The sequence below is a fragment of the Maribacter taeanensis genome, from assembly GCF_047345145.1.
Lineage (GTDB): Bacteria > Bacteroidota > Bacteroidia > Flavobacteriales > Flavobacteriaceae > Maribacter_C.
On sequence record NZ_JBLFER010000001.1, the window covers coordinates 1,143,477 to 1,201,147 of the forward strand.

The 57,671-nt window shown below is 35.1% G+C and carries 42 protein-coding genes and 1 pseudogene (2 of these 43 cut by a window edge); 28 read left to right on the forward strand and 15 right to left on the reverse strand.

What is annotated here, in order from left to right:
- Window positions 1-1,048, reverse strand: the 5' portion of a protein-coding gene (locus ACKWCD_RS05065; RefSeq protein ID WP_413983010.1) for an aminotransferase class I/II-fold pyridoxal phosphate-dependent enzyme. 44 nt of this gene lie to the left of the window's left edge; 1,048 of the gene's 1,092 nt are visible here — the first part of the coding sequence; its start codon is at window positions 1,046-1,048; its stop codon lies off the left edge, out of view.
- A gap of 377 nt (window positions 1,049-1,425) precedes the next feature.
- On the opposite strand from ACKWCD_RS05065, the gene ACKWCD_RS05070 reads away from it, so the two are divergent.
- The 14 genes from ACKWCD_RS05070 (at window position 1,426) to ACKWCD_RS05135 (ending at window position 22,281) form a co-directional block, all read left to right on the forward strand.
- Window positions 1,426-2,820, forward strand: a complete 1,395-nt coding sequence (locus tag ACKWCD_RS05070) for a nucleotide sugar dehydrogenase (protein WP_413982844.1) — start codon at window positions 1,426-1,428, stop codon at window positions 2,818-2,820.
- A complete protein-coding gene (locus ACKWCD_RS05075; RefSeq protein ID WP_413982845.1) occupies window positions 2,817-3,848 on the forward strand; it encodes an NAD-dependent epimerase in 1,032 nt (343 codons plus the stop codon). Before ACKWCD_RS05070 ends, ACKWCD_RS05075 begins: the two co-directional genes overlap by 4 nt.
- 226 nt (window positions 3,849-4,074) lie before the next feature.
- Window positions 4,075-5,076, forward strand: a complete 1,002-nt coding sequence (locus tag ACKWCD_RS05080; protein WP_413982846.1) for an SDR family oxidoreductase — start codon at window positions 4,075-4,077, stop codon at window positions 5,074-5,076.
- Between the two features lie 68 nt (window positions 5,077-5,144).
- A complete protein-coding gene (locus tag ACKWCD_RS05085; protein WP_413982847.1) occupies window positions 5,145-6,425 on the forward strand; it encodes a nucleotide sugar dehydrogenase in 1,281 nt (426 codons plus the stop codon).
- 300 nt (window positions 6,426-6,725) lie between these two features.
- A complete protein-coding gene (gene gmd, locus ACKWCD_RS05090; protein WP_413982848.1) occupies window positions 6,726-7,841 on the forward strand; it encodes a GDP-mannose 4,6-dehydratase in 1,116 nt (371 codons plus the stop codon).
- A gap of 6 nt (window positions 7,842-7,847) precedes the next feature.
- Window positions 7,848-8,951 carry a GDP-L-fucose synthase family protein gene (locus tag ACKWCD_RS05095; RefSeq protein ID WP_413982849.1) on the forward strand — a complete coding sequence of 368 codons (1,104 nt, stop codon included), beginning with the start codon at window positions 7,848-7,850 and terminating at the stop codon, window positions 8,949-8,951.
- A gap of 663 nt (window positions 8,952-9,614) precedes the next feature.
- Complete coding sequence (locus ACKWCD_RS05100; RefSeq protein ID WP_413982850.1) at window positions 9,615-11,771, forward strand: CBM96 family carbohydrate-binding protein; 2,157 nt, start codon at window positions 9,615-9,617, stop codon at window positions 11,769-11,771.
- Between the two features lie 447 nt (window positions 11,772-12,218).
- Window positions 12,219-15,527, forward strand: coding sequence for a PKD domain-containing protein (locus tag ACKWCD_RS05105; protein WP_413982851.1), 3,309 nt, complete (start codon window positions 12,219-12,221; stop codon window positions 15,525-15,527).
- 283 nt (window positions 15,528-15,810) lie between these two features.
- The gene (locus ACKWCD_RS05110; protein WP_413982852.1) at window positions 15,811-16,524 is read left to right on the forward strand and encodes a CatB-related O-acetyltransferase; all 714 of its coding nucleotides are present in this window, start codon (window positions 15,811-15,813) and stop codon (window positions 16,522-16,524) included.
- Between the two features lies 1 nt (window position 16,525).
- Window positions 16,526-17,695 (forward strand): glycosyltransferase, encoded by a 1,170-nt coding sequence (locus tag ACKWCD_RS05115; RefSeq protein WP_413982853.1) that lies wholly within the window; start codon window positions 16,526-16,528, stop codon window positions 17,693-17,695.
- 464 nt (window positions 17,696-18,159) lie between these two features.
- Window positions 18,160-18,915: an O-antigen ligase family protein gene (locus tag ACKWCD_RS05120; RefSeq protein ID WP_413982854.1), complete on the forward strand. Its 756-nt coding sequence runs from the start codon at window positions 18,160-18,162 to the stop codon at window positions 18,913-18,915.
- Window positions 18,899-20,092: a glycosyltransferase gene (locus tag ACKWCD_RS05125; RefSeq protein ID WP_413982855.1), complete on the forward strand. Its 1,194-nt coding sequence runs from the start codon at window positions 18,899-18,901 to the stop codon at window positions 20,090-20,092. Before ACKWCD_RS05120 ends, ACKWCD_RS05125 begins: the two co-directional genes overlap by 17 nt.
- A 70-nt stretch (window positions 20,093-20,162) precedes the next feature.
- Complete coding sequence (locus tag ACKWCD_RS05130) at window positions 20,163-21,305, forward strand: glycosyltransferase family 4 protein (protein ID WP_413982856.1); 1,143 nt, start codon at window positions 20,163-20,165, stop codon at window positions 21,303-21,305.
- 160 nt (window positions 21,306-21,465) lie between these two features.
- Window positions 21,466-22,281, forward strand: a complete 816-nt coding sequence (locus ACKWCD_RS05135; RefSeq protein ID WP_413982857.1) for a class I SAM-dependent methyltransferase — start codon at window positions 21,466-21,468, stop codon at window positions 22,279-22,281.
- A 103-nt stretch (window positions 22,282-22,384) separates the two neighbouring features.
- Here the strand turns inward: ACKWCD_RS05135 and ACKWCD_RS05140 are convergent, their stop codons facing one another.
- Window positions 22,385-23,662 carry a flippase gene (locus ACKWCD_RS05140; protein WP_413982858.1) on the reverse strand — a complete coding sequence of 426 codons (1,278 nt, stop codon included), beginning with the start codon at window positions 23,660-23,662 and terminating at the stop codon, window positions 22,385-22,387.
- Window positions 23,663-24,222: 560 nt separating this feature from the next.
- On the opposite strand from ACKWCD_RS05140, the gene ACKWCD_RS05145 reads away from it, so the two are divergent.
- The 10 genes from ACKWCD_RS05145 (at window position 24,223) to ACKWCD_RS05190 (ending at window position 34,931) form a co-directional block, all read left to right on the forward strand.
- Window positions 24,223-25,227: a polysaccharide biosynthesis protein gene (locus ACKWCD_RS05145; protein WP_413982859.1), complete on the forward strand. Its 1,005-nt coding sequence runs from the start codon at window positions 24,223-24,225 to the stop codon at window positions 25,225-25,227.
- Window positions 25,228-25,305: 78 nt separating this feature from the next.
- Window positions 25,306-25,656, forward strand: coding sequence for a sugar epimerase (locus ACKWCD_RS05150; RefSeq protein ID WP_413982860.1), 351 nt, complete (start codon window positions 25,306-25,308; stop codon window positions 25,654-25,656).
- An 83-nt stretch (window positions 25,657-25,739) separates the two neighbouring features.
- Window positions 25,740-26,873, forward strand: coding sequence for a polysaccharide biosynthesis C-terminal domain-containing protein (locus tag ACKWCD_RS05155; protein ID WP_413982861.1), 1,134 nt, complete (start codon window positions 25,740-25,742; stop codon window positions 26,871-26,873).
- A 30-nt stretch (window positions 26,874-26,903) separates the two neighbouring features.
- On the forward strand, window positions 26,904-28,040 hold the full coding sequence (wecB, locus tag ACKWCD_RS05160; protein ID WP_413982862.1) for a non-hydrolyzing UDP-N-acetylglucosamine 2-epimerase: 1,137 nt from the start codon (window positions 26,904-26,906) through the stop codon (window positions 28,038-28,040).
- 4 nt (window positions 28,041-28,044) lie between these two features.
- The gene (locus tag ACKWCD_RS05165; RefSeq protein WP_413982863.1) at window positions 28,045-29,238 is read left to right on the forward strand and encodes a glycosyltransferase family 4 protein; all 1,194 of its coding nucleotides are present in this window, start codon (window positions 28,045-28,047) and stop codon (window positions 29,236-29,238) included.
- 96 nt (window positions 29,239-29,334) lie between these two features.
- A complete protein-coding gene (locus ACKWCD_RS05170) occupies window positions 29,335-29,937 on the forward strand; it encodes a sugar transferase (RefSeq protein WP_413982864.1) in 603 nt (200 codons plus the stop codon).
- 5 nt (window positions 29,938-29,942) lie between these two features.
- Window positions 29,943-30,962 (forward strand): glycosyltransferase, encoded by a 1,020-nt coding sequence (locus ACKWCD_RS05175; RefSeq protein ID WP_413982865.1) that lies wholly within the window; start codon window positions 29,943-29,945, stop codon window positions 30,960-30,962.
- On the forward strand, window positions 30,959-31,927 hold the full coding sequence (locus tag ACKWCD_RS05180) for an ATP-grasp domain-containing protein (protein ID WP_413982866.1): 969 nt from the start codon (window positions 30,959-30,961) through the stop codon (window positions 31,925-31,927). The genes ACKWCD_RS05175 and ACKWCD_RS05180 overlap by 4 nt, the downstream gene beginning before the upstream one ends.
- The gene (locus tag ACKWCD_RS05185) at window positions 31,911-32,567 is read left to right on the forward strand and encodes an HAD family hydrolase (protein ID WP_413982867.1); all 657 of its coding nucleotides are present in this window, start codon (window positions 31,911-31,913) and stop codon (window positions 32,565-32,567) included. The genes ACKWCD_RS05180 and ACKWCD_RS05185 overlap by 17 nt, the downstream gene beginning before the upstream one ends.
- A 312-nt stretch (window positions 32,568-32,879) precedes the next feature.
- Window positions 32,880-34,931 carry an HAD hydrolase-like protein gene (locus ACKWCD_RS05190; RefSeq protein WP_413982868.1) on the forward strand — a complete coding sequence of 684 codons (2,052 nt, stop codon included), beginning with the start codon at window positions 32,880-32,882 and terminating at the stop codon, window positions 34,929-34,931.
- Window positions 34,932-34,943: 12 nt separating this feature from the next.
- Here ACKWCD_RS05190 and ACKWCD_RS05195 read toward each other — a convergent pair whose 3' ends face one another.
- From ACKWCD_RS05195 to ACKWCD_RS05230, 8 genes and pseudogenes are all read right to left on the reverse strand, one after another.
- Complete coding sequence (locus ACKWCD_RS05195) at window positions 34,944-35,411, reverse strand: hypothetical protein (RefSeq protein WP_413982869.1); 468 nt, start codon at window positions 35,409-35,411, stop codon at window positions 34,944-34,946.
- Complete coding sequence (gene bshA, locus ACKWCD_RS05200; RefSeq protein WP_413982870.1) at window positions 35,408-36,556, reverse strand: N-acetyl-alpha-D-glucosaminyl L-malate synthase BshA; 1,149 nt, start codon at window positions 36,554-36,556, stop codon at window positions 35,408-35,410. Before bshA ends, ACKWCD_RS05195 begins: the two co-directional genes overlap by 4 nt.
- Before the next feature lie 84 nt (window positions 36,557-36,640).
- Window positions 36,641-39,553 carry a glycoside hydrolase family 3 N-terminal domain-containing protein gene (locus ACKWCD_RS05205; RefSeq protein WP_413982871.1) on the reverse strand — a complete coding sequence of 971 codons (2,913 nt, stop codon included), beginning with the start codon at window positions 39,551-39,553 and terminating at the stop codon, window positions 36,641-36,643.
- Between the two features lie 132 nt (window positions 39,554-39,685).
- Entirely contained in the window at window positions 39,686-40,168 is a 483-nt protein-coding gene (locus tag ACKWCD_RS05210; protein ID WP_413982872.1) for an ABC transporter ATPase, read from the reverse strand.
- Between the two features lie 81 nt (window positions 40,169-40,249).
- Window positions 40,250-41,041, reverse strand: a complete 792-nt coding sequence (locus ACKWCD_RS05215) for a (Fe-S)-binding protein (protein ID WP_413982873.1) — start codon at window positions 41,039-41,041, stop codon at window positions 40,250-40,252.
- 15 nt (window positions 41,042-41,056) lie between these two features.
- Window positions 41,057-42,367, reverse strand: a complete 1,311-nt coding sequence (locus ACKWCD_RS05220) for a 4Fe-4S dicluster domain-containing protein (protein ID WP_413982874.1) — start codon at window positions 42,365-42,367, stop codon at window positions 41,057-41,059.
- 3 nt (window positions 42,368-42,370) lie between these two features.
- Entirely contained in the window at window positions 42,371-43,333 is a 963-nt protein-coding gene (locus tag ACKWCD_RS05225) for an MlaD family protein (protein ID WP_413982875.1), read from the reverse strand.
- A 751-nt stretch (window positions 43,334-44,084) separates the two neighbouring features.
- Window positions 44,085-44,876 (reverse strand): annotated as a pseudogene (locus ACKWCD_RS05230) (N-acetylmuramoyl-L-alanine amidase family protein); the annotation flags it as partial.
- A gap of 131 nt (window positions 44,877-45,007) precedes the next feature.
- Between ACKWCD_RS05230 and ACKWCD_RS05235 the strand changes: the two are divergent.
- Window positions 45,008-47,755, forward strand: coding sequence for a putative LPS assembly protein LptD (locus ACKWCD_RS05235; protein WP_413982876.1), 2,748 nt, complete (start codon window positions 45,008-45,010; stop codon window positions 47,753-47,755).
- Window positions 47,756-47,818: 63 nt separating this feature from the next.
- Window positions 47,819-48,199: a RidA family protein gene (locus tag ACKWCD_RS05240; protein WP_413982877.1), complete on the forward strand. Its 381-nt coding sequence runs from the start codon at window positions 47,819-47,821 to the stop codon at window positions 48,197-48,199.
- A gap of 3 nt (window positions 48,200-48,202) precedes the next feature.
- Here the strand turns inward: ACKWCD_RS05240 and ACKWCD_RS05245 are convergent, their stop codons facing one another.
- The 4 genes from ACKWCD_RS05245 to ACKWCD_RS05260 form a co-directional block, all read right to left on the reverse strand.
- Entirely contained in the window at window positions 48,203-49,054 is an 852-nt protein-coding gene (locus ACKWCD_RS05245; RefSeq protein WP_413982878.1) for an N-acetylglucosamine kinase, read from the reverse strand.
- 80 nt (window positions 49,055-49,134) lie between these two features.
- Entirely contained in the window at window positions 49,135-50,136 is a 1,002-nt protein-coding gene (gene gap, locus ACKWCD_RS05250) for a type I glyceraldehyde-3-phosphate dehydrogenase (RefSeq protein WP_413982879.1), read from the reverse strand.
- Window positions 50,137-50,161: 25 nt separating this feature from the next.
- Entirely contained in the window at window positions 50,162-51,148 is a 987-nt protein-coding gene (pfkA, locus tag ACKWCD_RS05255; protein ID WP_413982880.1) for a 6-phosphofructokinase, read from the reverse strand.
- Window positions 51,149-51,294: 146 nt separating this feature from the next.
- On the reverse strand, window positions 51,295-55,728 hold the full coding sequence (locus ACKWCD_RS05260) for a translocation/assembly module TamB domain-containing protein (protein WP_413982881.1): 4,434 nt from the start codon (window positions 55,726-55,728) through the stop codon (window positions 51,295-51,297).
- 99 nt (window positions 55,729-55,827) lie between these two features.
- Between ACKWCD_RS05260 and tsaD the strand changes: the two genes are divergently transcribed.
- Both tsaD and ACKWCD_RS05270 read left to right on the forward strand, forming a co-directional pair.
- On the forward strand, window positions 55,828-56,856 hold the full coding sequence (gene tsaD / locus ACKWCD_RS05265) for a tRNA (adenosine(37)-N6)-threonylcarbamoyltransferase complex transferase subunit TsaD (protein ID WP_413982882.1): 1,029 nt from the start codon (window positions 55,828-55,830) through the stop codon (window positions 56,854-56,856).
- Between the two features lie 43 nt (window positions 56,857-56,899).
- The gene (locus ACKWCD_RS05270; RefSeq protein ID WP_413982883.1) at window positions 56,900-57,607 is read left to right on the forward strand and encodes a 16S rRNA (uracil(1498)-N(3))-methyltransferase; all 708 of its coding nucleotides are present in this window, start codon (window positions 56,900-56,902) and stop codon (window positions 57,605-57,607) included.
- 59 nt (window positions 57,608-57,666) lie between these two features.
- Here the strand turns inward: ACKWCD_RS05270 and ACKWCD_RS05275 are convergent, their stop codons facing one another.
- On the reverse strand, window positions 57,667-57,671 hold the end of the coding sequence (locus ACKWCD_RS05275; RefSeq protein WP_413982884.1) for a DUF1223 domain-containing protein. Its footprint extends 781 nt past the window's final position; only the last 5 of its 786 coding nucleotides appear in the window; its start codon lies off the right edge, out of view — the gene reads right to left on this strand; it ends in the stop codon at window positions 57,667-57,669.

The window sequence follows — 57,671 nt, forward strand, 5'->3', positions numbered from 1 at the left end:
AGTCACGCTTTTCTAGATTTGACCCACTAGGCAAACAAAGGCCTCGGTCAAATAAATCTTCAGACGTGCCATCTGAGTAATTGGGGGAAGTCTTAAAAATAGGTTGCATGTGCATCGGTTTCCATAATGGACGCGATTCAATATCATCCTCTAAAAGAGCATAACGAATTCTTTCCCTCATTTCGTATGAAGTTGTTAAAATACATGAAAGCCAACGATTTGAGAAGTATCCGTTAGGTTCAGACAAAAATTCAATTTCCTCTAGATGACCTAAGCTAGCTTTGTAAAATTCAAAATTAGATCTTCGCGCAGCCACTCTATCATCTAACACTTCTATCTGGCCTCTTCCAATTCCAGCTAGAACATTACTCATACGGTAATTATAGCCAACATGAGAATGCTGATAATGCGGAGCTTCATCTCTTGCTTGCGTCGCTAAAAAAACTGCTTTTTTCTTGTGGTCTTCATTTTTGGTAACTAAAGCACCTCCGCCAGAAGTTGTAATTATCTTATTTCCATTAAAGGATAAAATTCCTATTTCACCAAAACTTCCACATTTCAGACCATTATAAGTACTTCCTAAAGCTTCAGCACTATCCTCAATAACAGGAATACCGTATTTATCTGCCACAGCTTGTACTTCACTTACCTTGTAGGGCATTCCATAAAGATGGACTGCCACAATTGCTTTAGGTTTTTTTCCTTTCGCAATTCTATCTTTTATGGCTTTTTCTAACAATTCAGGAGAAATATTCCAAGTATCTCTTTCACTATCAACAAAGATCGGATCAGCACCCAAGTATTTTATTGGATTTGCAGAAGCAGAAAAAGTAAGGCTTTGACATAAAACTTCATCACCATGTGAAACACCGAGTATTTCTAGTGCCAAATGAATCGCAGCCGTTCCAGCGCTCAGGGCAGCCACATGCACGTCATTGTTTATGTAATTCTGAATAGCGTCTTCGAAAAGATTTACGTTTGGACCAAGAGGTGCAATCCAGTTGGTTTTAAACGCTTCATCGACATAAGTTTGTTCATTGCTTCCCATATGGGGGGAGGAAAGCCAAATCTTTGTTTGTGTCTCCACTTTAAAATTATTTAGTTAAGTTCATTCAGGAATCAAAAATAATCATAGTTTCCAATAAGATGTCCGAAATTCGTTTAAGACTTGCTATTTATCGGTTAAAAGAAAATTTGTATCAATCTTTAAAAGATAAGAATAACAGATTTTAATGAATATACGCATCAAACAGGAAATTAGGCCCTTTTATCGACAATATTTATTCTATTGTAGAGTTATTTTGTAATCTTTGCAACGCTAAAAGCAAACCCAAATTGTGAGTTAACTCAAAATCTACTTTAAGATTATTCATGAAGTAATTTTTGATTTATCTCTAACCTAGGAATAAAACAAACGATTTTTAAATGAAAATAAAAAAAATATGCTGTATTGGAGCCGGTTATGTTGGAGGCCCCACGATGTCGGTCATTGCAAGTCAATGCCCTGAAATACAAGTTACAGTAGTCGACTTAAGTAAGGAGCGAATTGACCTTTGGAATCACTCCGATCTAGATAAATTACCGGTTTATGAGCCTGGTCTAAAAGAATTGGTTGCAAAAACAAGAGGCAAGAATCTTTTCTTTTCCACTGAAATAGACACCGCAATTGACGAGGCTGAAATGATTTTTATTTCGGTAAATACCCCAACCAAGACCTATGGAAAAGGAAAAGGGCAAGCAGCTGATTTAAAAAATATAGAGCTTTGCGCAAGAAATATTGCTAAGGTGGCCAAAACAAATAAAATTGTAGTTGAAAAATCAACTTTACCAGTTCGAACGGCGCAAGCTATAAAAAGTATTCTTGACAATACTGGAAATGGTGTCGACTTTGAAATACTATCAAACCCAGAGTTTTTGGCCGAAGGAACAGCTGTCGATGATTTGCTAAATGCAGATAGAGTTCTTATTGGAGGAGCAGAAACTCCTAAGGGTCAAGCTGCTAAAGACGCACTAAGCAGCATTTACGAAAATTGGCTTCCGAAAGATAGAATTCTTCAAACGAATGTATGGTCTTCTGAGTTGTCGAAACTTGTAGCAAATGCATTTTTAGCTCAACGGGTTTCTTCAATTAACTCCATATCCGCATTATGTGAAAAGACAGATGCAAATGTCGCAGAAGTTTCTAGAGCAATTGGGTATGATAGTCGAATCGGATCAAAATTTCTAAATTCTTCGGTAGGTTTTGGAGGCTCTTGCTTTCAAAAAGACATACTCAATTTAGTATACATAGCCCAAAGTTACGGCTTACAAGAAGTTGCTGATTATTGGGAACAGGTCATTATAATGAATGACTATCAGAAAAGACGTTTCGCAGAAAATATTGTCACAACTTTGTATAATACTGTTTCAGGCAAGAAAATAGTTTTTTACGGTTGGGCTTTTAAAAAAGATACCAATGATACAAGAGAGTCTGCTGCTATCTATGTGGCGGATGCCTTGTTAGATGAAAAAGCAGAAATTGTTGTTTACGATCCTAAAGTGCCTGAGGCACAAGTTTATGCCGATCTTGATTATTTAGGAACCAGATCTCCTGAAGAAAACAGACGTTTGCTTAAGGTTGTAAATGACCCAATGGAAGCTTCAAAAAAGGCTCATGCGATAGCAATTCTTACTGAATGGGATGAATTCAAAGCATATGACTGGAAATCGATTTATGAAAATATGTTGAAACCCGCCTTTATATTTGATGGAAGACGACTTTTAGAGAAAGAAATTATGGAGGCCATTGGCTTTGATTACTATAAAATAGGTCAATCATGAAGATACTGGTAACCGGAGCAGCTGGTTTTGTTGGTTACCATGTATGTGAAATTCTGCTTCAGCATAATTTCACAGTTGTAGGTCTTGATAATATCAATGATTATTATGACGTAAATCTAAAATACGGTAGACTTGAGCAATTAGGCATCAATAAGAAAGATGCAGAAAAGTTTCACCTCGAAACTCGAGGAAATAAACACGGTTCTAAATTCTCTTTCATTAGAATGAATCTGGAAGACCGTGAGGAGTTACCAAAATTGTTTGCCTCTGCAAAATTTGATTTAGTTTGCAATTTAGCTGCCCAAGCGGGAGTTCGATACAGTCTAGAAGAACCCAATATTTATGTTGATAGTAATGTCGTGGGCTTTCTTAATATCTTGGAATGTTGTCGACATAATAGCATCAAACATTTGGTCTATGCTAGTAGCTCTAGTGTTTACGGAAACAACAAGAAAATTCCTTTTTCTGTCGAAGATAACGTTGATCACCCTATAAGCCTTTATGCAGCTACAAAAAAGAGTAATGAATTGATGGCGCATACCTATAGCCACCTCTTTAAGATTCCTACTACAGGTCTGCGGTTTTTCACAGTTTATGGTCCATGGGGTAGGCCTGATATGGCACCGTTTTTATTCACAGATGCCATTTCAAAAAACAAGGCCATTAAAGTATTTAATCACGGTAATATGGAAAGGGACTTCACGTATATTACTGACATAACTGAAGGTATTTTTAGGGTTTTGAAACAAGATTTAACCCAAAGAAAAGAATCAAACGAATTCTATAAGCTCTACAATATTGGTAATAATAGCTCTGTAAAATTATTGTACTTCATAGAACAAATTGAGTTAAACCTGAAAACTAGTGCAAAAAAGTTGATGATGGACATTCAACCGGGTGATGTTGAAAAAACATGGGCTGATATTGAATCTTTTGTCAATGATTACGAGTATAAACCCAAAACGTCTATTGAATTAGGGGTTAAAAACTACATAAATTGGTATCAAGACTTTTATAAAATTAAATAATCATCTTCTCAGCTTTCGCCTTTTGAAACCTAGGTTGTTGTAAGTCTTACATAAAAAAATAAAACAGAAGATAGATCGCTTTTCTAAAAGAGGTTTTCAAAACAATATGACTCGCATTTTTGAGTTATCCATAGAAAAGTTGAATTGTTTTAAATTCCCTTTGATTATCATAAGAAGAAAAAAGCCGTTTCAAGAGTAAAATCGAAACAAAAACTTAACTAAAACCATGTCAATAAAAAACTTACATTTAGACACTAAAAACAATATACTTGTCACAGGTGGGGCTGGTTTTATTGGGTCAAACCTTTGTAAAGCACTTCTCGAGAATGGAAATAAAGTAATAGCTTTAGATAATTTGGCTACGGGTCAAATGAAAAATATCAAGCCGATACTTGAACATGCTAATTTCAATTTTATCGAGGGTGATATTCGAGATTTGAATACTTGTCACGACGCTTGTAAAGATATTGATTATGTGTTGCATCAAGCCGCCCTAGGTTCCGTTCCAAGATCAATAAACGACCCTATCACTAGCAACGCAGTAAATGTTTCTGGATTTTTAAATATGTTAATTGCTACCAGAGATGCTGGAATAAAACGTTTTGTCTATGCCGCAAGTTCATCTACGTATGGTGATTCAAAGGCCTTACCTAAGGTTGAGGATAAAATTGGTAAACCTCTTTCTCCATATGCTATCACAAAATATGTCAACGAACTTTATGCAGATGTTTTTGGAAAAACATATGAGATGGATACAATAGGTCTTAGATATTTCAACGTATTCGGTCGGCATCAAGATCCAAATGGAGCCTATGCAGCTGTAATACCAAAATTCGTTTTGGCATTTATGAATCATGAATCTCCAATCATCAATGGCGATGGAAGTTATTCACGTGATTTTACATATATCGATAACGTAATAGAAGCGAATGTAAGAGCAATAACGGCTACTAATCCTAAAGCTGGAAATAATGTTTACAACGTTGCCTATGGAGAACGTACCACCTTAAATGAACTTGTTGTATTGGTAAAACAATATCTGAGCGAATTTGATTCAAAAATCGGCACTATTGATGTCAAATATGGTAGTGAACGTGCAGGCGATGTCCCGCACTCATTAGCGTCAATTGACAAAGCTAAGAACCTTCTTGATTACAATCCAAAATTTGATATGAAAACTGGCTTAAAAGAAGCTATAAAATGGTATTGGGAGAACTTGGAACGATAATTTTCAAGAAAGTTTTTAAGTAAATTTGCTCCAAATATTACATAAATTAAAACATATAATTTCATTAAATGAACAATTCTAAAATTGCTGTAATTGGTTTAGGCTATGTTGGTTTACCTCTTGCTCGTTTATTTGCTACTAAATATCCTGTTGTCGGATTTGATATTAACCCAGATCGTATTTCAGAATTACAAAAGGGCACAGATAGCACGATGGAAGTTAGTAGAGAGCTCCTATTAGAGGTCACAAAAAAGGAAGCTTCTTCTGAGGTGGGGTTATTTTGTACAAATAACCTAGACTCTTTGAAAGATTGCAATTACTTTATAGTTACCGTACCGACTCCTGTTGATAGTACGAATAGACCAGATCTTACTCCACTTTACAAGTCAAGTGAAACTGTAGGCAAAGTTTTAAAGAAAGGCGACATCGTAATTTACGAATCCACAGTTTATCCGGGTGTAACTGAAGAAGAATGTGTGCCAGTTTTGGAAAAAGTAAGTGGTTTAAAGTTTAATATTGATTTCTTTGTGGGATATTCTCCTGAAAGAATAAATCCAGGGGATAAAGAACATACCGTTGAAAAAATCTTGAAGGTTACTGCCGGTTCAACCCCTGAAATAGGAAAAAAAGTAGATCAGCTGTATGCCTCAGTAATAAAAGCTGGAACCCATTTAGCGCCCAGTATTAAGGTAGCAGAGGCTGCAAAAGTTATTGAAAATTCACAGCGAGATATCAATATCGCTTTTGTCAATGAACTTGCAAAAATCTTTAACCTAATGGGAGTAGATACCAATGAAGTGCTTGAAGCTGCGGGAACAAAATGGAATTTTCTTCCTTTTAAACCAGGTTTAGTTGGCGGTCATTGTATTGGAGTAGACCCGTATTACTTAGCGCAAAAAGCGCAAGAATATGGTTACCATCCTGAAATTATTCTTGCAGGTAGACGTATGAATGATGGTATGGGGAAATATGTTTCAGCAGAAGTTATCAAATTAATGGTTCAAGAGGATATTAAGGTCAAAGGAGCTGATATTCTTGTACTCGGAGTTACTTTCAAAGAGAATTGTCCTGATGTAAGAAATACTAAAGCAGTAGATGTTATAAATAACCTAAAAAGTTACGGTGCTAATGTAACTGTATTTGACCCTTGGGCAGAGCCTAGTGAAGTTATGCATGAATATCAACTAGAAACTATTAAAACTCCACCAAGTGGAACTTTTGATGCCGTTGTTCTTGCCGTTTCGCACAAAGAGTTTCTTGATATTGATATTCGAGGTATGCTAAAACCCAATGGAATTCTTTATGATGTAAAAGGAATTCTAGAATGTAAAGTGGAAGGTAGACTATAAACTCAATAGTTTTTTCATTACAAACTCTTCATACCTTTTATCTTAAGATTGCAAGGCATTCTGAGATAGGAGTGCGTCATTAATTTGTAATAATTTGGCTATTTATCAATTTATTTTACTCGTATTATGCCTTTTTAGTTCAATGCCTCCTAGAAATATCTTGGCTGTAAAATAAATATTGAGGTACAAATTGTACTTTAGTCGATATAAACGGGTTTTCTTTGCCTTTTTTGTTAATTTTTGATCATTATTGACCATCTTTGAACCGAATTAAATCAAGGTCAAACAATTCGAATTTGAATGAAAAAAATTGCATTAATTACCGGAGTTACTGGTCAAGATGGCGCTTACCTAAGTGAGTTCTTACTAAAAAAAGGATATGAAGTTCACGGTTTGAAAAGAAGATCTTCTCTTTTCAATACAGATCGCATTGATCATCTTTACCAAGACCCACATATTGAAAATCGAAATTTTATTTTGCACTATGGTGACATGACTGATAGTACAAATTTAATTCGTTTGATTAAAGAAATTCAGCCCGATGAAATTTACAATTTAGCGGCGATGAGCCACGTTCATGTATCTTTCGAAATTCCTGAATATACGGCAAACGCTGATGGAATTGGAACATTAAGAATTCTAGATGCAGTGCGCCTTTTAGGCTTAGAAAAAAAGACGCGTATTTATCAAGCCTCTACCTCAGAGCTTTATGGAAAAGTTCAAGAAGTACCGCAATCAGAAACTACTCCATTTTACCCAAGAAGCCCTTATGCAGTAGCAAAAATGTATGCTTATTGGATTACAGTTAACTATCGTGAGGCCTATAACATGTATGCCTGTAATGGAATTTTATTCAACCATGAGTCTCCAATTCGAGGTGAAACTTTTGTTACTCGAAAAATCACAAGAGCTACTGCTAGAATTGCCTTGGGCTTACAAGACAAGGTTTACCTCGGAAATCTTGACGCCCAAAGAGACTGGGGGCATGCCAAAGATTATGTCAGAATGATGTGGATGATTCTTCAAGCCGATGAGCCTGAAGACTGGGTAATTGCTACCGGAACTACTACTCCTGTTAGAGAATTTGTACGTATGAGCTTTCAAGAGGCTGGTATTGAACTAGAGTTTAAAGGAGAAGGAGTTGATGAAAAGGCATTTGTAAAGTCATGTTCAAATCCCAAATATCAAATTGAAATTGGAAAACAAGTATTAGCTGTTGACCCCAAATATTTCAGGCCGACAGAAGTAGAACTTTTAATCGGCGACCCGACTAAAGCAAAGGAAAAATTAGGTTGGAAATTAGAATACGAGCTTAAAGATCTTATCAAAGATATGGTTCAAAGTGATTTAATGTTAATGCAAAAAGATCAGTATTTAAAAGATGGCGGATATCGCATTCTAAATTATTTCGAGTAGTCGCACATGGATAAAGCATCTAAAATTTATGTAGCTGGTCACCGTGGTTTGGTTGGAAGTGCAATTTTAAAAAACCTTTCAAGCAAGGGGTATAGCAACATTGTAACCAGAACGCACTCCGAACTCGATCTTACCGATACACTGGCGGTTCGTGACTTTTTCTTTACAGAGAAACCCGAGTATGTAATTTTGGCAGCTGCGAAGGTTGGGGGTATTGTTGCAAATAATACCTATCGTGCGGATTTTATCTACGAAAATTTGATGATTCAAAATAACGTCATTCATCAATCTTATTTGAATAAAGTAAAAAAACTTCTTTTCTTAGGAAGTACCTGTATCTATCCGAAAAATTGTCCTCAGCCCATGAAAGAGGATTACCTCTTGACTGATACCCTTGAATATACTAATGAACCTTATGCTATCGCTAAGATAGCTGGCATTAAACTATGTGAAAGTTATAACCTACAATATGGCACCAATTTTATATCAATAATGCCAACCAATCTTTACGGTCCAAATGACAATTTTGATTTAGAAAAATCACATGTATTACCTGCGCTGATACGAAAAATTCATTTAGGTAAAGCCTTGGAAGACAACAATTGGGAATTAATAAAACAAGACCTCGACCATTTACCTATTGAAGGAGTTACGGGTGATTCGGAAAAAGAAACCATTCTTGAAATTTTGAATAAATACGGTATTTTCACTCATGAAAATAAAGTATCAGTAGAAATATGGGGAAGCGGTAAACCAATGCGAGAATTTTTATGGTCTCAAGATATGGCTGACGCCAGTGTATTTTTAATGGAAAATAGAGATTTTCCAGATACGTATCAAAATTCTGCTGAAATACGAAATACACATATAAATATAGGTACTGGTTCTGACATATCAATTGCAGACTTAGCTAAGTTAATTAAAGGCAAAATAAAATTTAATGGTGACTTCAAGTTCAACACCAATAAACCCGACGGCACTCTCAAAAAGTTGACCGATGTAACAAAACTTCAGAAATTGGGGTGGAAACATAAAGTCGATTTGATTAATGGTATTGAGAGACAATACCAATGGTATCTAGATACTTTTTCTAAAACTTTAGAGAACTAAAAGTCTTTTCGCATTACTTTAATCGAAGTTCGTATCACCCGAATCACCACTCTAGATCTTTCAAAATAAGACTAAATCATCTTTTTAATTCCCTAATTAAAATTTTGATGATTAAAAGTTAAGCTGTTGTTATAAAGTCTGCAATTGCATTCCTAGTGGATGAATACTTCACGCGATAAGTGTTATATGTCAATTACTTACAAAATTGCTCTTTGACGCTTTTATGATAATAATCATACGGTTCATGTCTACTAATGAACAGTTCACAACACTTTCACACTACTTTAAAGTAAGGTTTTGGGCGGAATGAATATTTTCGGGTCATTTACCTACAAAAACTGCATTTTAACGATTTTATGACGAAAATCATGCAGTTCATCTATAAAAATGCGCAGTTCACAACATTTTCGTATTCCACAAGTTGTTATAGAGAGAATTGCATCAAAATAGCCTGCATTCTGGCTCAGTTTTTTGCCAATTGTTAATGAAAAGTGCATTTCGTCGAAAAAATATGTTATTAAACGTCTAAACTATAACTATGATGCGTAAAACTACCTGAGTACTAAAATAATAATGCAATTCATCGATAGAAAAAGCCCCTTCATCGATAAACTGCAATATTTGTCCCAAATAATTAACGTCTCTTAAAAAGAATACCTACTTATGAAACTTATCCCCCAAAAAGTCATTAACATGACCCTGTCCCTTTTTGTGCTATCCATTATTTTTTCCTGTTCTAAGGACACCGACCTATTGTTAGATTCTGTTCTGAACGAACCAGAAATTTCTTTAGAGGAAAAAGACCCCTTTGTAGAAGAAGTAGAAGAAGATGAGTTGGTGGTCAGAACGTTTACCTTCTCCCCTACTAACGATGCCTATCTTCAAGATAAACAAGGACATGATCGTTCAATTATTCGCTTACAGGAAGATTACCGTACCAGCTATTTAATGTTTGACCTCAGCCCAGTCAACGGTTCTATCACAAATGCAGTTTTACAGTTTTCAATAGATAGTGACGAAGGCGATGGAGGCATAGCTATACACAAAGGTTTAACTACCGAGTGGACGGAAGAAAATCTTACCATAGATAATGCTCCTGGCCTAGATGCACATTTGGCAAGTCTAAACAAGGATTACAAAGTAGGTGCACCTGAAAAAGTTGCCCTAGATCCTAATAGTCTTACCGCGGAAGTCACAACTTTGGTGATGACACATAGCACAGGTAATGATTTGGCTTTTGCTTCAAAAGAGCATCCTGCAAATAAAGGCCCGAAGTTGATTGTTACTTACATGGCTCCTGCAGGTTCTCCGCTTATAAATCAAGAGGAGGGTGACACCCAAGAAGAAGATACCACACAAGAGGATACAACTCCTGAAGAAGATACAACACAAGAAGATACTACTCAGGAAGAAGATACCACAGAAGAGGATACAACTCCTGAAGAAGATCAGCCTAATAACAATACCGCTTCAACAGACGGTGCATATTTCGTCACGACTTCTGGAAGTTCAAGTAATAATGGTCAATCTGAATCTAGTGCATGGAGCATAGAACACGCTTTCGCGACCGCAGTTGCGGGAGACGTAGTTTATGTAAAAGCCGGTAATTATGGAAATAAACAACTCATTGCTGACAACAGCGGTTCAAGTAGTAATCCCATTAAATTTATTGGCTACACAAATTCTCCAGGAGATTTATCGAGCAATCAGGGATCAACATTTAAATACGGAGACGCGTTAGATGCAAACAAAATGCCATTATTGTCGGGTTCTACACCAAATGGAGAAGGGCAAGGTACTGCTATCAAGGTTCTTGAACCATACGTACATATAGAAAATTTTCAGATCACAAAATATAAAGATGGGCTTGTTTCAAGAAGCCATCACTCATACAATAAAAATATTATTGTAACCAAAATGGGTGATTTTAATCCGTCTCATTCATATCCTACAGCAACAAGTAATGCATTTTTAAACCATACCGGTAATGGAATAATACTTCAAGGAGACGGCTCTGAATTGCACAACAGTTTTGTTTTGAACTGTGGAATTCAAGGAATAACCTTTCAGAGTGGAAATAATATAAGGGCCTCTCATAATTCAGTTTATTCCAATAATAATGTAAACCCAACGGACTATTATTTTCTAATTGGAGCAGAAACCACCAATTCTACTTTCACAAATACAAAAATTCATAGAGTTGGTGCTTTAACTCATTTGGGCCATGGAATAGCATTCAAAGGAAATGGAACAATCTCAGGAAATACAGTTGATGGTTTTGAAATAATTAATACTTTTTTGGAGGTTCAATTCCCGAAAACCACGAACAATACTTTTAAAAATGGTACTGTATTGAAAGAACAAAATGTTAATGACGGTACAAAAGATGCTGCAGGATTGCGTTTAGCCAATGGTTCAAAAAATAATTATTATGAAAATATTGTACTTACAAATTGTTCAATTAAGTTTAGCGACTGGAATGATGGGCTTCCAGGCGATGTAAATGATTCGAGCGACAACAATGTTTTTGAAAACATTCATGTCAAAGATGCCTTCTCAGCAATTGCATTTTCTCACTTCCTAGAGACAAATCATGCTAGTAGTGCTGACAATAACACTTTTAGAAACTGTACTTTTTCAAATATTAACTTTCTTTATGAAGTTGACAGAGCGAACACAGGAACCAAGCTTATAAATTGTGCGATCGATGATGTTTCATCTTATAAAATTGAGCGCAAAGCTGGAGGAGCTTCTTATCAAGTTCAAGCAACATACCAAAGTTGCACATGGAATAATGTAGGCTTTACCCCCCCTAATTAGTAAACATTCTATCAAATTTTTAAACCCATGGATTCATACTTCATGGGTTTTTTAGTATTCAATTTGTTTGTTAGCATTGTCGCGCTAATTTTTTCATACTTCTGTATGACTAATAATTTCATTCACAGAAGAATGTGCAAATGTTCTGTCATATTCTAATAAAATCTTAATAAAAAGTGCAGTTCATCGAAAAAATCTTCTAATAATCGAGAAAGCCACCTTAAATATTTACGTTTGCATCTCGAAAATCATAATAAATGGTGCTTTTTATCGTTAGAAAGTATCATTTCATCGAAAAATTGAATTTTTAGACAATATTTAGATGAATCAAAATTGATTTTCATGAACACTCAAAGACTAAAATTGATCCAAACCTACCACGCTAAAAACGAAATAAAACTACCGCCAACTTTAGGAATGAACCGATTTTAAATTAGTCCCAAGACAATGAGATTTCACCCCACAAAAATCCCTCAGGCATTCGTATGCTTTATTTTTATTTCAATTTTACTAGCACTGAGTTGTAGTAAAGACAGTGATTTATTAATTGACTCCGTTTTAGACGATGAAGTAGTTTCTTCTATTGAAGAAATTGAAACAACTCCTAATCAGCCTGGAGATGTTACCCCTGATCAAGAAGGCACATCAGAAGAAAGCGGTCCTTCACTAGAGCTAAGAACCATTAGTTTCTCTCCTATCCATGACGCTCACGTTCAAAGTGGCCGATGGTTTAATCAAAGTATTATACGTCTAGAAGAAAACCAAAGAACTAGCTATATCATGTTCGACTTAAGTTCCATTAATGCTATAAATGGTACGGTTATTTCGGCAAAGTTGCAATTCACTATAAACAGTGATGATGGAAACGGAACAGTGAATGTGCATAAAGGAATCTCAAGTAATTGGACTGAAGATAACCTATCGAATAATACAGCTCCGGCCGCCGAATTTGAATTGGGCTCGGTAATCAAAGAATATCGTGTTGGCAATACGGAGACTATTGAACTAAAACCAGATAATATTACCCCGAATGTTTTCACTTTGATACTAAGTCATAAAGGAGGAAATGACTTGGCCTTTGCATCCAAAGAGCATATCGACAAAATTGGCCCAAAGCTAGTAGTTACTTATGAAGTCGAAGAAGGATCAGATGAAATAAGCATAACCAACGAAGAAGAAACAACAGAAGAAGAGACAACAGAAGAAACAACTGAAGAAACAACAGAAGAAGAAACAACTGAAGAGACAACTGAAGAAGAAACAACAGAAGAGACAACTGAAGAAGAAACAACAGAAGAGACAACTGAAGAAGAAACAACAGAAGAAGAGGTAGTTGAAAATCAAGAACCTATGGCTGTTGCAGACGCAACTCCGCCTAGTGGTGGCGCTCCCCATGAGGTAACTTTTACTGGAAGTAATTCAACTGATGATGTAAAAGTAAGTGGATACACTTGGAATTTTAAAGATGGTACAACAGCATCTATTGCCGATCCTGTTCATACTTTTACAACTGCTGGTACCTATGAAGTAATTTTAACAGTAGTTGACGAGGATGGGCTTTCATCTTCAGATACCGTTACAATCACTGTTACCGAAAAAGAAAATGAAGCTCCAAATGCTATTGTTTCTACTAACGTAACAAGTGGTGAAGCTCCATTGCAGGTATCCTTTTCAGGAGATAAATCGACGGATGATAATTCCATTTCTAGTTACACATGGGATTTTAAAGATGGTACTTCTGCCAATACTGCTAACGCAAATCATACTTTTACCACTCCAGGAACATACAACGTCACGCTCTTGGTTAAGGATGAAAATGGTCTCTCAAATAGTAAGACGATAACCATAACCGTTGTCGAACCAGAAAATGAAGCTCCTACTGCATTAGCAATTGCTACTCCATCATCGGGAGAAGCACCATTATTTGTCCAGTTTGTAGGTGATAGATCTACAGATGATGATAAAGTCGCAAGTTATTCTTGGGATTTGAAGGATGGTACTACATCAATTACCGCAAATCCATCGCATACCTATACAACGCCTGGAACCTATGAAGCTGAATTAACAGTAAAGGATAAAGACGGGCTGACAAATACCCAGACGGTCACCGTTGTAGTTACAGCCCCTCAAAACACCGCTCCAACAGCAGTTGTTACAGCAAATCCAACAACGGGTAATGCCCCCTTAAATGTGCAATTGATAGGTGATAATTCTACTGATGATAAAGGAGTAACAAGTTATTTTTGGGATTTTAAAGACGGTTCTACCGCCACAAATTCCAATCCTTCTCATTCTTTCAACACTCCTGGTAGTTATGTTGTTGAGTTAACAGTTAAAGATGCCGAAGGTTTAGCAAGCACATCTTCAGTAACGATAACCGTAAATTCTTCAGGAGGAGGCACAGGCACTCCTCAGGGTGGTTACTATGTAACAACAAGTGGAAATTCTTCGAATAGTGGACTTTCAGAAAGTAGCGCTTGGAGTTTAGAACATGCAGTTGATGTTGCCAAGGCGGGAGATGTAGTTTATGTCAAAGCCGGTAATTATGGAAATAGAAGATTAAAACCTGAAAATCCTGGAAGTGCTGGTAACCCAATAAAATTTATTGGCTATAGAAATACACCAGGTGACATTGTAAGTGGTTCAGAATCTACATTCAGATATGGTGATGCATTAGATGCTAGTAAAATGCCATTATTAATAGGATACGCACCTAATGGTGAAGGACAAGGTACGGCAATTAGAACATCTCAACCATATCTTCATTTCGAGAATTTTCAAATTACAAAATATGAATACGGTGTTTCTTCCTTTTCAAATAATGTGGTACTTAAAAATATTATTGCCGTTCAAATGGGAGATTTTAATCCATCTCATACTTATCCAACTAATACGAGCAATGCATTCCTAAACTATGCAGGTACTGGAATAATTTTACAAGGAAATAACTCTGAAGTCCATAATTCGTTCATACTAAACTGTGGAGCTCAGGGTATTACGATTAGCAATGGAAATGGAATGTTAGCTACAAACAATAAAGTCTACTCTAACAGTCAGGTGAACCCAATGGATTATTACTTTTTGATTGCTGAAAACACCACCAATTCAAATATTCGAAATACAACAGTTCATAGGGTTGGAGCATTAAGACATCTCGGACACGGTCTTGGAGCTAAAGGCAATGGAACCATTTCTGGTAATGTTGTCGATGGTTTCACGATAATAAATACTTTTTTAGCGGTTCAATTTCCTAAAACTTCGAACAATGTATTTAAAAATGGTACAATTAGGAAAGAAAGTAATGTTAACAACACCACTCCCGAAGCAGGAGGTATAAGGTTAGCAAACGGATCTCACCATAACAGTTTTGAGAATATTAATCTTGAAAATTGTTCTATTCTATTTCAAGATTGGAACGATGGTTTAGCTGGTGATGTTAATGATTCAAGTGATAACAATACCTTTGACAATGTTAACATCAAAAATGCGTTTTCGGCAGTAGCATTTTCATACTTTGAACAGGTTAATCAAAGTAGCAGCGCAGATAATAACATTTTCAGAAACTGTTCTTTTACTAATTTGGAGTATTTATTTGAAATCGATAGAGCCAATTCGAACACCACATTCTCTAATTGCACTATTAGTAACGTACAAAAATTTTCGAAAGAACGAATTTCTGGTGGTGCTACATATAGTATTAATGCTTCTTATTCAAACTGTAATTGGTCAAGTAATGGTTTTGCAACACCAAATTGAAGTAGTAACAACTAGATAGCTTTTTACAAACCTGTTGATTTATCAAATTAGCAAAAATACTTCTTGTCATTTTCGATAGAGTATTTCAAACTAATCTCTATCTACTAGTATCTTCATGATAGCTTAACAATAGCTCATTATAACTATCTTCGCTTAAATCTTAAATTTAGTTTTAAAACTAAATATCTACGGCTTTCTTAAAATAATTTTCTTCTATGAAATAAAATTTTGAGTAAGCAGTTCTATAAACTAGATAATGAAGATTCATAGTATTAAATAATTGATGAAGAATTTTATTCAAAGATTTATTGTTTCGGTTCCTATTTTGAAAAGAATTGCTCTATTCTTTCTAAAAACCAAATATGCGAGAAAGTATAAATTAATTTTCGGAAAAAATTCTTACATAAACGATTCTATCGAATGTGAAGGAAGAAATTTTTTCTCTTATGACAGCTCATTTGTAAGTTCGAAAATCGGCTATGCCTCCTATATAGGAGCAAACACCAAAATCTTTAAAACAGAAATTGGAAAATATTCATCTATTGGACCAAATGTAAGGTGTATTTTTGGACAGCACCCTACTTCAAAATTTGTTTCAACACATCCTTCATTTTTTTCCAGGCTGAGTCAAGTAGGCTTTACCTACACAGATGTTCAACTTTTCGATGAGCATACAGAGCCACTTGATGAAAGTGGAAAATATTCTATTCAAATTGGTAACGACGTATGGATCGGAGATGGAGCCGCAATTATGGAAGGAGTTCGCATCGGAGATGGAGCTATCATTGCTGCAAATGCGCTTGTTGTCAAAGATATACCTCCGTACACAATATTCGGTGGGGTTCCCGCTAAACTAATTCGTAAGCGGTTCTCAGATGAAGAGATAAAATTTTTATTAGACTTTGAATGGTGGAATAAAGACCAAGAATGGATAAGAAATAACGCCGCGAACTTTACAGATATAGATAAATTTCGCAAATGCTTTAAAGATCAATAGTATGACACCGACTCCTATAGTGGTGGTTGCCTTTAACAGGCCAAAATGCCTTCAGAGGATTTTAAATTCATTAGGCAATGCCAATTATCTTGGCCTAGACGTACCTTTGTTCATTAGCGTTGATTTTTCGGAAAACAACAATGAAGTATTAGCGGTGGCCAATGATTTTACTTGGAAATACGGAGAGAAAAAAGTCCTTTCGCATAAAGTAAATCTTGGGTTAAAAAAACATGTTCTAAAATGTGGCTCTTTAGCTTTGGAACATGGCAGTATAATAGTTTTAGAAGATGATCTTTTGGTTGCTCCATCTTTTTATTCTTTTGCATTGGAAGCATTAGAATTTACAGCAGACAAAAACTACGTAGGTGGAATATCCTTATACAATCATCAAACTAATGTGCAAACTCTAACAAATTTCTCACCTATCGAGGATGGCTTTGACAATTGGTATTTTCAATTTGCCTCTTCTTGGGGCCAAGCATGGAGCAAAAAGCAATGGAAGCAATTTTTAAATTGGTATGAAAGTGAACCCGATTTAAATTCTAAACCAAACATACCGGCAAAAGTACTCTCTTGGTCTGAAAAGTCTTGGCTAAAGTTCAATGTTGCATATCTAATTGAAGAAAACAAATATTTCCTATACCCAAAAGTATCTTTGACCACAAATTTCAGTGAAGTCGGAACACATAACCCAGAAGAAAGTACTGCCTTTCAGGTTCCAATGCGTTTTGGTGTACAAAACAAATTTACCTTCAGTTCTCTAGATGAATCGTTTAGTACATACGATGCATTTTATGAAAACATGAATTTATCAAAACACTTGAACATTCAACCTAAAGATTTATGCGTATGTTTATATGGGTATAAACCAACTGCAAATAAGAAAAAATTTTTAATTACCTCTAAAAAGTTAAATTTCAAAATAGTAAAGTCTTTTGGCCAAAGTTTGAAACCTATAGATGCAAATATTTTGCTTAATATTTTAGGAGATGATCTTTTTCTATACAACCTAGATAAACCTGAATCGAATAAGTTTAAAAATAATAGGGAAAGTTCTATTTTATACAATACTAAAATAATAGTCTATAAAGACTTGTATTACCTTTTCTACAAAAGTACTGGTAAGAAAATAAAAAGTCTTTTTAAAAAGTTAGCGATAAGAAAAACATGAATTCCACATTAAGATACTTTAAATCAATAGGCTTTTTATTGTGTTTATGCTTTGTGCTGTACCTATTAAATCCTTACATGCAGGGCTATATTTTTAGTTGGCTTTTGGTCGTTTTCGTTTTTTTTAAAAAGCGTTTTTTATCTCAGAATCTTGATTCTGGTTTTGTGATGATTTCTATATTCTCATTAACATATGCTCTATTTTATAGCTTTGAGCCTTATGGCGGACAACAATTTATTTACAATTACGCATTTGTTCCACCGGGGTTTTACTTATTAGGTAAATACTTTGTAAATGAGCTAAGCACTCCAAAGATTCTATTCATTTTCTTAATACTAATAGGGTTCCTTTTTTCTTTTTCCGCTATGGTTTCTGTTCTAATTGTTTTTCTGGACGGTGGTTTTTCATCATTAAATAGAAACCTACCTATGTTTTGGAGCGGAAATACAGTCTCAGCAACTAGAATGGGTGGTTTTTTTATGTTAAATATGTGCCTTCCAGGTTTACTTCTAATTAGACAACTAAAACTTAGTTTGGGGTTTAAAATTTTTGGAGGGGTGATTTTTTTCCTTTCACTCATTTGTGTTATAAGGTTAGGTAGTAGAACGCAATTATTAATAAGTGTGCTCACCATACTTGTATCAATTATATACACCTTAAGAAAGCAGTCCATAAAAAAAAATATTCCAATGCTGTTTATGATAGTTATTCTATTAGGCATTGTTGCTACTCAAGTAAGCTTTGATAGAAATGCCGACTGGATGGCGGTCTACGTAAGTCGAATGGATGACGCAAAAAATGTCGCCAGTGCTGGAGGAAGAAGTCAAAGATGGGAAAAGGCTATCGAAAATATTTTTACAAAACCAATGGGTTGGAGTAAAAATGAATTTGGTTTTGCCCATAATTTATGGTTAGATGTGGCAATGGTAGGAGGTGTTATGCCAATGATTTTCCTTTTCTTTTTTTGTGTAAAATCATTCTTTCAAGTTAAAAAAACCATCAAATTATTACCTGATCAAATTTCATTCAATGCCCTAGTGTTGACATATGCTATATCATTTTTCTTAGTGTTTTTTGTAGAACCCATCATGATAGGATATTTTAGACTCTTCTCAGTCTTTTGCATTTTTATAGGAATATTGAACGGCTATAATTCAAGGTTCTCCAATACATCTTTAATCCCAAAAGTTCAAGTTAATTCGTTTGAAGCAAAAAAATAGTACAATAGCAATTGTCGGAAGATTTAATTTTCCAACTGGAGATGCAGCTAGCACTAGAGTTATTGGTGTAGGCAAAATCCTAAAAAGCCTAGGGTATAATGTGGTGTTTATTGGTAAATGCATGCGGCCTGAAGACCCTAGTTGTTTATCTGGTAGTTTTGATGGGTTTAAATATTACAACATCCCCAACAGACAATCTCCTTTAAATAGAATGCGTCAAATTATCTTTTCTGGTGAAATGACCGTAGCCAAACTAGAGCAGGAAAATGTAAACCCAAGTATTATCATCTATTATGGCAATAGTAGCACCTACCTGAAACCTTTATTAAAGTATGCTAAAAGAAAAAAAATAAAATTGGTAACTGATATTGTTGAATGGTATGATCCAGGTCAGGTTAATGGTGGAAAATTAAGCCCTATGCTTTGGGATGTAAATCACACTATTCAAAAAGTTATTCCTAAGTGCGATGGTGTAATCGCTATAAGTTCTTTTTTTCAAAAGTATTATGATAAAAAAGGCATGACCACCATTAGAGTGCCTCAGCTTTTTGATATAGAAGATTCAAAATGGAAAACTGAAGAGGCTACATCATTTTGCGAAAATAGTTTGAACTTAGTTTATGCAGGAGTACCAGGAAAAAAAGACTCCATCGATATCATTATAAAAAGCGTCAAAAAAATTGTCGATCAGGGTCATTCCATTAAACTACACTTATTTGGACCGAGTCCAGAACAAATTGAAGATGTCTTAGAGAAAGATAAAGTTTTGGTAAAGGATCTTGAAGGAACAATTGTATTTCATGGAAGAATCAATCATCATGAAATTCCCATAAATTTAGCAAAAGCTGACTTTTCAGTATTGATACGGCCAGATATGCGATATGCCAATGCCGGCTTTCCAACGAAGTTCGTAGAAAGCTTAGCGGCCGGGGTTCCTGTAATTGCCAATTTAACAAGTGATATTGGATTGTATTTGAAAGAAGGGCATACTGGTTTCGTAGTTAAAGATAACTCTGTGGAGAATTTGGCTGAGTCTATTTTAAAAGCAATTAAAATTGCGAAAAACGAAAAACTTCAAATGAAAAAAGATTCCAAGAATGAAGCAAGAAGGTCTTTTTACTACAAAAATCACGTGGAAGGATTTGAAAACTTTCTATTAAGCCTTAATAAGAATTAGATGATCTAATTTTTATTTATTGAAAAATGTCTTGACACCTTGAATATGAACAACTAAAATCTTGTTGCTAATGCCGCCCCCCATCCAACCTTTTAGAGTATTACTAGTTTCACCATTACCGCCTCCTGTGGGTGGAATTGCCTCATGGACCGTAAATGTAACCTCATACTATGAATCTTTACAGAAAAGTAACTTGGATTTAATATTATGCGATTCATCGAGTAAAGGAAGACGAATTACATCAAGATCACACTCTATTCGCATATACCATGGAATAATCAATTCTTTAAAGACATATTGGAAGGTCAAAAAGTTTCTTCAAGAAAAACCTGATGTAGTGCATTTGGTAAGTAGTGCATCTTTTTCTTTAGTAAAAGATATTTTAATAATACGACTTGCTAGAAGAAGAGGTGTTCCCGTTATAACACATTGGAGGTTTGGAAGAATTCCCGCATTAATCAAAAAAAATAACTGGGAGTATAAACTTTTGAGTAAAGTAATAAAAAAAAGCACCTATTCAATTGTTATTGATCAGACTTCCTACAATGCTTTATTAAAGCAAGGGTTCAATAACGTTTTGAATATGCCTAATCCTATCGCTGCAGATGTAGGTAGTCAAACTAAGACTCTAGTAGATGCGTATCAAACTAGGCCCTCTGATGCTATTTTGTATGTTGGTCATGTGGTTCGAGGAAAGGGAGTCTACGAGCTCGTTCATGCATGCGTGCAAAATCACAAATTAAATCGCCTGACTCTCATAGGTCCTTATGAGGAAGAAACTAAAGCAGCTTTGATGGATATTGCCAAAAAAAGAAACGACGGTAACTGGATAGAATTTTTAGGCTCATTGGAAAAATCACAGGTTTTGGAAAAAATGAAAGCTTATTCCATACTGGCCCTTCCAAGTTATACTGAAGGCTTTCCCAATGTTGTTCTCGAGGCTATGGCAATGGGTTGCGCGGTAGTAGGAACCTATGTAGGAGCTATCCCTGAGATGCTAGACATTGAAACGAATCATCCATGTGGAGTGTGCGTTTCGCATCAAAATATAGAAGACTTAACAAATGCAATTGATCTTTTAGTAGGTAACACCAGCAAAATAGAAGTTATGGCCAAAAACGGCTTAAAAAAGGTCTTAAACTCGTATAGTATGGAACGTGTTTTTGCCGAGTATCTACAACACTGGGAAAATGCATCTGATAAAAATTTATAATAGCTCATTTTATACCATTCATAAGTCAAAACAAACCTTTTATACAATTTACTCACTTACAATGGGATAACTAAGTTTCTTTAAGTATTTTAGTTCTACCTCCAAAACTCTTTCATTAGTAATAAGATACCTACTTACAGTATTTAAAAACTAAACAACAATGGCCTTGCTAAAAAGACTCTGGAGATTTCTTCCTAAAGAATTAAGATATTTTATATTTAAAATTTATAGAAAAATCAGATCGCAGCTTCAAATACTTACCCATAAAGGTGATAAGTACCAGTGTCCTTTTTGTAATTACAATGCGAGAGATTTATTTGTAATAGGAAGAACATCAAAAGTGTTAAAAGAAAAACATGTTATAGGCGGTATGAGAGCTGCAAGCGGCTGCTATAAATGTCGTTCTTCACAAAGGGAACGTCTTATTTATACCTACCTAAAGGAAAAACTAGATATTCATAATTCAGGAAATGTAAATAATGTTCTTCATATTGCTCCTGAACCAAATTTGACAAGAAAATTACTTGATATTGAATTTGAAAATTATGTCTGTGGTGATTTATTTACTGAAGGATATAGTTATCCAAACCATGTTGAGAATATGAATGTAACTAGTATTCCTTATCCCGATGAATCGTTTGATTTAATTATGTGCAATCATGTTCTGGAGCATGTGCCTGAGGATCAAATAGCGATGAATGAACTAAGAAGAGTTTTAAATAAGGAGGGTATTGCAATACTTCAAGTACCTATCTCCAAAGTTTTAGGGGAAACTTTTGAAGATTTTTCGGTTACAAATCCTTCCGAAAGAAAACAAGTTTTTGGGCAATATGATCATGTCAGAATATATGGGCAAGACTACGTGTCTCGTTTAGAAAATTCTGGTTTCAAGGTTAAAAGAGTCAATATTTCTAGCGAGTACCCCAAGTACGGTTTGAACGTTGAGGAAGATATTTTTGTTTGTAGCCGATTATAACTATCGCATTAAAACTCTACTGCTGTGTGCAATAGAAGATGCTATGACGGAAAACTAGTCCTCATTTCTTTGGGCCTCTATTTAGTTATCTAAATTAAAGTTCTTACTTAAAAACTCTCCTTAAGACCGATGTAAAACTTAACGCTTTTATCATCATGAAAAATGAAGGTCTTGTTTTCTTGAATAATAACGGCGTAAATAAAACAGATATTGATTGTGAAATTAAAGTTGCAAATGCAGCTCCAATTACTCCAAATTTTGGAATCATAATGATATTAAGTATGATATTCGAAACCATTCCAATAAATAGGTTGAAACTACTAATACGCTGTAAGTTTTCTGTCAGTATCCATTTGCTAACAGATACTCCTAAAAACACAAAAACTCCTGCCCATATATGAATACTTAAGACATCTCCTGTTAGGTAAAATTCGCTGCCATACATAAACTCCACTACCCAATCGCTTAAGAAAGTCATGGCAATGGCTATTGAGACGGATAGCAAAACCATCAAATCATACAACTTCTGAAGCCTATCATAATACAAACTTTCACTTACTTTTTTTGCGTTTACTATTGCGGGAAAAAGAGAGCTTCCTATTATACCTGGAATGAAATACCAAGCTTGACTAAGTGTCACAGCTGCCGCATATTGCCCAACCGATTCTGAGTCCATTACTTCCTTAATCATTACTTGATCAATTCTGACGTACACTGATATAAAAATGGCGTTTAATATCAAAGGCCAACTATCACTTAAAAGAGATTTTGCCTTTGTTTTGGAAAATTTCCACTTAAACAAAGATTGTTTACTTCTGAAATAAACATAAATAGCGCCGAGTATCAAGAAAATGGTATCAAAAGCAATGGCGTAAACAAAATAAATTAGAGGTGCATCATTAAGAATCAATACTATTCTAATAATAGTAAATACTATTAAACCAATAATACTTGTAATAACAACGTGCTTCGTCTTTACAATACTTTGAAAATATGCTCCGATAATATTAAAGCTATTGACGAAAGTCAGTAAACCCATAATAACAATGATTTTATTTGTCAATTCATCATTGTCATTAAAGTAAATTGAAATAAATAAAAGAGATACTAGAATTGTAGAACCTATTGTCTGTAGAATAAAAGAGGTCCCTAATAAAACATATTTTTGTTCAGACTCCTTAACAAGTTCTCGAGCCAATAGTCTATCAAGACCCAGAGTAGAAAAAGCTGCAAATAAACCAACAAAACTTTGAGCGTAGCTCAAAATACCAAAATCTGTAGGACCAAGATATCTAGTTACCCAGGCGCCAATAGTCAAAGCTGCAACAATTCGAAGCACTTTTTCAGACATCATCCATGAAGTATTTTTAAAATACCTCATGAAGCCTTGATTATTTTTTAACTCCTTAATTTTTCTCAGCATAGATCATAATAATATTGACATAATGCCAAGATCAATTTGCAACTTCTTTTTTTAAAAATTCAAACAACAATACGTCACACAAGGTAAACTGCAAATTCATGTTTATATTTTGAATGTTCATCATCAATATTGTTTCTACTGCTTTAGTAATTCGTACAATACTAAGAAAATAAGAACTTGTCTTTCGTCAATAAAGTATAAAGTGTAGTAAAATTCATATTCAAAATAAAATAGAATTATCAAATGTCTATTGTTCCTAACCTTTAAATTAATAATTTTGGGATGGTTAAGGGTATTGCAGTTGGAACTATACCTTTAGGTAATCAAACAATAGCACTATTTTAAAGAAACAAAATTTCGAAAAACCGCTATTTCTAAGAACAAATTACTCACACGCATACAAAAATGCTGATATTATCGTTAATCTAGTGTCGCATGACGATTTTTCAATTTCATATCATGATTTTCAATAGTAATTTCAGAATTTTGCGGCCAAAATTAAGAATAAAACCCAAAAAATGTTTAAAGACAAAACACTACTTATAACTGGAGGTACAGGATCTTTCGGAAATGCAGTTTTAAATCGTTTCTTAGAAACTGATATTAAAGAGATACGCATCTTTTCTCGTGATGAAAAGAAACAAGATGATATGCGTAATACACTAAAAAATGAAAAAGTAAAATTCTACATAGGTGATGTACGGGATTACAATAGCATTTCTAGAGCCATGAGTGGTGTAGATTATGTATTTCATGCCGCAGCTTTAAAACAAGTTCCTTCTTGTGAATTTTTCCCCATTGAAGCGGCAAAAACCAATGTTTTTGGCACTCAAAATACAATTGATGCTGCTGTCTCTAATAAAGTCAAACGAATCATCTGTTTAAGTACTGATAAGGCGGCCTACCCTATTAATGCAATGGGAATCAGTAAAGCGCTTATGGAAAAAGTAGCTGTTGCAGCTTCCAGAAATATTCCAAATGATGATACTATTGTTTGTTTGACTAGATATGGAAACGTAATGGCTTCTAGAGGTTCTGTTATTCCTTTGTTTGTAAAACAAATTGAAGATAAAAACCCTTTAACAATTACAGATCCGAATATGACTCGTTTTTTAATGTCATTAGAAGACGCAGTAGATTTGGTATTGTTTGCTTTTAAACATGGTAACCAGGGTGATCTTTTCGTAAATAAGGCACCTGCAAGTACGATTGGAGATTTGGCAGATGCTGTGAAATCAATTTTCAATGCTGATAATGATATTAAAGTTATTGGTACCCGCCATGGTGAAAAACTTTACGAAACCTTGTGTACTCGTGAAGAAATGCAGAAGGCTGAAGATATGGGAGAGTTCTACAGAATTCCTGCTGATAATCGCGATTTGAACTATAGTCGATATTTTTCTGAGGGTGAAACAGATATTAGTGCAATTGAAGATTATCATTCTCACAACACCACGCAGTTGACCAACGAAGAGCTAAAGCAAACCTTACTAAATTTAGATTACATCAAAGAAAATCTTTAAATGGTTTTTCATAATCTAATCCAAGGAGCGAATTTTTCAGATCAGCGTGGGGGATTGAATTTTTTCAATAATTTCAATATGAGTGAGATCATTCGCATGTATGAAATATTGCCAAGTGACACAAAAACCATTCGAGGTTGGCAAGGCCACAAAAAAGAAAAAAAATGGTTCTATTGTAATACTGGTAGCTTCATAGTTAACTTAATGGAATTAGATGATTTTGAGGCTCCCTCTAAAAATTTAGAACCAAATCGATTTATTTTAGAAGCTAAACAACCTTCTGTTTTAGAAGTTTCAGGAGGATATGCGACTGCTTTCAAAGCACAAGAAGAAGATTCAAAACTTATTGTCTTTTCAAATTTTTCTTTGGATGCATCTAAGAATGATGATTTTAGGTTTCCGTTAGATTTTTGGAACGGAGAGTGGTAGTTGGTTTAAAACTTAAGAATAGGATTAAATAGATTTTCGCCTGCGCGGAAATGATAATAGACACTGAGATAAATTCAGCATAAATGAAAAAAGTAGGAATAACAGGGCAAGCAGGTTTCGTAGGAAACCATCTCTACACCACACTTACCCTTGATGAATCGGTTGAGCTCGTGCCTTTTGAAAGAGCTTTTTTTGATGATAAAGACAAACTAGAACACTTTGTAAAACAATGTGATACCATTGTTCACTTGGCAGCTATGAATCGCCATGAAGACATGAATGTTATTTACAATACAAACATCGGTTTAGTAGATTCATTAATAAGCGCTTGTAAACAAACCTCGACCACCCCAGATATTATTTTCTCATCCTCTTCACAAGAAGATCGTGATAACCTATATGGAAAATCAAAAAAAGAAGGAAAAGAAAAATTCGTTGCTTGGGCTGCGGAGACGGGAGGTAAATTCACATCCTTGACAATTCCCAATGTATTTGGACCTTTTGGCAAGCCTAATTATAATTCAGTTGTGGCTACTTTTTGTCACAAAGTTACCCATGGAGAAGAACCAACAATTATTCAAGATGGAGAAGTAGGTCTGATTTATATCAATGAGTTAGTTAAAATTTTCATCGACACTATTAAAGGTCAAGGCGAAGCTGAAAGTTTAGGGGCAAATAGTTTTGAAGTTCGTATTCAGCCAACTAGTAAGAACAAGGTTTCTCGCATTCTAGAATTATTAAACCGCTACAAAGCGGATTATATGGAAAATGGAATATTCCCAAGTCTGGAAGATCCATTTGAGAAAGCTTTATTCAATACTTTTAGATGTTATGTTCCTTTAGATCATTACCCCGTAAAATTCACAAAACATACCGACCCAAGAGGAAGCTTCGTTGAAATTGCGAGAACCCAAACGAGTGGGCAGTTTTCCTTTTCAACTACAGTTCCTGGAATTACAAGAGGAAATCACTTTCATACTAGAAAAGCGGAGCGATTTGCAGTTATCAGTGGTAAAGCACTGATTCAGTTGCGTAAAATAGGAACTGACGAAGTAATTGATTATTATCTTGATGGTAATGAACCAGCTTATGTAGATATGCCTATATGGTATACCCACAATATTAAAAATATTGGAGACGAGGAGTTAATTACTTTATTTTGGATTAACGAACCGTATAACCCTGAAGACGCTGATACGTACTTCGAAGATGTTTAAATAAATAATAAACCACCCAATTCATACATTTTGAAAAAATTAAAAGTACTTACCGTAGTTGGAACCCGACCTGAAATTATTCGTTTAGCATGCGTTTTAAATGCATTAGATGCTAACGATGCCATAGATCATACCTTGGTACATACTGGTCAAAACTATGACTACGAACTCAACGAGATATTCTTTGACGATTTAGGTATTCGCAAACCAGATCATTTCTTAAACGCTGCAGGCAAAAATGCTACCGAAACCGTTGGTAATATTCTTATTAAGATTGATCCCTTGTTAGAAGAAATCGAGCCAGATGCTTTTCTTGTTTTAGGAGATACCAATTCTTGTTTGTGTGCAATTCCTGCAAAGAAAAGAAAGATTCCGGTTTTTCATATGGAAGCAGGAAATCGTTGCTTTGATCAACGTGTACCAGAGGAAACCAATCGGAAAATTGTAGATCATGTTGCTGATGTCAATCTTACTTATAGTGATATCGCTCGTGAATATCTTTTACGAGAAGGCCTTCCAGCGGATAGAATTATTAAAACAGGAAGTCCGATGTTTGAGGTATTGAATCAATTTATCCCTAAAATAGAAGTTTCCAATGTTTTAGAAAAGTTAAGTCTTGAAAAAGGAAAGTACTTTGTTGTATCATCCCACAGGGAAGAAAATATTAGCAACCCGAAGAACTTTGAAGGACTTATCACTTCACTAAATCAAATTGCTGAGAAGTATGATTATCCAGTAATCGTTTCAACACATCCGCGTACACGGAACATGTTAGATTCCAAAAATCTCGAAACACATAAGAATATTCAATTTCTAAAACCACTAGGTTTTACTGATTACAATGCATTACAATATCATTCTTTTGCGGTTCTTTCGGATAGTGGAACTATTTCAGAAGAATCTTCAATATTGAATTTTAGAGCATTGAATATTAGAGAGGCTCATGAAAGACCAGAAGCAATGGAAGAAGCATCTGTGATGATGGTTGGCATGAATCCTGAACGTATTATGCAAGCCTTGGCCGCTTTAGAAGTTCAAAAAAGAAATCCGGAAAGAAATTTTAGACCCGTCGCTGACTATTCAATGCCTAATGTAAGTGAAAAAGTAGTGCGAATAATACTATCCTACGTTGATTATATAAATCGAGTGGTTTGGTCGAAATACTAACCTTATGAAAGTAATCTTCTTGGCGCTTGCTTTCCCAAAAATGGATAGGAACAAGTACCTCTACTCGCAACTGGTTTCACAATTTCATGATAATGGCCATGACATTACAGTGGTGGCTCCTGCATATGACGAAACCCTTACAGGACTTCAAATTGAAGAAGGCGTAAAAGTTATTCGAGTAAAAACTCTTCCTCTTTTTGGAGTGGGTTTGATTAAAAAGGGTATTGCAAATATTTTGCTACCCTACCAGTACAAGAATGCGTTAAAAAAACATGATGTTGGTCTTGATTTTGATTTAATCATGACCCCTACTCCACCTATTAGTTTATACGGAGTTGCGGCATGGCTAAAAAATAAATCCAAAGGAAAGCTCTATCTAATTCTACGTGATATTTTTCCTCAAAACGCAGTTGATTTAGGAATGCTTAAAAAAAGTGGTCCAATTCACTTTTACTTTAGAAGAAAAGAAAAAAAGCTTTATAATACATCTGATCAAATCGGTTGTATGTCTGAAGGCAATATCGACTTTGTAAAGAAACACAACCCAGAATTAGATGCATCAAAACTGCATATGTTACCAAACTGGGGTGACATTGTTCCACCAGCTGAAACATCTAAGATAGATGAGCTTCGAAAAAAAGAAGGTTTTGAAAATAAATTCATTGTCATTTTTGGTGGAAATATAGGTCTTCCTCAAAAAATGGAAAATATTGTAAATCTTGCATTAGCCTGCAAGGCCCAAAAAGACATTCTCTTTTTGATAATGGGAAAAGGCAACGAAAGTGAAAACTTGCAAAATCTGATTACTGAGAAAAAACCAGAGAACCTTCAACTTCGAGATGGTCTACCACAAAAGGAATATATGCTTTGGGTACAAATGGCTGATGTGGGTTTGATCTCTTTAAGTGAAAAATTTACCATTCCAAATATACCCTCAAAAGCTTTATCCTACTATAATACGAAAACCCCAATTCTAGCTTCTATAGATAGAAATACTGATTTTGGTAAAATATTAGACGAGCTAAACGTTGGTGTATGGGCAGAAGCTGGTAATACAGCTGCGCTTAAAGAAAAACTAATGTTACTGTATAAAAATGATCAATTGCGAAGGGAAATGGGGCAAAATGGTTTTAATTATATGAAGGAGCACCTATCGGCAAATATTGCATTTAACACGATAATTGAGAAAACGAGCTAATAATAGATCATGAGTTAATTATTTAATACAATAAATAATGCCATTTATCTATTTGATATTTTTAAATAATTATTAATAAGTATTTTACAATATAAGATGTACAAATTGTTTATCAAGCGGGCTTTTGACTTTCTGTTTGCATTTTGTTTGTTAATGATGCTTAGCCCAATTTTTATTGTTGTATTTCTACTACTGAGTTTTGCAAATAATGGTAAAGCATTTTTCGTGCAAAAAAGACCAGGAAAAAACGAAAAGATTTTCGAAATCATTAAGTTCAAATCAATGAATGATAAGAAAGATGAGAATGGAGAATTACTATCCGATGAAGACAGAATTACTCCAGTTGGTCAGTTTGTAAGAAAGACATCTTTAGATGAGATACCGCAGCTTTTGAATGTTCTTAAAGGTGATATGAGCCTAATTGGTCCTAGACCGTTATTAGTCAGTTACCTCCCACTATACAATGAAGAACAAGGCCGACGACATGAGATCAAACCTGGCATCACGGGTTGGGCTCAAGTAAATGGCAGAAATGCCATTTCATGGGACAAAAAATTTGAATATGATGTCTGGTACGTTGACAACTGTTCATTTCTTTTAGATGTAAAGATTTTTTGGATGACCTTTTTAAAGGTCGTTAAACGAGATGATATTTCGTCAAGCACTAACGCTACAATGGAAACCTTTACCGGTAATTAAATAGTATGCAGTTAAGTATAATCATTCCGTGTTATAATATGGAGCGCTATCTACCAGAGTGTATTGATAGCCTGCTGGATCAAAATTTAAACCCAGCCGAATATGAAATGATAGTGGTCAATGATGAATCAAAAGATTCGACCTTAATCGTTGCTAACAATTATGCAGCGAAGCACGATAACATAATTGTTATTGACAAAAAAAATGCGGGGGTTGGAGCAGCAAGAAATACAGGGTATGATGCAGCTAAGGGGAAATATATTTATTTTCTAGATCCGGATGACTATCTAGCTAAAAATACGGTTACCACGCTTCTAGGTTTAATGGAAAGTAATGATCTAGATATTTTAACCTTTCACAGCATGCCCGTGGTCAAAAGGCATGTGCCGCATTCACTGAACATAGAACATGGCGTAAAGAAACTAGATGTACAAGACGGTATATCTTACATCGCTAATATCAAACATCATAACGAAATTTGGTGGTATTTTATAAAGCGAAGTTTTATGGTATCGACAGGCATTCGTTTCATTGAAGGAAGATGGATGGAGGATGCTATTTTGACCTCAGAACTCTTTCTTAAAGCAAAACGAATGGCCCATGCGGATGTTGATGTACATCGATATCGAATTCTACCCACATCTGCAATGCGTAACAAAAGTCCGGAGCACTATAACAAGGTGATCTATGATAACGCCAATGCAGCTCATGTATATGGCAAACTCATAGAATCGGTACCTAAAGAACACGAAAAAGCAGAACCCTGTATAGAGCGGTTAAAAACACGTCAGCAGTCTTTCGTTTTCTTTTTAATGGTACGGTTAATGAAGTCAGATATCTCGGTGGACAAGATTCCTGAAATGCTGACTGGTTTTGAGAAAATTGACGCGTACCCACTTAAGAAGTTTCTAGGAGTAGATTATCATGGTATAGGCTACTCTATTTTAGTATTTATTTTTAATCGAAAATCTCTAATTAATCCTTTTATAAGGATTTTTAGAACTTTTTATAATATTGGCAAATGAACATTTTAATTACCTCTGCAGGAAGACGCGTTTCTTTGGTGCGGGCATTTCAAAAAGAGTTAAAAAGTATATATCCTGATGGAAAAGTGATTGCCGCTGACGCAAAACCTAAACTATCAGCTGCTTGCCATGCTGCAGATGCGTATTTTCAAGTACCTAGACTAGATAATCCGAAATACATCGCCGATCTTATCTCTCATTGTAAGGCACATCAGATAAAGTTGATTATTCCAACAATTGATACCGAACTGCTCCTATTAGCTAAAAATAATGCTCTTTTAAAGGAGAATGGCATTGTACCCATAATCTCATCTATTTCATTTATTGAAAAATGTCGAGATAAAAGAGTTATTCATGAGTTTTTCAAGGCTCATAATATTGCCATTGCAAAAGAATACAGTAAGGAAGATTACAAGCTCCCGCTTTTTATAAAACCCATTGATGGCAGCCGGAGTGTTGACACCTATCTTATTAAAAAGAAGGAGGATCTTACCGACTATCATTTTGAAAATGAAAAACTAATGTTTCTTGAATATATCGATCATGATAACTTTGAAGAGTTCACTTGTGATTTATACTACAGCAAAGATCATATGTTGAAATGTGCTGTACCAAGAAAACGTGTTGAAGTTAGAGATGGTGAGGTAAATAAAGGTTTGACCCAGAATAATAGTTTGGTCCCCTACATTCAAAAAAACCTAAATTTTGTAGAGGGCGCGATAGGTTGTCTTACTGCACAATTCTTTAAACATAAAAATGAGGATAAATTCTACGGAATTGAAATAAATCCACGTTTCGGCGGAGGGTATCCTCTATCCTATTTAGCTGGAGCAAATTTTCCAAAATGGATTATTGAAGAATATCTTCTTAACAAGAGCATTGATCCGAATTTCGATTGCTGGGAGGATAATTTGCTAATGATTCGCTATGACGACGAAATACTGGTGCATGGATATAAAGATTGATGAAAATACAGTAATCGTTTTTGATTTAGACGACACTCTTTATAATGAAGTGGACTACTTAAGATCTGCATACATAACATTAGCCAAAGAATTAGAACCCAAAAATTGGAAACATCTTTTTTCAATATTGTTTTCTCTCTATCGCAATAAGGAAAACGCCTTTCAGTTTATCAACGAAAAATATGAGATAAACAAGGAAGAATTAATTGTGCAATACCGTACACATATTCCAAACATTACACCATTTGAAGGAGTAATTGAAAATTTTCAACAGATTAAAAAGAAAAATGGTAAAATTGGTGTTCTTACCGACGGGCGTTCTATAACGCAGAGGAATAAATTAAAATCCTTAGGACTTTTACCTTTTATCGACCACATTGTAATATCTGAGGAAATTGGGACTGAAAAGCCAAATGAAGCAAATTTTAAATTTATAGAAAATAAATTTCCATCAAATACGTACTACTACATTGGTGATAATTTTAAAAAAGACTTTATTACCCCAAATCGATTAGGGTGGAGTACTATTGCCTTGGTTGACAATGGTTTGAACATCCATTCTAATTCTAACAAATATACCACTGAGGCTCATCTTCCGCAGCACTACATATTCTCAATTCAGGAGCTTAACTTCATCTAAAATTCAATTTTAACAAAACTGAAATCACTTCGTCGTTTTTTTGAAAAAAAAGTTGTGCAAAAAAGATCCAAATCGTACATTTGGTCGTAAATAAAGTGTAGTTCATCGATGTTTTCAAACAAATCGATGCTTTTAACTCATAAACGCCCCGAAGTTGTGAACACCTATAAACCCTCGATTCTAAAAGATTTTGCTGACAAGTTAAGAGAGAAAGCAGTAATTTGGATGTATAAGCGTTCACAAATTCTGTTCACGTTATTTGTTTAACAACCTTTTTCCTACCTTTGTTCATAGAATGATTAACTATTTTCTTTGAAAAATTTACTTCAAAAGATTGAGCATGCATCAGCGTGCAAGGTTATTTTCACAGACTTTTTCGACACCTTAGTACACAGAACGGTTCATCCCCATTATGCAATAAAATTATGGGGTAAATTTTTAATTCGAGAATTAGGCCTCAAAATTACTACTGATGAGCTTTTTTCCATTCGAATTGATGCCTTGTCCTACCTGTCACAAAAAATGAAGCTCAAAGGTATTGAAATCTCATATGAAGTACTTATTGAAGAAGTACATCGAAGATTGATAAATTCCGAGTCTTTATCTGATGTTTCCTCTGATTACTTCATAGAGATCTTTAAGCAAGCAGATTATGTGGCAGAGGTTTCCGTTCAATTTAAAAACGATGCTATTATTTCCTCACTTAAGACGCTAAAAGAAAAAGGCTATCGCATTTACTTAATTACTGACTTCTTCTTATCCAAAGAAATTATTTTAAAAATATTGACCTTTCATAATATATCGTCAATATTTGATGGGGTTTTCGTTTCATGTGATCTTGGTAAAAGCAAAGAAAACGGATCGATATACCCTTATGTTCTTGATACCACCAATTCTCAAGCTTCAGAGACGATTATGATTGGGGATAACAAGAAAAGTGATATTATTAATTCTGGAAAATTTGGAATTGGTAATGTCCATACAAAGAATTTAAAACATCATTTTCGGAACAAAAGAAATTTGTTAGGTACAGATGAGCGTAGTTTTCAAGAAGTATGTTCAACCGTTGAGAAAAGGTGTATCAAAGGCAAGCATCCATTTAGTGAGTATATAATTCACTTCTATTTTTTTATAGAACGTCTTTATAAAAAGGCCAAACAAGACGGAGTTAAAGATTTGTTCTTTTTAGCACGAGAAGGGCTTTATTTGAAAAAATTATTTGATTCTTATCAAGAGCTTAATCAATTCGACGGTGCTACTAGAATTAGCACACATTATTTGAAAGCTTCAAGGCAATCTGCCCAGCAAATTGCTCTAAAACCTCTTCGTGAAGAAAAATTCGAGAATCTAGGAGGTATGTATGGTCAAATGTCTATTGATCAATTACTATCATGGTTTTTCTTTCCCAAAGAATTAAAAAAGCAACTTTTCTTAGAATTAGAAGTGGGGCCTGACCAAACCTATTCCAATTTGTTCGAGTCAGAACTGATGACAAAGCTTCGAAAGAATGAGCTTTTCATAAATCATTATGAAAAAAACAGAAGCAATCAAAAAGAAGCATTTCACAAGTACCTCAAATCGTTTGGAGCAAATATTGAAGAAAACGGCATTTGCTTAGTTGATGTAGGTTGGGGTGGAACTATGCAAGAATGTATTTATAAATTCCTTAAAAACGAGATTCCGGTAACCGGTTATTACATAGGCTTAAAGGCTATTTACAATATTGAACCTGACACGAAAAGGTTTGGATTAAATTTCTCAATTTATCCAAGCCACGGAATTTCATATGATATACTGAAAGCAAACGGGCAGTTATACGAGCAACTTCTTGGTGCGCCGCATGGCAGTACCTTAGGATACACACTAAGAGAAGGGCAAGCCGAAACCATTGAGTTTCATGAAACTAATGAAAAAAATGTTTTTGAAAATCACATTAAAGAAGTGCAAGATTATATGCAGTTAGAGTTTAAAGAACTCTTTCTAGGTTTGCGATCAATTAATTATTCTCAAGAAATTGTTCAAGAATACTTGACTAATATGGCGATGCGAATCGGAATACTTACCAATAAGAAACGAATTCGTTTTGTTAATCAAATTTCGAAAGGCTTTTATCAAAATGTTGGAGAGAACAAGGTAGGTCTAAACTACAGTCTCGGCCAGCTTACCTCTTCGAAACGATCTCTTCTCATTTTGTTCTTAAGGTCACCTGAAAAGGTATTTCGATATCTCGTTAAGGTTAAACCTTTTTTATACGCTAAGGGCCTATATTGGTGTTCCTGGCCTATTGGCTTGGCTTATTATTATATGAAGTTCAATTTTTGGATAAAAAAGAAGTGGTTTCCAAAACGATTACTGCGCTCTTAAAAGGTTACTTGTTTATTTTATTGGTTTGTTTGTAAATCGTACTTCTTTATCAGTAATTCGCATTTTATAAATACAAAATGGGTTGGTTTTAATCATAACAGGGGCTTTCGTTCGAACTTCGAACTTCGAATCTATAAAAACTTCTGTCTTTGTTTCATCGTAAATAGTAAGCTTAGCTAAGCCATCTCCACTTTGTTCCCCACTACAGTAAGCTATAATAATCTCTTTTGTAAAATCAACATCAGGTAAAGGAAGTCCTGGTTTTCTAGTCTTATTAATTTTGGAATAAAAGCTTTTCAACCTCTTTTGGTCTCTAATAATTAAGGTCTCCTCAACATCAAATTCAGCGCTTTGATCTTGTAAAATTAATACCATTGGACTGTCTGATTTGATTTGACTTTTAGCATTATTATCCGTCATGTTCTTCTGTCCTTTGCAGGATGAAATCATAAAAATGACAATCAAAATAGCATATTTCATTTAATAAAATTTTTATCAAACCTGCTGTTATATGCTTTCTCATAAATCTCCTCATATAAGGGAAGAACATTCAAAATATCAAATCTTTGTGCTGACTTAACCGCATTAAGTTTAAACTCTTCAAGCGCTTCGTCATCCTTTAGAATTTTTAGAGCATTATTTGCCATATCTTCCACGTCACCAATTTCACTTAAGAAACCAGTTATTCCTTGTTCGTTTACTTCAGGAATACCGCCAGCATTACTCGAAATTACTGGTACTTTATTAATCATCGCTTCTAGAGCGGCTAAACCAAAACTCTCAGATTCTGATGGTAGTAAAAACAGATCTGAAAAACATAATATGCGATCAATCTCATTGCTATTTCCTAGAAAAATAACTTTTTCAGCAATCCCTAGTTTCTCACATAGTAGTTCCGCTGCCTCTTTCTCTGGGCCTTCCCCAACCATTACTAATTTAGCTGGAATCTTTTTTCGGACTCTATCAAAAACCTGTATTACGTCAGGTATACGTTTGACCTTTCTAAAGTTACTGATATGGGTTAATATTCTCTCGTTATCAATTGCCATTAGTGAACGTTGACAATCGGTAAATGAACTGCTGTATTTGGACTTATCTATGAAGTTAGGTACAACTTCAATATCTACTTTAATATCAAACAAATTCAAAGTTTGATTTTTCAGGCTTTTTGAAACCGAAGTAACAACGTCAGAATTATTAATGCTAAAAGTAACAGCAGGTCTATAAAATGGATGATTTCCAACCAAAGTAATATCTGTACCATGTAACGTTGTTATCATAGGAATATGAATATTCTCCTCTTCCAACATTTTCTTTGCCATATATCCGGCATAAGCGTGTGGAATTGCATAATGCACATGTAACACATCAATACCATATAACTTCACAGTATCCACTAATTTACTAGATAGTGCTAATTCATAGGGTTGATATTTAAACAAAGGATATTCTGGCACATGAACTTCATGAAAGTGAATTCTGTTATTTAAAAGCCCTAAACGAACGGGTTGTCGGTAGGTCACAAAATGAACTTCATGCCCCCTATTGGCCAGAGCTATCCCAAGCTCTGTGGCCACTACACCACTACCTCCCCAGGTAGGGTAACATACGATAGCTATCTTCATTAATCAAATTTAGTGAAAACAAGATTTAAGTAGGTTTTTGACCTAAATAATTACATTAACTTTAAGATTTTGTGAATTACAAATCTAGTCTACAATAGCATCATAAATTGCTTTTTGGATTCGAGTTCGAAGTCCTGATTTGACCAACAAGGTATTTGATGCTGAAGGATAGGTTCTGTTCGATAAGAAAACATAAACAATCTCCTTTTCAGGATCTGCCCATGTATAGGTTCCCGTAAAACCGCTATGCCCAAAACTTTTTCTTGATACACAACCGCAAGTCGGTCCTTTATCTTTTAATTGTGGCTTATCAAAACCAACACCTCTCCTGACTTTTTTATCACAGAAATAACAGGTATTAAATTTTTTAACAGTACGACCATCTAAAAATTTGACTCCTCCATAGGTGCCATTTTGCAAATACATTTGCATAATTTTTGCAACATCATTAGCATTACTAAAAAGACCTGCGTGTCCTCCTACTCCACCTTGCATTGCTGCGCCCATATCATGTACATAGCCTTGAAGGGTTTGATATCTATAATATTTATCTTCCTCAGAAGGAATTATTTTATTGACGGGAAATTTATCCAAAGGATTATAGCTGGTATTATTAGCTCCAATTCGTTTATACAAAAAGTTATCAGCTAATTTATCTAAGCTTTTTCCATTCTTCTCTTCAATGTACTTTTTCATTACGTAATAAGCCACATCGCTATATCTGTATCTGTTTGACTTTAGATCTTGCCTCCCTATTCGATCATATATCGAATCTTTGTAAGCATCAGTCAAATAGAGATTATTTGCAACCTTCACCGAAAAACCATCTAGAGGTTTATTTCTATAAAACTCTGAAGAAGGCTTCCGTTTTTCATTCAAAGTAGAGACGTAAAAAGCTATCCAAGCTGGTAATCTTCCGTAATGAGATAAAGCTTTTAGAACCGTTACATTTTTTAATTCGGTATTTGAATACTCCGGAACCAAATCAGAAAAGGTATCATTTAAAGCAATTTTGCCTTCTTGCTCCATCTTCATAACCATCGGAACAGTGGCCAAAATTTTGGTGATAGAAGCCAAATCATAGATATGATCTGGGGTAACTTTTTCTTCAGATTTGTATGTCGGCCTTCCAAAACCTTTGTTATAAATCACTTTTCCTTTTCGAGCAATTAATACTTGCGCCCCCGGATACATTAAAGAATCCAATCCATCATTCACTAGCTTATCAACCTGGGTAAGTTTCCTCGCATCAAAACCAACGCGTTCAGGATAACTGTAACCCAGCCTCAACAAAGGCTTTAATCGAATACTCTTATTTACAGGAAATTCTTTGTGAGCCGAGACTGGTAAAACCCCTTTTGAGGGAATCGCACCAAAAATAAGTTGCGCTGCCTTCTCTTGAGCTAACTTACTGTTTTGATGAGCTACTACAACTCCATCGATATTCTTAAAAGAATCAATCCCCAATAGTGCGTAAGGCTTTGCAAAAAGGGTTAAAATTACATTCGAAGTGCGACTTTTTGCAATTTCTTTCAACCATAGTTTTTCCTTTTTTGAAAAACTATAAGACTTCCATGGGCTATCATTGTTTTTATGAAGTCCGACAATGATTAGGTTATAATCATTGAGTTTTCCATTTAAAGTGAAAATATCTTTTCCGTTAACCTGTGTCACCTTTGTGTACTTATTCAATTCATTTATGAAAGGACTACTTTCTGAATCGCCAAACTTCACATAAGCTATCTTCTTATTCTCTAGTTTTTTTATTCCCATCAGGTAATAGTCATTCTTGACTACAGTGATAGCATTTTCAATGGCCTCTTCATATATCAAATCGTCTTCTCTAGAATTTAAATCCTGAATAAGGTTGCTTAGTTTTATCGGGCGATACTTATGAAGACCTACTTTGTATTTCGCCATCAATATCTTCTTTACAGAATAAGCTAAGCGTTCTTCACTAATCTTTCCTTTTTTATAAGCTTTTACAAGCTTTTCTTTTGCCTTGGTAACCTCGGTAGGCATAAGCAACATATCGTTTCCGGCTAAAAAAGCTTTCACCTCAACATCTCCATTTTTACCTGTGTCTGCTACACCCTTCATGTTCAATGCATCAGTAAACACCAAGCCTTTGAAACCCATTTCCTCTTTAAGAACTCCTGAAATAATTTGTTCAGATAATGATGATGGCAAACCTTTTTTGAGTTCAAGGGCAGGAACTTCAAGATGTGCTACCATAATACTACTCACACCAGCATCTATAATTTTTTTATAGGGATACAATTCAATACTATCTAAGCGAGATTTAGGAAAATCAATTACTGGTAGCGATTTATGTGAATCGGTTGCCGTATCACCATGACCGGGAAAGTGTTTCCCACTTGATAAAACTCCTGCACCTTCCATTCCCTTTACAAAGGCAATACCCTTTTCAGTTACGTTCTCACGATCTTCGCCAAAAGAACGACTACCGATTATTGGATTTTTAGGATTGATATTGATATCTACATCTGGTGCAAAATTGATATGTACACCAAGTCGCTTTGCATGTTTCCCGATTTGTTTGCCAACCTTTTCAACAATTTTATTGTCAGAAATAGCCCCTAGGGTCATATTGTACGGAAAAGCATAGGTAGAATCTAGGCGCATTGATAGCCCCCATTCTGCATCCATGCCTATTAAAAGCGGAATATTAGAAGCCTTCTGGTAGGAGTTGGTCAATTTAGCTTGCCGAACAGGTCCGCCAGTAGAAAAAATGACTCCTCCAATGTTTTCTGATTTTATAAGCGCATTAATCTTGTCAGTATTTGACTTACTTTGATCAGAGGCTACACTCACCATAAAAAGCTGCCCCAATTTTTCCTCCAAAGACATTGAATTGTATTTGGAATCTACCCAACTTTTTTGAGCAAGACTATCTTTAACCACTAAAGGGTTACGCTGTGCGGTAACGCAAATGGTAGTGATTAAAAATAAAGGGAGAACTCTTAAAAAATACATATTCGATCGGTCTATCAAAATAACTTAAAACACTCGTATTTATTGCATTTCGTCGGATTTTTAGGACACTTCATCCTAGAAAAAATCACATGACCCTAAACTAATTTCAAAACCTATACCAAAAATGGAATTTTACATAAATCGGCTATGCCAACTTTCAGAGGCGGGAACTTCCCAATGCTCTAGGTACTCGCCTTTTGTAGTAACTAGATTATTGAATACAATAGTATTCTTTGACACCGCTTTTTGCTTTGCCATTTTTTTGAAGTCAAGTAAAGGTTTATAGGCCACAAAATCACCTTGCTTGTATGACACATTCATTTTATCCAATAGCTCAACATTATAGTTCTTTTCTAAATGCTGAATAAAATGAACAGAAGCATCAATGCTGCAGCCTGAGGCAGAGGTATGTGATTGGTCTAATGCTAGAATGATAAAGCGGTTATAACGTATTTCAAAACCTGCTTTTAAGTCCTGACCGTGAGCCGTCCATTCAGATATAAAGTTATTAAAGGCCTCCTTTAATTCTACCAATTCATCTGAATTAAAACTTCTACTCGCTTGATATATCCAAACTCTTGATGTGTCAGGAAGTGTTTCAAATTCTACTAGCATATTTAAAGTTCAAGTTTAAGTACTAAATAATAAGTCTTAATACTACATTGATATTTGGGGCAATTTGAAATTTTATGGGTATTATAAATCTTCAGCCGTGGCAATAAGTTCGGCGATATCCATTACAGCGATGTCAGCTTCTTTTTCTTTATTCTTTACACCATCAGTCATCATGGTATTACAAAAAGGACAACCAGCTGCAATAATCTCAGGTTTTGTTTCTAAAGCTTGTTCTGTACGCTCTATATTAATGTCTTTATCTCCCTTTTCAGGTTCTTTGAACATTTGCGCTCCACCAGCACCACAACATAGCCCTCTTGATTTACAACTTTTCATTTCAATCAATTCGGCATCCAGTTTTTGGATTAATTCCCTTGGCGCTTCATAAACTCCATTCGCTCTGCCTAAATAACAGGGGTCATGAAAAGTTATTCGCTTTCCTTTGAATTGACCACCTTCCATTGAAATTCTTCCTTCTGAGAGAAGTTCTTTTAAAAATTGAGTATGATGAACCACATCATAGTTACCTCCTAACCCTGGATATTCATTTTTAATGGTATTAAAGCAATGAGGGCATGCAGTAACTACTTTTTTCACTTCATAAGCGTTCATTACCTCAATATTTGTAACGGCCTGCATTTGAAATAAAAATTCATTACCAGCCCTTTTGGCGGGATCACCAGAGCAACTCTCCTCAGTACCAAGAACAGCAAATGAAACATTCGCTTTATTCAAGATTTTCACAAAGGCCTTGGTGATTTTTTTTGCTCTATCATCAAAACTACCTGCACAACCAACCCAAAATAAAACCTCAGGTTGTTGACCAGCGGCGAAAAGTTCTGCCATAGTTGGTACTTTCAATGTATTCTCCATAAGCTCAATATAATTTTAAGATTCTTCTACCCAGTTCAAACGGTCCATTTGATTGAAAGGCCAAGGGGCTCCATTGTTTTCAATATTCCCCATCATATTATTTAAATCTGAAGGAGCAGCAGATTGTTCCATAACCAAATACTGACGCATATCCATAATTATGGATAATGGATCAATACTTACAGGGCAAGCCTGAACACATGCGTTACAAGAAGTACATGCCCATAGCTCTTCGTTGGTTATATAATCGCCTAAAAGTTGTTTACCATCGTCTACAAATACTCCTTTATTTGAGTCTATATTTTTACCTACCTCCTCTAGTCGATCACGCGTATCCATCATTATCTTTCTAGGAGACAATTTCTTACCCGTTTGATTCGCCGGACATTCGCTAGTACATCTACCACATTCCGTGCAGGTATAAGCATTTAAAAGCTGTACCCAGCTTAAATCAGTAACATCCGAAGCTCCAAATTTTTCCGGATCAGGAGCATCCTCAGCAGGGGCCGCAAAAGGGTCAGCATCCGGATCCATCATTAGTTTTACCTCCTGAGTTACAGCATTATTGTTCTTGAACTGTCCTTGAGGAATCAGTTTCCCAAAAAATGTATTTGGAAAAGCCAAAAGAATATGTAAATGCTTCGAATAGTACAAATAGTTGAGAAAGATTAAAATACCAATAATATGCACCCACCATGCACCACGTTCTACCAAATGCAAAGTGTTTTCAGACAAACCACTAAACAAAGGTGTAATATATTGACTTACTACATTACCAGCATCTAAACTCTGAAAGCTACTATCAGTTGCATTCATTACCAAAAACAGGCACATTAAAACAACCTCAAAGTACAGAATAATATTTCCGTCATTTTTGGGCCATCCGGTCATTTCTTTGCTTAGAAAACGCTTTAGTTTTATAATATTCCTCCGAAACCAGAAAGCGAAGACTACAATTAAAACTAATACCGCTAATATTTCGAAAGAGCCTATTAGAAATCCGTAGACAGATTCATTCAAAACTTTTAAGCCTATTCGATGCGTTCCAAAAAGACCGTCGATTATAATTTCTAGAACTTCTATATTGATAATTATAAAACCGACATAAACAATTACATGAAGAAAACCTGCAATCGGTCGTACTACCATTTTGGTTTGACCCAAAGCAATTTTGGCCATGTTCATCCACCTTTGGGGCTTGTTATCAGAGACATCAACTTCTTTACCTAAGTTGATATTTCTTCGTAAACGCTGCACATTTTTAGCGAAGAAACCAAGGCCCGCTAAAAGTACAATTGCAAATAAAATATTGGGGAGGTATTGCATGAATTAGTTTTCGATTTTTTCTGCTGGATCTTCTTCTGGAACTTCATACTCCTTTTGCTTCTTACCAAAAACAGAAACATTTACATAACGTTTCGGATTTAATCTAAAGTCTTGAAGCAATAAATCAAGTTCGCGAGAGGCACTATTCAAATTTGTGTAGAGTGCTTCATCTTTCATTAATTTTCCTAAGGTTCCATCACCATTTTCTATTTTTCCTATCAAACTATTTAAGTTTGAAACTGTAGATTCTAAGCTCGCCAAAGTTCTACCTAAACCAGCGTTGTTCAAGGAATCAGAAAGTTTTGAGAAATTTGAAGTAAGATCTTCAAAATTAGTGAGTGAGTTATCTAGCTTACTTTCGTTATTTTTCAACAATCGGTTCAAAGTGCTACCAGCTCCTTTTAAATCTGTCATTAACAGACTTAAATCATTTATAACTTGCCGTAGATCTCTTTTAGCTTTTGTATCTAAAACAGCGTTAACATTTAACATTACAGAGTCTGCATCTGTCAAGGCTGCTTCAAATTTTTCCAAAATTGGAGATAATTTTTGATCTGCAACCTCGCTCAAACTTGCTTTTGTTTTTGTTTCTAGTGTATCTCCTGAAGTAACAGGCATTCCTTCAAAAAGTGGGTTGATTCTCAATCCTTTTCCTCCTATTAAACCAGTATCATAAAGCTCAACTGTGCTACCTTTAGAAAATTGTAATTCTCTATTCACGGAAAACGTAACCAATAAATTACCAGATGCGTCTTTGAATTTTACAGTATTAACAGTACCCACATTTTTTCCATTAATAGATACCGCTGTGCCATTTTGAAGTCCTCCTACGTTATTGTAGACTGCGTAGAGTGTTAAATCATTATCAAAAATCGATGTAGACTTCAGGAAACTGTAACCAAAAATGACACACAATATGCCCATAATGACTATCAGACCTGTTTTAATTTCCCTAGATAATTTCAAATGGATGGTTTTAGGATTCTAAACAAAATTAATTATAAATATCTGCACACAGTCATTATTCTGAAACCATTTTAATGGCTTGAGGTGTCGGAATTCGAACTCCATCCTTATAGGCCACAATATAAGAAGTAGTATATCCCTTTCTATCAGCATTTCTTTTCAAAAGCTGAGCTTCCTCATAAGAACCTGCGCTACCATACATATACCTAAATAGATTTTTGTAAGGTTCTTTAGACAGTTTATTCAGACCATTAAACCTGCTTGGTTCTAGTGGCAGGTCTTTGGAGCCTGCCATAAGTTGCACTCTAAATTCAATATTAAAAACAGGCTTGTCAGGTTTCGAAATTTCTTTAGTAGGTGCAGACTCCTTTTCTTTGGGAGCAACTGTTATCGTAGGTTCTTTAATTGGTTCCTTGATTATTTCTTTTTTAACCACAGGTTCTGTTTCGGTGACTTTTGGTAGTTCTTTCTCCACAACTTCTTGTTTAACATCCCCTGGAGTAACTTCAGGAAGTTTTACTTCCTCCTTAACTTTGGGTATGTTTTGTTCAGCAGCAACTACTTTTTCCTGTGAATTTTTTACACCCTCGTCCAAATTTGGTGCATCATCTATGGGGCTGGCCGCAGGGTCTTTTGCAAATTGTTCTGCTGTATCTTCTTCTGCAATAGTCTCCTTATTTTTTGGTTTTGTATCAATCGCCATAACTTCCTTTTCAGGGTCTGGTGCCGGCATAATAACTTTTTTAGGGCTTTCACTCAAACTTGAAGCAACTCCATTTTTATAAGATAAAATAGCCTCTGCAACCGCTGTACCCATTTCCATTTGTCCCCTTTTTGAATTTAAATAGGCCCCTTCTTTGTCATTGGTAAGAAATCCTGTTTCCACCAAAACACTCGGCATAAATGTTTGATGCAAAACAATAAACCCGGCTTGTTTTACCTCTCGATTCTTTCTTTTTAATTTATTTGAAAAATTATCTTGAATAGCTTTTGCTAAAGAAATACTTTGATCTAAAAATTCCTCTTGCATAATTGTGAGCCCAATAACAGATTCCGGAGAATTAATATCATAATCTGCATAACGCGTCTCATAGTTATCTTCTAGATAAATAACCGAGTTTTCTTTCTTTGCGATTTCAAAGTTTTGTTTATTGGCATGAAGTCCTAAAACAAAAGTTCCAGCTCCGAAGGCGTCAGAGGTATGCGAATCACAATGAACAGAAACAAAAAGATCAGCATTTGCTTTGTTGGCTATTTCACCCCTTACAAAAAGATCAATAAAAGTATCGTCCTTTCGTGTATAAATTACCTTTATATTAGAGTTTCGCTCCAAAATAGAACCTACCTGTAAAACAATATTAAGGGCTATATTCTTTTCCAAATAACCATTTCCTAAATTCCCAGGGTCATGTCCTCCGTGCCCAGCGTCAAGCACAACAACAAACTCCTTGGCGCCATTTTCTTGAGCACTAATATTGACAAATGATGTTAGCAAGAGTATAATTACTAAAAACGGAATAACATTAAAACGTTTCGAAATCATATAATTGAGGTGTTTCAGCACTTTTAAAATGGTTAAATTTATTGTAATACCCTATCTAGGGAACAAAAAATATATGTAAGTTTGACCTCCTAAAGTGAAGCCAAACCTTTACAAAAATAGGATATATAGCCTTGCAATCAAATAAACATCTTTTACTTTTCCTCTTCCTACTTTTGATTGGTGTGGTTTCTGGGCTAGCTCAAGAAGACAAAATCATCAGTTTACCCATCAAGGCAGCAAAAGATACAATAGTCGCTCCCTTATTCCCTAGCCCGGTAGAAAAAGATACTATTTTAAATGATTCAACCCAGATAGCAACTGCAAATGGTGAGTCTCCATTACTTCTAGATAAGATAAAGTACAAGGCAAAAGATTCTATCATTTTAAGTCAAAAGAATCAAAAGATATACTTGTATAATGAGGCGGAAATCTACTATCAAGATACTGAACTGAAGGCAGGAATCATTATCATGGACTATGTTAATAATGAGGTCTATGCCGGTCGTATGAAAGATACTTTGGGGGTCTATTCACAATTGCCCTATTTTAAACAAGGAGATCAGGTGGTAATTCCAGATTCTATTCGGTTTAATTTTGACACCCAAAAGGCTTTGATATTTAATTCAAGAACTGAACAACAAGCTGGGGCTGGTCAGCTTGGAAATGATGCCATGAAAGTATATGCAGAAATCACTAAGAAAGAAAATGATTCTGTTTACTTTATGAGTGAAGCTAGAATCACTACTGCTGAGGACACCATAAATCCAGATTATTACATACGAGTCAGAAAAGCCAAATTAGTGCCGGGCAAGAAAGTTATTGCCGGGTTAAGTAATATTTATATTGCTGATGTGCCAACGCCTATTGGCTTACCTTTCGCTTACTTTCCTTTAAGTGTAGGCAGAACGGCGGGTCTACTTATGCCTTCGATTGGTAATGACCCTAATAGAGGTTATTTTTTACAAAATGGAGGATATTACCTGCCTATTGGAGATAATTTAGATATTGAACTTACCGGAGATTTTTATACCAATGGAAGCTGGGGAATAAGGTCACGATCCAATTATGTCAAACGTTATAAATATAGCGGAAGTATCAATCTTAGATACGAGAATCTAGTTACTAGCCAAAAAGGGTTTAGCGATTTTAGTAGAAGCTCAAATTATAATATTCAAATTTCACATTCTCAAGATCAGAAGGCGAGTCCTAATTCAAGGTTTTCCGCTTCTGTGAATCTGGGAAGTAGTCAATATTTTCAAAATGCTTTAGGTAGGGTAAGTAGCGGTAATTTATTACGTAATAATTTATCTTCCTCGATTTCCTATTCGAAAACTTTTCCTGCCTATCCCTCAGTAAATGCAAGTATTACAGCTACCCATAGTCAGAATACTTCTCCAGGATCAACAGACGATGGCAAAGACAATATTCAAATGACATTACCAACTTTTCAGGCAAGTATGGAACGTATCTTTCCATTTGCCAAGAGAGATGGTATTAAAAAAGGTGTTTTTCAGAATATAAACTTACAATATGATGTCAATGCCAGATATTCGTTAACTACCAATGATGAAGATTTTCTAAAAGCAGAAATGTTCGACAATGGAAGATTTGGTGCACGACACCGTATTCCTTTAGCTACTAACTTTAAATTACTGAAATACCTTAGTGTTAGTATGGGAGGTAATTATGAGGATATTTGGACTTTAGAGACTTTCAACCAACGTTTTGAAGAAGCCGAAGAACCTACACAAAGAGGAACCGTAGTAAGAGATACCATTAAAGGTTTTGATCGTTACAATTCGTATAATTTTAGTGCTAGCATAGGAACAACTCTTTACGGCACATTTCGTTTTGGAGACGATAAAAAAGTTCAGGCGATACGCCATGTTATGAGACCATCATTAAGCTATGGATATGCCCCGTCATTTGATCAGTTCTATGACGAATATATTGGAGAAAATGGAGAAGTTGTGCAATTCAGCAGATTTGAAGGAACGCTAAATGGAGCACCTAGACTAGGCAAGTCGAATAGCATCAGCTTTTCTTTAGCAAATACTTTAGAAGCAAAAGTTAGAGATAAAGACTCAACAGTTATTGAACCAAAAAAGGTTCCTATTCTAAGTAATTTAAATATTTCGACAGGTTATAATCTAGAAGCAGATTCGTTAAAATTGAGCCCGTTAAGTTTAAATGGAGGTACAACCATTTTGAACAATAAAATGTCTATCAATTTCTCTGCTGGCTTAGATCCGTATGCTATTGATAACAACGGAAGACGCATCAACACTTTTAATATTGACAATGGGGGTAGTCTATTAAGATTAACTAGAGCCAATGTTAATATTGGTTATCGAATTGACAGTGAGATGTTTCGAAAAAAGGAAGAAGACGAAGAGGAGGATAAAAATGAAGAAGAAGCAGGTCAATTTGACTATTCTGCGCAGGATGATTTAAACAATCCTTTTGAAAGAGTTGACGAATATGGAAATAGGGAATATGATGAAGATACCCGAAGAGATCAAGATATAGACAACCCAGTTTATGCCTCTAAAATACCTTGGGACTTTAATCTGGCCTACTCAGCGACGTATAATAATTCGACAAGACAAAATGAATTTGGTAGCCACTCTTTGATGGTACGAGGAAACATTCAACTGAGCCCACGTTGGAAAATTGGAGGTTCTACAGGGTACGACTTTAAGGGGAAAGGATTTACACTTACCCAGCTTAACATTTCAAGAAAATTAGGTAGTTTCAATATGCGCTTTAACTGGACCCCTTTTGGTCAATATAAACGCTGGGACTTTTTTATTGGAATAACTTCTGATATTCTAAAAGATTTGAAATGGGAAAACAGAAGTCAACCACCCAGAAGATGATTATTGGAAATAAATCAAAAAGTAGATTACTCTTTCTTAGGGAATAACAATAAAAGCTGTTTTATGAAAAAAATTATAAATACTTCGAATGCCCCTGCTCCTATTGGACCTTATAATCAAGCCATTTTAAGTGGAAATACATTGTACATTTCTGGTCAGATACCTATGGATGCAGAAACTGGAAACCTTATTGAAGGAAATATTCAAAAGGAAACTAAGCAGTGTATGAAAAACTTAAAAGCGATTCTTACGGAAGCCGGAATGACCTTTGAAAACGTTGTAAAGTCTTCTATTTTTCTTGCGGATATGAATCAATTTTCTCAAGTAAATGAAGTATACGCATCTTACTTTAAAGCTGGAACTGCTCCTGCTCGGGAAACCGTAGAAGTAGCAAATCTACCTAAATTCGTTAATGTAGAGATTTCAATGATAGCGGTCTCCTAGGTTCTAAATCGTTTCTTTATGAAATTCTACCAGACCCTCTATTGGTCTTTGTCGAATAACACCAACTATTAGATCATTACGTTTTAGAACATTTACCAGTTCGTCCTTTAGGTAATATGCAATGCTGCCCACAAAATTGATTGGTACTTTCGTGGCCAATTCAAATTGCATGATGTAATTATTGACAAACTGTTGAAAGCCCTTGTCAATGACCCCTTTGCAATATGGATGCTCTTTATTCTCTACTAAAAAACGAGCAAAAGTGGCTAAATACGTATTTGGGTTAGGTTGTTTATACAAGTTCTCTTTGATCACATCTGCATCTAAATCATAACCTTTCGCAAATTTCATTGCTAAATCTTGAGGCATTTTATGAAAGTAGTAATCACGTATTAATTTCCGTCCGAAGAAATTACCGCTTCCATCATCCATGGGAATATAACCAAGCGATGTTACTTTTTGAAAGAGCTGATGTCCATCATAATAGCTGCAATTTGAACCCGTGCCTAGAATACAAACAATACCTTGATGACCTATTTTGGTAGTGGAAAAAATTGCGGCATAGGTATCCTCCTTCACTTCAGCTTTTGCATTTGGAAAGAAATCAGAAAAAATTCCTTTGAGAAAATTCTTCATCCGATCTGTTCCACAACCTGCACCGTAAAAATACAGACGCGTTACTTCCTCTTTGTTTTTTGACAGCTCAAAATTGTTGGCTAATCGATCTTCTATTACCGCTTTCGTAAGCACTTCAGGACTTAACCCTAAAGTTTGAGTAAGAAAAAGTTGTTCTCCTTTTTCGTCTAATGCTATCCAATCTGCTTTAGTAGCACCGCTATCAACAATTAATATCATACTGTCAATTTTAAAAGTAGTATCCTGAAAACAAGTGTATAACCACTAATCTTCAGGATACCCAAATATATAATCTTTGTCTATAAACTTGCTACATGCTGCGTAAGATCAACCATTTTGTTGGAGAATCCTGCTTCATTATCATACCAAGAAATTATTTTGTAAAAACCTGAATTTAACTCGATACATGCTTCTGCATCGAAAATACTAGTTCTTGCATCTCCTACAAAATCTTGAGAAACAACACTATCATCGGTATAGCCTAAAACACCTTTTAGTTCTCCTTCAGAAGCTGCCTTAAAAGCTTTTTTGATTTCACCCAAAGAAGTATCTTTTTTAACTCTAACAGTTAAATCCACAACGGAAACATCTGCGGTTGGCACTCTAAATGCCATTCCAGTTAATTTTCCTGTTAGAGCCGGTATTACCTTGGTAACCGCAATTGCCGCACCAGTTGTTGATGGAATAATGTTTAACATCGCAGAGCGTCCCAAACGATAATTCTTTTTAGAAGGAGAATCTACAGTAAATTGTGTTGATGTGCTCGCATGAATAGTTGTCATTAACGCCTCTTCAATTCCGAAGTTGTCATCTAATACTTTTGCAACAGGGGCTAAACAGTTTGTTGTACAAGACGCATTCGAAACAATAGTATCCGAAGCTTTTACATCTTTATGATTAACACCATAAACAAACATTGGAGCATCCTTCGAAGGAGCAGAAATAACAACTTTTTCCGCACCACCATCAATATGATATTGTGCCGTCTCTAGAGTTGTGAAAATCCCCGTACATTCATTAACTATTTCTGCACCAACGGCATCCCATCCAATATTCTTAGGATCTCTTTCTGCGGTAATACGGACCGTTTTTCCATTTACTATCAAATTTCCATTTTCCACTTCGACAGTTCCATCGAACTTACCATGAACAGAATCATATTTTAGTAAGTAGGCAAGGTGCTCAACATCTAAAAGATCATTAATGGCAACTACGTCAACATCACCTCTTTTTACAGTTGTTCGGAATACCAATCTTCCTATTCTTCCAAATCCGTTAATTCCTATTTTTAAATTCGACATTTTCTTCTTTTTAAGTGTTATTAAATTATGTTGTCATTATATCAGATACTCGAATAAGCTCTTTATCTATCTTAGATTCTCCCTTTATAGCTTTGTTAATTGGAGTAAGTATTAAATCATTGTTTTGAATACCGACCATAAGGTTTGATTTTCCTTCTAAAAGAGTTTCTACCGCCTTAACTCCCATTCTACTTGCCAATACTCTATCAAAACAAGAAGGGGCGCCACCACGCTGTAAATGGCCTAATACAGAAACTCGAACATCGTAAATTGGTAAATGCTCTTCTACATATTCTTTAAGCTCAAATACGCTTTTACCTATTTTATCTCCTTCAGCAACTACTACAATACTTGAAGACTTACCCGATTTCTTACTTCGTTTTAAAGACTCTACAAGTCGTTCAAGTCCTAAATTTTCTTCTGGTATTAAAATTTCTTCAGCCCCTGCTCCCACTCCTACATTCAGAGCAATATGGCCTACATCGCGACCCATAACCTCAACAAAAAATAATCTATTGTGTGAACTCGCCGTATCTCTGATTTTATCTATTACTTCAACTACTGTATTACATGCCGTATCAAAACCTAAGGTATTTGAAGTGCCATAAATATCATTGTCAATAGTACCTGGGATTCCGATAACGGGGAAACCATACTCTTCATTAAAAATCATTGCACCGGTAAAACTACCATCTCCACCGATAACCACAAAGGCATCAATTCCTTCTGCTGTTAGCTGTTCGTAGGCCTTTTTTCTTCCCTCTGCGGTTCTGAATTCTTGACATCTGGCCGACTTCAAAATTGTACCGCCTTTATTAATTATGTTATTTACGCTACGTGCGTCCATAGGTTTAAAATCCCCTTCAATCATTCCTTGATATCCGCGGTAAATCCCAACACAATCAATTTTCAAAAAAGCGCATGTACGAACAACTGCTCGAATAGCAGCGTTCATACCAGGAGAATCACCTCCTGATGTAAAAACACCTATCTTTTTTATCTCTTTAGCCATGAAAAAATTTAAGCTCACGAAATTAGCAAACTTATTCGAATTTAGGAACTCTCAGAACCCTTTATTTATCGATCAAACGATTTCGTGTGCTCGAGAACACTATTGTTGTTTAAAATACAACTATTAGTTTAGGTTTTGTGCAAAAACTAACGTTTATCTTTAGTTTTTGTGTAGAATCGAATAAGGCTATCATTACCCATAACTGATATGGGTTCTGCTTTGGGCTTTGCAGGTTCTGTCTTAGGTTCTTCGTCTTTTTTAAAAATCTTTCGCCAAAGTTCTTTAAAACTATCGAAATCTACCTCATAAGAAAGTCCTACACCCTGTGTAGAACCATTATTTAAATTGTCTGCCAGGTAGTCTTGAATTTCACCTTGTCTACTAAAAAACTTTGCACTTAAAGTACCTTCTTCATTCAATAGGAGTTGTACCTCCACGTCCCCTGCCACAATGGTTTCAGTAGATCCGCCAACAGGAACACCTACTTTACCATTTATCAAAACTCGATCACTTAACTGAGTAGATACGGTAACTCCAAATCTATCATCTGCCGCTACATCTGAACTCACATTACGATAACCCTGTTCATAATCGATTCCCAGTTTAAATTTATCATCATTTGAACTTAACAATTGATTAAACATACTTGAGAATGATTGTGCTATATTACCAGTAATTGCCTGATTTGTAATACCGCTTTGCCTTCCTACAAAGGAGCCTTGCGCTAATAAAAAGATAGCATTTTCTTGTTCTACAGTAGGATCCTGCAATACGTACTCCAATTCAGATTGAATTATTGAATTTGTACCCGGAAACTCTATATCAAAACCAATATCAGGGCTTTCAAGTTCTCCAGTCAAACTAATTACAACATCCGTATCGATACCTCTGCTATAATTATCTGCGTCTAACAATGGTGCTGGGTTTGCGCTTAAAGAGTATACAGCTTCCATATTCAACTGGGCTGCAAGGGGATCTTGCGTCCAATTGATTGTACCCAATGGTTTAACCTTAAACGTTTTATCGATAATTCCACCAAACTTGTAATTATATTCTCCAGTTACAACAACAAATTCCCCAAACATATTAAACTTACCACGAGTATTAATTTCCATTAGAATAATTCCACCTCCAGTACCCTTTAAAGTACTACCTGTTTTAGTGTCGGTAACAATCGACACTTCTGCTTCGGGCGTAATATCTAAGTCGAACTCCATCTCCAATCCTTCTACATCATCCAATATTCTTTGTTCATCTATATTAAATCGATTCTTTTTATCAATGAAATTTATAAAAGAATAGTCTCCCAAAGAAGCTACATCACTCAACGGAATATTCAATGAAGTACCTCGAGCAGTCTCACCTTTAACTTTAATTGTCAAAGCTTTTGTTGGCCCATAAATTCTTCCGGAACCTTTTAAAAATCCCTTGCCATAGTAAAGTTCTTCTTCGTCATATTCTGTATTTAGAATTAACAGGCGATCACTATTTGCATCAACATTTAGATCTAGGGTCCAGTCTTTAAAATAAGAATGTTTAATTGTACCGTCAATAGTAGCCTTTGTATACTCATCAACATCAGTAAGAGCAACTTGATCAAAATCAAAAGTTTGATCTGTAAGTAGAACTCGAGAGTTAGGCGCGAAACTATAGTCTACATTTAAATAGGGTACAGCAATACCTGCATTGTTCATTGTGAGTAATCCATTAATTTCAGGGTTATCTATACTCCCATTGATTCGAACACTTCCATTTACATCGCCTCTTATATTATCAATGACCCCCTCTCCTAGAGGACTGAAAGGTTCCAAATCAAAATCACGAAAATTAGCCAATAGCTCGGCTTTTGGAATATCACCTTGGTTATCGATATTACCAAATACCCCTAATTTTTCTACACCCTTATCAGTAATTTGAGTGTTAACTACAAAATCGGTGAGATCTTTATTTCCAACAATTCCCATTGTTAAATCTCCAAGTCGGATATCGTTAATGGAGAAATTATCAACTGCTAAATTGGACGAAGGAAGATAAACGCCATCTTTTTGAAAGATATTGAGAGTTCCGTTAACCTCTCCGCCTAAATCTAAACTATCGATCACGGGTGCTATTTTATCTAGAGAAACAATTTTAAACTGCAATTGTAGGTTTTTGGAAGTAGAATCAGCCAAAGTACCTTTAAGGCGAATTTGTTCCTCCTCTTCATTATTCATTACAATTTCTTGAATCGAAATACTATCTAAGGTTCGGTTCAAGATCACTTTATTCTTAGAATCTCCGTCTTTATTCAAAACCCAAGTATTACCCTTAAAACTTACATCAGACGTCTTAAGACCTATCACAGATTTATTCTCTTTGTTGAACGTATGATAAAAATTGAGGTTATAACTATCATTATATTCGCTACCTCCCTTGAATTCAGATCTAAAAAATAAAGTATCTTTTAATGTCGTATTAATTAGATTGAAGTCTTTTACATCATAGTAAGGCGTAGAAAGATCACCAACCGCAACAAAGGTGTTGAAAAGAGGATTTTTGTTATCAATCTTAACTTCAATCTGATCAGCTTGGGTACCATAAGCAGAGATACTAGGCGATTTGAAATTAAGTTTAAAATCACCTTCATCAGCCACTATATTTCCTTTTATAAAAGTATTCGGATCAAACTTTACTTCAGGAAAAAAAACATCTACAATTTTATTATAAATCTTAAAATTGAATGCAAGTTCTTGTCCTGGGGAAATTTCAAAAGGGCGATAATTAGTATATACAGTACCTAAGGAGTTTTGCACCAGTCTTCCAAGTTCTTTGGTCTTAAATCTCCCTTTCAAGTAACCGGTGATTATATCTGTGGAATTGATTTCTATTGTACGAACCGAATCTTTTTCAAAGGTTGAAGAAACCTTAAAATCTTCAAAATAATAAGTATCATTTTTATTTTGAAAATTCGTTTTCGTGAAGCGTATATCTCCTGCGATATTGTCTAAGGAATTTCCAGTAATATCCATATTTACATTTCCTTTGAAAATGGAAATACTATCATTGATGAAATTTAATTTCTTAAGATCAGCATATTCAACATTTGCTATAAAATTGAAATTATTGCTGCCCGAACCAAATTCAGCCAACCCTTTGAAATTAAATCTTAAATTTTCATCATTGCTAACTAATGTTCCATCAAACAATTGATCTTTTACTATTCCAGAAACCTTGATGTTTTGGTAGGTATAACTGTTAAAATCAACAGAATATACTTGCCCTATTATTTCTGTGTTTAGATTTTCTTGTACAAACCCCCTCCCTTCAACATTGAAATCTAAAGTGGTCTTGCCTAAGTTTTCACTTTCTGCAAAGCTTCCGAGGTCGAAATCAATTAATGAGACAAAACCCTTGTACTCTGCATTATCTATGTTATTGATATTTGTGAGCTCTAAATCTGCATAGCTACTACCCACAGCAGTATTTACGTTTACTTTGGCGTCAATTGATGTTTCTGTAACCAAAGCATCCCCTCGAACGGTGAACTGTCCCAGTTTTTGAAAAGAAGTGGGTAATTTTCCTAAAATATTGGGTAAAAGTGAGCGAAGTTCATAATAACTCGTCGTTACGTTCTTCATTTTTGCATCCATTGCAAAAGGCTTATCCTTACTGAAAAGATTTTTGAAATTAAAGTCCCCTCGAATACCAGTATTATCGGATTGAACGAACATCTTTTCTGTGTTAAGGTTATTCAACACACCATTCACGCTTGAAGAGAAAACCACTTTTTTTCCCTTTCCAAATTGATTATAAAGTTTATTTACTTCATCAAAAGAAAGAGTTGACTCTTGAAAGTTTGCTACAATATTTACTTTGTCTAAAAAATCTATAAAATCTTTTCGTTCATAATTAAATACCAAATTGCCAATTAAATTTGATTCCGGAGTCTTGATTCCAAGAGAATCAAAACGCATTTGTTGTTTGGTATACTTAAAATCTGTTGTTAACTTATCAACCTGTAAGCCTCTATGGCTGTTAAAGGACATCGTATTTATTTTAGTAGTCACCTCAGGACCTAATATTTGAAAATTCTTTGCTGATATATTCAAATTTTTAAAATTTAACTGCTCTACAGTCTCACGATTCTCATCATACAATCGAAAAGTACTGTTTGCTATTTCAACGTCAGATGATGAAAAAAAGAAGGGTGGAGTGCCTGGCTTACGAGGCTGGCCGTCGTCTAACTTGTCTATAAAAATTTCTAAGTTGGTAGAAGTAGAATCTTTGTAAGTTTTCAGTTTAAAATCGAGATGATTTATATTAATATCGCCAAACTCTAATTTGCCTTTTGATAGATTTCTAAAATTTAAAATCGAGGTTGTGAGTTCATCGATGTAAAAAAGCGTGTCTTTTTCATAATCTTCAACATAAACGCCCTTCAAAGAAGTATCCCAAGAAATTAATGAAACTTTGAGTTTATCAATATTAATATTAGTCCCGAATTCCTCATTAATCGAATTGGTGGCAAATTGAGCAAATCGGGTTTGAACTGCAGGCAAGGAGAGAATAATAGTACCTAAAACACATATCAGTATAAGCACCAATACAATTCTTAGCAGTATTTTTCTGAGTTTTCTGATAGGACTTTTATGTTTTACCTTTGTGCTGTTGGTTATTCTTCAATTTTTATTCCAAACCACATGAAAAATAAAACTATTTATATTTTGGCTATAGAATCGTCTTGTGATGATACTTCGGCCGCGGTTTTATCTAATAAAAAAAAGTTGAGCAATGTGGTGGCAACTCAAAAAATACATGAGGAATATGGGGGTGTTGTACCCGAACTTGCCTCAAGGGCTCATCAGCAAAATATTGTTCCTGTTGTTCACCAAGCATTATCAAAAGCAAATATCGATAAAAAACAGTTATCAGCCATAGCTTTTACAAGAGGACCAGGACTTATGGGTTCATTATTGGTAGGCACTTCATTTGCGAAATCATTGGCTATGGGATTGAGCATTCCTTTAATTGAGGTCAACCATATGCAAGCTCATATTTTAGCACATTTTATAGAAGAAAATGAGATGAACCCTCCGCCTTTTCCTTTTTTGGCTTTGACCATTAGCGGTGGGCATACTCAAATTGTTCTTGTTGAAGATTTCTTTAAAATGGAAATCTTAGGTGAAACTCTAGACGATGCCGTTGGGGAGGCTTTTGATAAGAGTGCTAAAATTTTAGGGCTCCCCTATCCGGGTGGCCCCTTAGTAGACAAGTATGCGCAATTAGGAAATCCTAAGGCTTTTCCTTTTACCAAGCCCAGAGTTGACGGATTAAACTTCAGTTTTAGTGGACTCAAAACAGGAATTTTATATTTCATTCAAAGGGAAACAAAGAAGAATCCTGATTTCATCAAAGAAAACCTAAATGACATTTGTGCCTCCATTCAATATACTATAATCGAAATTTTAATGGATAAATTGAAAAAAGCTATAAAGCAAACTGGCGTCAAACACATTGCTATTGGTGGTGGTGTTTCAGCTAATTCAGGAATTCGAAAAGCACTTTTGGAAACAGAAAATATGTATCGATGGAAAACATATATTCCAAAGTTTGAATACTGTACAGATAATGCTGCTATGATTGGCATAGTCGGTTATCTTAAATACATATCATCAGATTTCAGCGAACAAGATGTGACTGCAAAAGCGCGCTATACTATCGGCGCTTGAAATTATTTTTAAAATCTTCTAACACAAATACAGTTCAAAATTTATGCAATTATTTTATAATCCAGATCTAGATCACAGCGCAGCTCAATTCACTCTTAGTCCCGAGGAGAGTAAGCATGTCATAAAAGTATTACGTAAAAAAGAAGGTGATCTTTTGCATATTACCAATGGAAAAGGATATCTATTTGAGACAAAAATAATGGTGGCTGATGCAAAAAAATGCATGGCTCAAATCGTCGAAACCAATAAAACACATCGAAAAATGTATTGGTTTCATTTGGTAGTAGCACCAACCAAAATGAACGATCGATTTGAATGGTTTCTTGAAAAGGCAACTGAAATAGGAGTTAACGAGATAACACCTATAATTTGCGAAAATTCAGAACGCAAAGTAGTTAAAAAAGAGCGTATGCTAAAGGTTTTACAGTCTGCAATGAAACAATCTTTGCAAACCTATCTTCCTAAACTGAACGATGCAATTACTTATCATGAATTCATCAATAAATCACAGGAAGGCCTTCTTTTCATTGCTCATTGTGAGGATGAAGAGAAACTAGATTTAAAAAGAAGGGTCGCTCCAGATAAAGATGTAACGGTATTAATTGGGCCAGAAGGAGACTTTTCTCAAAATGAAATAAAACAAGCTTACAACAAGGGTTTTTTACCGGTTTCTTTAGGCGAAAACCGTCTACGCACAGAAACAGCCGCAATCGTTGCTTGCGCCACGGTAAATATGATCAATAACGGATAAAAAACTCCGCATTACCATTTAAAGTAAAGCGGAGTTAAAAAAACTTTCTTTTTTAATCTTTATT

Bases quoted from the DNA above. Each gene is read 5' to 3' on its own strand.
- ACKWCD_RS05070 (WP_413982844.1), top strand. From the start codon at position 1,426: ATGAAAATAAAAAAAATATGCTGTATTGGAGCCGGTTATGTTGGAGGC.
- ACKWCD_RS05075 (WP_413982845.1), top strand. From the start codon at position 2,817: ATGAAGATACTGGTAACCGGAGCAGCTGGTTTTGTTGGTTACCATGTA.
- ACKWCD_RS05080 (WP_413982846.1), top strand. From the start codon at position 4,075: ATGTCAATAAAAAACTTACATTTAGACACTAAAAACAATATACTTGTC.
- ACKWCD_RS05085 (WP_413982847.1), top strand. From the start codon at position 5,145: ATGAACAATTCTAAAATTGCTGTAATTGGTTTAGGCTATGTTGGTTTA.
- gmd (WP_413982848.1), top strand. From the start codon at position 6,726: ATGAAAAAAATTGCATTAATTACCGGAGTTACTGGTCAAGATGGCGCT.
- ACKWCD_RS05095 (WP_413982849.1), top strand. From the start codon at position 7,848: ATGGATAAAGCATCTAAAATTTATGTAGCTGGTCACCGTGGTTTGGTT.
- ACKWCD_RS05100 (WP_413982850.1), top strand. From the start codon at position 9,615: ATGAAACTTATCCCCCAAAAAGTCATTAACATGACCCTGTCCCTTTTT.
- ACKWCD_RS05105 (WP_413982851.1), top strand. From the start codon at position 12,219: ATGAGATTTCACCCCACAAAAATCCCTCAGGCATTCGTATGCTTTATT.
- ACKWCD_RS05110 (WP_413982852.1), top strand. From the start codon at position 15,811: ATGAAGAATTTTATTCAAAGATTTATTGTTTCGGTTCCTATTTTGAAA.
- ACKWCD_RS05115 (WP_413982853.1), top strand. From the start codon at position 16,526: ATGACACCGACTCCTATAGTGGTGGTTGCCTTTAACAGGCCAAAATGC.
- ACKWCD_RS05120 (WP_413982854.1), top strand. From the start codon at position 18,160: ATGGGTGGTTTTTTTATGTTAAATATGTGCCTTCCAGGTTTACTTCTA.
- ACKWCD_RS05130 (WP_413982856.1), top strand. From the start codon at position 20,163: ATGCCGCCCCCCATCCAACCTTTTAGAGTATTACTAGTTTCACCATTA.
- ACKWCD_RS05135 (WP_413982857.1), top strand. From the start codon at position 21,466: ATGGCCTTGCTAAAAAGACTCTGGAGATTTCTTCCTAAAGAATTAAGA.
- ACKWCD_RS05140 (WP_413982858.1), bottom strand. From the start codon at position 23,662: ATGAGGTATTTTAAAAATACTTCATGGATGATGTCTGAAAAAGTGCTT.
- ACKWCD_RS05145 (WP_413982859.1), top strand. From the start codon at position 24,223: ATGTTTAAAGACAAAACACTACTTATAACTGGAGGTACAGGATCTTTC.
- ACKWCD_RS05150 (WP_413982860.1), top strand. From the start codon at position 25,306: ATGAGTGAGATCATTCGCATGTATGAAATATTGCCAAGTGACACAAAA.
- ACKWCD_RS05155 (WP_413982861.1), top strand. From the start codon at position 25,740: ATGAAAAAAGTAGGAATAACAGGGCAAGCAGGTTTCGTAGGAAACCAT.
- ACKWCD_RS05165 (WP_413982863.1), top strand. From the start codon at position 28,045: ATGAAAGTAATCTTCTTGGCGCTTGCTTTCCCAAAAATGGATAGGAAC.
- ACKWCD_RS05170 (WP_413982864.1), top strand. From the start codon at position 29,335: ATGTACAAATTGTTTATCAAGCGGGCTTTTGACTTTCTGTTTGCATTT.
- ACKWCD_RS05175 (WP_413982865.1), top strand. From the start codon at position 29,943: ATGCAGTTAAGTATAATCATTCCGTGTTATAATATGGAGCGCTATCTA.
- ACKWCD_RS05180 (WP_413982866.1), top strand. From the start codon at position 30,959: ATGAACATTTTAATTACCTCTGCAGGAAGACGCGTTTCTTTGGTGCGG.
- ACKWCD_RS05185 (WP_413982867.1), top strand. From the start codon at position 31,911: ATGGATATAAAGATTGATGAAAATACAGTAATCGTTTTTGATTTAGAC.
- ACKWCD_RS05195 (WP_413982869.1), bottom strand. From the start codon at position 35,411: ATGAAATATGCTATTTTGATTGTCATTTTTATGATTTCATCCTGCAAA.
- bshA (WP_413982870.1), bottom strand. From the start codon at position 36,556: ATGAAGATAGCTATCGTATGTTACCCTACCTGGGGAGGTAGTGGTGTA.
- ACKWCD_RS05205 (WP_413982871.1), bottom strand. From the start codon at position 39,553: ATGTATTTTTTAAGAGTTCTCCCTTTATTTTTAATCACTACCATTTGC.
- ACKWCD_RS05210 (WP_413982872.1), bottom strand. From the start codon at position 40,168: ATGCTAGTAGAATTTGAAACACTTCCTGACACATCAAGAGTTTGGATA.
- ACKWCD_RS05215 (WP_413982873.1), bottom strand. From the start codon at position 41,041: ATGGAGAATACATTGAAAGTACCAACTATGGCAGAACTTTTCGCCGCT.
- ACKWCD_RS05220 (WP_413982874.1), bottom strand. From the start codon at position 42,367: ATGCAATACCTCCCCAATATTTTATTTGCAATTGTACTTTTAGCGGGC.
- ACKWCD_RS05240 (WP_413982877.1), top strand. From the start codon at position 47,819: ATGAAAAAAATTATAAATACTTCGAATGCCCCTGCTCCTATTGGACCT.
- ACKWCD_RS05245 (WP_413982878.1), bottom strand. From the start codon at position 49,054: ATGATATTAATTGTTGATAGCGGTGCTACTAAAGCAGATTGGATAGCA.
- gap (WP_413982879.1), bottom strand. From the start codon at position 50,136: ATGTCGAATTTAAAAATAGGAATTAACGGATTTGGAAGAATAGGAAGA.
- pfkA (WP_413982880.1), bottom strand. From the start codon at position 51,148: ATGGCTAAAGAGATAAAAAAGATAGGTGTTTTTACATCAGGAGGTGAT.
- tsaD (WP_413982882.1), top strand. From the start codon at position 55,828: ATGAAAAATAAAACTATTTATATTTTGGCTATAGAATCGTCTTGTGAT.
- ACKWCD_RS05270 (WP_413982883.1), top strand. From the start codon at position 56,900: ATGCAATTATTTTATAATCCAGATCTAGATCACAGCGCAGCTCAATTC.